The sequence below is a fragment of the Rhizobiales bacterium NRL2 genome (assembly GCA_001664005.1).
Taxonomy (GTDB): Bacteria; Pseudomonadota; Alphaproteobacteria; order Minwuiales; family Minwuiaceae; genus Minwuia.
Map to the genome: position 1 here is coordinate 456,323 of CP016093.1, position 55,163 is coordinate 511,485.

The following is a 55,163-nucleotide window of genomic DNA, read 5'->3' on the forward strand; positions in this document are numbered from 1 at the left end:
GCTGGAGCTGACCTTCCGGGGCGACGAGATGCGGGTTGACCCGGCGGCCAGTCCCCTGGGCGAGGCGGTCGACCTGGCGCGGATCGCCGTCACCCTTGCGCCCATGCCGGAATCGACCGCGCCCTCGGCGCTGGACGCCTGGCGGGACCGGGGCGGGGTGCTGGAGGTCAACGCGCTGGACGTCCGCACCGGGGAGCTGGCGGTCACCGGCGACGGCACCTTCGCCCTCGACGCGGCGCGCCGGCCGGAGGGCGCAGGCGTGCTGCAGGTCTTCGGCGCCGAGGCCTTCGTCGACGCGCTGGCGGCGGCGGGCGACCTCTCCGGCGGCGCGCAGCTCGGCCTGAAGCTGGCCATCAAGGCGCTGGAACAACGCGACGGGGAAGGGCGCGCCGTCGTGCGGGTGCCTTTCTCGATCCAGGACGGCCGTGTCCGCCTGCTCGAATTCGGCCTGTTCGACGCGCCGCCGCTTTATTGATGGCCGTCGCTTGCCGCAGGCGGGCCGAAGCCTGATATCAACCGGCAGTGATCATCCAGGAGGCCAACAACAATGAAATCGCTGATCGCCGCGCTCGTCATCCTTGCCGCGCCTGCTCTGGCCCTGGCGGAGTCCTCGCCCTGGCCGGCGGATGCGGAACTCTACATCGTCTCGCCGAAGGACGGCGACACCGTCTCCAGCCCGTTCCGCGTGGAGTTCGGCGTCAAGGGCGTCACCGTCCGGCCCGCCGGCGACGAGACGCCGGGCTCCGGCCATCATCACCTGCTGATCGACCGCACCGTGCCGGCCGGCGAGGATCTGCAGTATTCGCTGCCGGCCGAAGACAGCCTGGTGCATTTCGGCAAGGGCCAGACCGCCGTCGAACTCAGGCTGCCGTCCGGACCGCACACGCTCCAGCTCATCATGGGCGACGCCAATCACATCCCCCACGATCCACCGCTGGTCTCCGAGCCGATCAGGGTCATCGTGCGGAACCAGTAGGGACGGATGCCGCCGCGGATGGCGGCGGCACGCTGTGTCAGTCGTCGCCGGCGCCGTCGACATCGCGGCCGAAGTTCGGCGCCGCCGAATCCTGGCCCGCATCGATGATGGCGCGGCGGATGGCGCGGGTGCGGGTGAAGAGCTGGAACAGCGTCTCGCCGTCGCCCCAGCGGATGGCGCGCTGCAGCGCCGTCAGATCCTCGGAAAAGCGCGCCAGCATCTCCAGCACGGCTTCCCGGTTGTTGAGGAAGACGTCGCGCCACATGGTCGGATCGGAGGCGGCGATACGCGTGAAGTCGCGGAAGCCGGCGGCGGAGAACTTGATCACCTCCGACTTGGTCACCGTCTCCAGGTCGTCGGCCGTGCCGACGATGTTGTAGGCGATCAGATGCGGGATGTGGCTGGTGATCGCCAGCACCTGGTCGTGATGGCCGGCGTCCATGACTTCCACTTCCGCGCCCATGGCGGTCCAGAAGGCCGTCAGCCGCGCCACCGATTGGTCATCGGAGAGGCCATTGGGCGTGATGACCAGCCAGCGCCCTCGGAACAGCGACGCGAAACCCGCCGCGGGGCCGGAATTCTCGGTACCGGCGATGGGATGGGCGGGCACGAAACGCACATGGTCGGGCAGGTGGGGCGAGACGGCGTCGATCACGCCCTGCTTCACCGAGCCCACGTCGGAGAGTATCGCGCCTTCGTCCAGATCACCGCCGATTTCGTGCGCCACGGCGCCCATCACGCCCACCGGCGTGCACAGGATGACCAGATCGGCGCCGCGCACGGCTTCGGCGTTCGATGCGAAGGCTTCGTCGGCGATGCCCAGCGCCAGCGCCTCGGCGCGGTGGGCGGCGTCCGGCGAGGCGCAGACGATGGTCTCGGCCAGGCCGTGCTCGCGCGCCGCCCGGGCAATCGAAGAGGCGATCAGGCCGATGCCGACCAGGCACAGCCTGCGGAAGGGTTGCGCGTCGGCCATCAGCTTTCCAGGAAGGCCTTCAGCGCGTCGATGACGGCCAGGTTGTCGTCCTCGGTGCCGATGGTGATGCGCAGGCAGTCGGGCAGGCCATAGGCGCCGACCGGGCGGACGATGATGCCGCGCGCCTTCAGGAAGGCGTCGGCCGCCAGCGCCTGCTCGGCGCCGCCGGGAAAACGCGCCAGCGCGAAATTGCCGATCGAGGCGGTCGTCTCCAGGCCGAGTCCGTTCAGCGCCGCGGTCAGCTTCGGCAGCCAGACGTCGTTGTGGGTGCGCGCGGCGTCGATGTGGGCGGTGTCGTCCAGCGCCGCCAGGGCGGCCTCCTGCGCGGCCAGGTTGACGTTGAACGGGCCGCGGGCGCGGTGCAGCACGTCGATCACCGCGGCGGGCGCGTAGGCCCAGCCGACACGCAGCCCCGCCAGCCCGTAGATCTTCGAGAAGGTGCGGGTCATGACGACGTTGTCGTTTGCGTTCACCAGCTCCACGCCGGGCTCGTAGTCGTTGCGGGAAACGTATTCCGCATAGGCGGCGTCGATCACCAGCAGGACGTTGTCGCGCAGACCCGCGCGCAACCGCGCGACCTCGTCGGCGGTGACGAAGGTGCCGGTGGGGTTGTTGGGGTTGGCCAGGAAGACCAGCCGCGTGCGTTCGGTCACCGCGGCGAGCAGGGCGTCGACGCTGGCGGTGTAGTCCGTCTCCGGCGCCATCACCGGCGTGGCCCCATTGGCCTTGGCGGCGATGGCGTACATCAGGAAGCCGTGGCGGCTGAACAGCACCTCGTCGCCCGCCCCCGCATAGGACGAGACCAGCAGTCCGATCAGTTCGTCGGAGCCGTTGCCGCAGACGATCCGGTCGGGGTCCAGGCCGTGGCGGCGGCCCAGCGCGCGGCGCAGCCGGGTGGCGCCGCCGTCCGGATACTGGCCGATGCGGCCGGCCATGGCGCGGAACGCCTCGATCGCCTTCGGGCTGGGGCCGAGCGGCGTCTCGTTGGCGGAGAGCTTGCGCACGTGGCTCTGGCCCTCGATCTCGGATTCGCCACCCTTGTAGGGCGTGATGTCCATCAGGCCTGGCTGCGGCGTCGGGTTGGTCATGGGAGGTCCTCTACTCGGTGTCCAGCACGCCGAGCGGCCGCGCCGAGGCGCCGATGACGGCGGCCCGGGTGATCGCGCCGTCGCTGCCGCCGACCAGGCGGCCCAGCCGCTCGTCCTGGCGGCCGATGAAGCCCTCCAGCTCCAGCAGCTGCTTCATCAGGCCCTCCCGGCCGTAGGTGGCCATCACGCCGCCCTTCAGCTCCGCCTGGTTGAGCAGCGCGCCGAGGCGCGTGCGGCTGAGCTCCGGGTCGGTGTCGACGATCATGTAGCTGACGTCGTCGCTGGAGGGTTCGGGCGGGTAGGTCGCCACCGCCATCAGGCGACGGCTCTCGAAGCGGCCTGTGGCGCTTTCGTAGAAGGGCAGGGCGCTGACGATGTTGACGGCCCGCGCGTCCTCGCTGGCCAGGTTCGGCCACCAGGGCTGCGCCTCCTCGTGGTCGGGCCAGGGCAGCACGCCGATGGTGTTCTGCTGGCCGACCTCCTGCAGTACGCGCTGGGCACTGGCGCAGAGCCGGATCGGCGTCAGGCTGCCGAAATGGTTGCGCACCAGGTCCCAGTGGGAGATCGAGCGTTCCGGCGAATAGAGCGCGACGCCGAAGGGGGCCTGCATCTGGCAGGCGCCGGAGAGAATCTCGCGCCAGATGCGCGCCACCGCGGCGGCGGGCAGCGCGCCGTCATGGTCGCCGATCCGGCCGCGCATCAGCTCCGCCTCGCGTCCCGGGCGGATGAATGCGGCCCGCTCGCCGCTGGCGGTCCGCTTGGCCAGGCCGATGCGGCGCACCACCGCCGCCCGCTCGCGCAGGAGCTGGTGCAGCTCCCGGTCGATGCGGTCGATGTCCTCGCGCAGCTTGTCCAGACCTGCCGGCGCTTCCTCCGACATTGCGACCGTTCTCCTCCTGATTGCCCTGGCGGCGGCGGAGCATAGTCACAAGCGCCATGCCCCGCAAAGGCCGAATCGCCGCCCCGCAGCACCCGGCCGCGGCGCATGCTGGACAAGGCCTGGGCCCGCTGCTACTGACCCTCACACGTCCATGAGGCCCTTCGAGGGGAAGCCGCCTATGAGCTCGCAGAAGAAACCGCTGGTCATCGTCACCCGGAAGCTGCCAGACGCGATCGAGACGCGGATGATGGAGCTGTTCGACACGCGGCTGAACCTGGACGACAAGCCGATGTCCAAGACCGAGCTGATGGAGGCGGTGAAGGTCGCGGACGTGCTGGTGCCCACGGTGACGGACCGCATCGACGCGGGCATTCTCAGCCAGGCCAATCCGGATCTCAGGCTGATCGCCAGCTTCGGCACCGGTGTCGATCACATCGATCTCGCCGCCGCCCGCCAGCGCGGCATCACCGTCTGCAACACGCCGGGCGTCCTGACCGAGGACACCGCCGACATGACCATGGCGCTGATGCTGGCCGTGCCGCGGAGGCTGACCGAGGGCGAGCGGCAACTGCGCGAGGGCGACTGGAGCGGCTGGTCGCCGACCCACATGCTGGGCCACCGCATCTGGGGCAAGCGCCTGGGCATCATCGGCATGGGCCGCATCGGCACCGCGGTCGCCCGCCGGGCCAAGGCCTTCGGCCTCTCGATCCACTATCACAACCGCCGCCGCGTGCACGAATCCGTCGAGCAGGAGCTGGAGGCGACCTACTGGGAGAGCCTGGACCAGATGCTGGCGAGGATGGACATCATTTCCGTCAACTGCCCGCACACCCCGGCAACCTATCACCTGCTGTCGGCCCGGCGGCTGAAGCTGATGCAGCCGACCTCCTACATCGTCAACACCTCCCGCGGCGAGGTGATCGACGAGAACGCGCTGACGCGGATGCTGCGCGCCGGCGACATCGCGGGCGCCGGGCTCGACGTCTTCGAGCACGAGCCGGCGGTGAATCCGAAGCTGATCGAGATGGACAACGTCGTCCTGCTGCCGCACATGGGCTCGGCCACCATCGAGGGCCGCGTCGACATGGGCGAGAAGGTGCTGATCAACATCAAGACCTTCGTCGACGGCCACACCCCGCCCGACCGGGTGCTGCCGGACCTCTGACGCCGGCACGCAGGCGGCGGGACATCGCAGAAGGCGTGCGGGCCAGCCATGCCATCCCCCGCGCGCCGACCCGGTCACGTGAACAGCGAGAGCACGCCCGTATAGGTGTAGAGCCGGGCGTTGGAGATTTCCCCGTTGCAGAAGAAGCCGGTCAGCGGGAAGTCGCCGAAACGCTCGGCGATCATGTCCAGTTCGGTGCGGTCGGCGTCGAACATGTTCGGCCCCCGGCCCAGGCAGGAATAGTACAGCCCGCCGCGCGGCCGTTTGCCGTCCAGCGAGCGCTCCAGCTTGTCCAGCATCCGCGTCATGTCCTCGGCCGCGCTGGCCCCGTCGCGGCGGCAGAACATCAGCCGCCCGCCGACCTCGACCTCCTCGGCGACGGCGACCAGGCCGTGCTGCGGGTCCAGGCCGGTGATGTCGCGCACCAGATAGTCGCCGCTGTCGGCGCCGCTGACCGGCAGGCCGGCGAAGATGAAGCCCGGCACCCGTTCCAGATTGCGCGCCAGAACTTCGCCGGCCTCCTCGCGGAAGACCTCGAAGGCGGGTTGTCCATCCAGTTCGACGACCACGTTCTTTTCCGCGCGCGTGATTTCGCGGGGCGGACCGATGGGCGAGCAGCCCTGGCTCAGCGCCGTGCTGACGCCGATGTCCGCGGAAAGCGCGACGCCGCTCAGCGGCGTGTCGGCCAGGCCGCGCGCGATCATCGGCCAGGCGGCGCGGGAGGCGGCGATGCCGCCCACCCAGTAGCCGCCGAGCCGCGCTGCCAGTTCCGCCACGCCCTCGGGCAGGTCGGGCGCGCGGGCGTCGGCGTGCAGGACGCCGAACCAGGGTTCGATCCCCTCGATGTCATCCTCGGCGCGGCGCAGCAGGCGGTAGTGCGCGCGTGGCGCGGCCATCGCCATCGCCGCCACGCCCGGTTCGTCGAACAGTTGCCGGCGGCCGGCGACCACGCCGATGCCGGTGGTGCCGACCCAGTCGTCGATGCCGGTGCGCCCGCGCAGCACGGTCAGGATGTCGCTGGCGTGGGCCGAGAAGTGGTCGGTGAGATAGACGAAGCCGAGGCGGCAGCCGGCGGCGCCGCTGGCTTCCAGCTGGTCGAGGCAGGCGCTCACCGCCGTGCGCCAGTCGCGGTCCGCGCCGGCGCCGAACGCGAATGTGTCGGCGGGTTCCGTCATGGGGCCATCAAAGGACGGCAGCCGCCGCGGCACAAGGGGGTGCGCCTAGATTTCCCTGTCCTTGAGTTCCTTGGCGATGGCGCCGGCGCGGCTGCGCACCTGATCCATATGCGGGTTGATCAGCAGCGCCCGCTCGAACGCCTTCAGGGCGGCTTCGGGCTGATCGAGCCGGTCGTAGATCATGCCGAGCCCCGAATAGGCGCCGAAATGGCGGGGCTCCAGATCCAGGACGCGCTGGATGTCCTCGATCGAGCCGCGGTAGTCGCCACGGATGAAGCGCAGGGTGGCGCGCCGGTTCCAGCCCTCGGCGAATTCCGGGGCCAGATCGATCACCGCGTCGTACTGCGCCTCGGCCTGCTCGTGCAGGCCGCGCTGCATCGCTTCGGCGGCGTCGACCATCAGCAGATCCACGGTGTCGGAGCCCGATTCGTGCCAGACGCCCCAGATCCGGTTCTGCACCTTCAGGGCTTCCGGCCCCTCGATGCTCTGCAACTCGCCGAACAGGCCGTCCAGGCGTGGATCGTTCTGATCGGCCGCCGCCGGCGTCCAGACCGTCAGCAGGCCGGCCAGGGCCGCCGCGGCAAGCGGCATTGTCATGGAACGTCGGTACATGCGCATATTCTGCATATGGGCGGCGGCGGCGTCGAGACGAGGCCGCGGCCGCTCACTCGACCGTGACGGACTTCGCCAGATTGCGCGGCTGGTCGACATCGGTGCCCTTCAGCACCGCCACGTGATAGGCCAGAAGCTGCACCGGAATGGCGTAGAGCAGGGGCGCGACGAAGGGATCGACGCTCGGCAGTTCGATCGCCGCGAAGGCGTCCTCGCCCACCGCATCGACGCCGGCCGCGTCGGAGAGGAAGATCACCTTGCCGCCCCGGGCCATGACCTCGCGCATGTTGGACACGGTCTTGTCGAACCAGCGGTCGGTCGGCGCGATGACGATCACCGGCACCTCCTCGTCGATCAGCGCGATGGGGCCGTGCTTCATCTCCCCGGAGGCATAGCCCTCGGCGTGGATGTAGCTGATCTCCTTCAGCTTCAGCGCACCTTCCAGCGCCAGCGGGTAGCCCGTGCCGCGCCCCAGATAGAGCACGTCGCGCTTCTCGAAGATGGCGTGGGCCAGGTCGCGGATCGCCTCGTCGTGGTTCAGCACCTGGGCGGCCATGGCCGGCACATGCGCCAGGGCGAAGGCCAGGCGGTCTTCCTCGGCCTCGTCGATGGCGCCGCGGGCGCGGGCGAAGGAGATCACCATGCAGGCCAGCGTCGCCAGCTGGCAGGTGAACGCCTTGGTCGAGGCGACGCCGATTTCCGGCCCGGCGAGCGTCTGCAGCACCACGTCCGACTCCCGGGCGATGGAGCTCTCGGGCACGTTGACGATGGCGACGATATGCTGCTTCTGCTCGCGGCAGTATTGCAGCGCCGCCAGGGTGTCGGCGGTCTCGCCGGACTGGGAGATGAAGATGCCGAGACCGCCCTCGGGCATCGGCGCCTCGCGGTAGCGGAACTCGCTGGCGACGTCGACCTCCACCGAGACTCGCGCCACCTGCTCGAACCAGTACTTGGCGACCATGGCCGCGTAGAAGGACGTGCCGCAGGCGATGATCGTGATCCTGGGCAGGGCGGCGACGTCGAAGGGCATGGGCGGCAGCACGATCTCGCCGGTCGCCGGCGTCAGGTAGCTGTGCAGGGTGTCGCCGATGACCGCCGGCTGCTCGAAGATCTCCTTCAGCATGAAGTGGCGGTGGTTGCCCTTGCCGATCATGGCGCCGGAGATCGCGGACTGCTTGATCTCCCGCTCCACCGCGTTGTCCTCGTGGTCGTAGAAGCTGGCGCCCTTGCGCGTGACGACGACGTAATCGCCTTCCTTCAGATAGGCGATGCGGTTGGTCATCGGGGCCAGCGCCATGGCGTCGGAGCCGAGGAACATCTCGTCGTCGCCAAAGCCGACGGCCAGCGGGCTGCCGCGGCGGGCGCCGATCATCAGCTCGTGCTCGCCGGCGAAGATGATGCCCAGCGCGAAGGCGCCTTCCAGGCGTTTCAGCGCCGCGGCCACGGCCTCTCGCGGGCCCAGGCCGTCTTCCAGATTGCGGGTGATCAGATGGGCGACGATCTCGGTGTCGGTCTCGGAGGCGAACACGCAGCCGGCCGCCTTCAGCTCGGCGGCCAGTTCCCGGTAGTTCTCGATGATGCCGTTGTGGACCAGGGCCACGCGGTGGGTGGCGTGTGGGTGGGCGTTGGCTTCGTTGGGCACGCCATGCGTCGCCCAGCGGGTGTGGCCGATGCCGATGTCGCCGTCCAGGCTCCATTCGGCAAGCGCCTTTTCCAGATTGACCAGCTTGCCCTCGGCGCGGCGGCGCTCGATGCCGCCGTTTACCAGGGTTGCGATGCCGGCCGAATCATAGCCGCGGTATTCGAGGCGCTTCAGCCCCTCCAGCAGGCGGGGCGCAGCCTCGCCCCTGCCGATCACGCCGACAATGCCGCACATGCCCTGTTTTCCTTCTACTTCGCGTTCTTGTTCTTGCGGTCCTGCCGTCCGGCGCGGAAGCCGGCGGCCCAGCCGCTCTTCGCCGTCTGCGGCGCGCGGGTGAACGCCAGGTCGTCGGCGGCGACGTCCTCGGCGATGGTGCTGCCCGCGCCGACGATGGCGCCGTCGCCGATGCGGACCGGCGCCACCAGCGCCGAGTTGGAGCCGATGAAGGCGCCGGCGCCGATGTCGGTGCGGTGCTTGTCGAAACCGTCATAGTTGCAGGTGATGGTGCCGGCGCCGATATTGGCCTGCCGCCCGACCCGGGCGTCGCCGATATAGCTCAGGTGGTTGACCTTGGCGCCCGCCTCGATCACCGCCTTCTTCACCTCGACGAAATTGCCGATGCGGGCCGCCGCCTGGATTTCCGCGCCGGGGCGGAGGCGGGCATAGGGGCCGATCTCGGCGGTGGCGTGCACATTGGCCCCCTCCAGATGGCTGAAGGCCTTGATACGGACATCGTCGCCCACGGTGACGCCGGGGCCGAAGACGACATGGGGCTCCACGGTGACGTCGCGGCCCAGCTTCGTGTCCCAGCAGAAATGCACGGTCCCGGGATCGATCAGCGTCGCGCCGTTCGCCATGGCGTCGTTGCGCAGCCGGCGCTGCGCCACCCGCTCCGCCGCCGCCAGCCGCAGCCGGTCGTCGACGCCCATGACCTCCTCCGCATCGCCCTCCACGGTGACGCAGGCCCGGCCCTCGGCGCGGGCGAGGGCCACGATGTCGGTCAGGTAGTATTCGCCCTTGGCGTTGTCGTTGCCGATGCGGTCCAGCAGGGCCAGGGCCACGCGGCCGTCCAGGCCCATGATTCCGGCATTGCAGAAGCCGATCCGCTTCTGCGCCTCGTCGCAGTCGCGGAACTCGACGATCGCCTCCAGCGCGCCGTCACCGCCCGTCACCAGCCGGCCATAGGCGGCCGGATCCTCAGGCCGGAAGCCGAGCACGGCGACGGCCGGGTCCGCCGGTCCCTCCATCGCCCCGGCCATGGCGCGCATGGTCTCCGCCGTCAGCAGCGGCGTGTCGCCGAACATGACCAGGACGATTCCGTCGAAGCCCTCCAGATGCTCGCGGGCGGCCAGCACGGCGTGGGCGGTGCCGAGCGCGGGCTGCTGCACGGCGGTCTTCGCCGGCGCGACCGCCGCCCGGACCGCGTCGTGATCCGGCGCGGTGACGACGACCGTGCGCTCGGGGCGCAACGGCGCCAGGGTGTCGATGATGCGGTTGATCATCGGCCGGCCGGCCACCGGATGCAGCACCTTGGGCAGGGCCGACTTCATCCGCGTTCCCATGCCGGCCGCCAGGATGACGGCCGCGACCGCGCGTTGGGTCATTTCGTGATTCTCCGCTCCCGAATTCGCGAATTGCTATGCCATGCCGGCGTCGGCAGGGCCAATTCAAACACTGTTTCAAAGCCTTGCAGAAGGCGCGCCACTGGGGCAAAGGATCGGTCATGACCCGACCCACCATCGTCTTCGATCTCGACGGCACGCTGGCCGACACCGCGCCGGACCTCTACCAGACCGTCTGCTGGCTGCTGGCCATGGAGAATCGTCCGCGCGTCAGCTTCGAGCGGATGAAGGGCCTGATCGGCGACGGCGCAGGCCCGATGATCCGCGGCAGTTTCGGCGACACCGGCGGCGTGCCCGAGGGCGACGGGTTCGAGCGGCTGCTGCGCATGTTCCTGGCCTATTACGCGCAGCACCTGGCCGATCACAGCGAGCCTTTCCCCGAGGCGCTGGCGGCGATCCACCGCTTCCGGGCGCGGGGCACCATGATCGCCATCTGCACCAACAAGCGCTACGAGTTCGCCGCCGAGCAGCTCAGGATCTGGCGCATCGGCCACCTGTTCGATGCGGTCAAGGGCGCCGACAGTTTCCCCTTCCGCAAGCCCGACGGGCGGCATCTGAGCGAGACGATCAAGGCGGCCGGCGGCGATCCCGCCCGGGCGCTGATGATCGGCGATTCGTCCGCCGACGTGGGCGCCGCACGCGATGCCGGCGTGCCCTGCATCGCCGTCACCTTCGGCTATGGCTCGACGCCGGCGCACGAGCTTGGCGCGGATCTGGTGATCGAGGGGTTCGGTCAGCTCGACGCTGCGGCCCGGCGGCTCGGCGTGATCTGAGTTCAGCCGTCCCACCGCGCCAGTACCTGTTCCAGCCGCGCGAATCCTTCGGCCATCTCCGCCGGTTCACAGGCGCAGAAGCCCAGCAGCAGGCCGCGCGGGCCGCCCGGCCGGGCGCGGTAGCGCGACAGCGGCGGGCAACGCACGCCGGCTTCGGCGGCGAGCCGCGACAGGGCCGCGTCGTCGGCCCCCTCCTCGAGGCGGAGCGCGATCTGCATGCCCGCCTGGCTTTCCTCCCAGGCGAACCGCCCGCCCACCGACGCCGTGAGCAGGCCCAGGAAGGCGCGGTAGCGCTCGGCGTAGATTCGGCGCATGCGCCGGATGTGGCGGTGGAACTCCCCCTCCGCCATGAAGGCGGCCAGCGGCCGCTGCAGCGCCGCCGACGCCTTGGGCCGGGAGCGGCGCTCCAGCGTGTCGCGGAAGGCCGGCAGCAAGGCTTCCGGCGCCACCATGTAGCCGAGCCGGAGGCCCATGGAGAAGACCTTGGAGAAGCTGCCGACATAGATCACCCGTCCGCCCCGGTCGAGGCTGGCGAGGGCCGGGATCGGCCGGCCGGCATAGCGGAACTCGCTGTCGAAATCGTCCTCCACCAGCCAGGCGCCGGTGGCCTCGGCGAAGTTGAGGAAGGCGAAGCGCCGGCTCGTTGGCATCGCCCCGCCGAGCGGGAACTGATGCGAGGGGGTCAGGATGCTGAGCCCCGGCGGGTCGCCGGCCGGGGGCGGCGCGGCGCCCTCCGCGTCGACGTCGAGCCAGAGCGGCCGCAGGCCGAGACCGAGGACGAATTCGCGCAGCGGCAGATAGCCGGGATCCTCCAGGCCCACCGCATCGCCCGGCCCGGCCAGGGTGCGGATGGCGATTTCCAGCGCGTCGCCCGCGCCGGCGGTGACGATGATCTGTTCGGGCCGCGCCTCGACGCCGCGCCATTCGGCGAGGTGGCGGGCGATCTCCGCCCTGAGGTCCGGGTCGCCGAAGGCCTCGGTTTCCTGGACCAGCGCTTCCGGCGTCGCCCGCGCGGTCCGCGCCACCGTGCGGCCCCAGGCGCGGTAGGGAAAGGCGCGCATGTCCGGCACGCCCGGATCGAAGGCCACCGGCGGGGAGGGCGCGGCTAGCGGCCGCCGGCGTTCGGACGGTGCGGCGGCCGCGGCCGGGGCGGGCACGGCGCCGATATCGCCGACATAGACGCCCGAACCCCGCCGTCCCTCGGCATAGCCCTCGGCGACGAGCTGATCGTAGGCCGCGACGACCGTGGCTCGGCTGACCCCCAGCTCGGCGGCGAAGGGACGGCTTGCCGGCAGGGCGGAGCCCGCCTTCAGCCGCCCGTCGGCGATCAGCGCTCTCAGTGCGTCATAGACCTGCGCCGCCAGGGGGGCGGGCAGGGTGCGGTCCAGCGTCAGGGCGGCGAGCAGGGCGTCGGACATATTGGTCTGTTTGAATTCTTCCAGATTGGCCATTTCGATCAGGCCAGTCTCAGCCTAGCTTCGCCGCCGCCGAGGAGGAAGAGCCATGACCGAGCACGACCTGACCACGACCGACCGCACCCGGCTGAGGCGCTCGCACCTGCGCGGCCATGCGGACCGGGAGACCGCCTACGCCATCCTGGACGCCACCATGCACTGTCATGTGGGCTACACCATCGACGGCAGTCCCTATGTCACGCCGACCTTCCAGTGGCGCGAGGGCGACGACGTGTTCTGGCACGGCTCCAGCGCCAGCCGGGCGCTGCGCGCCGCGGAAGGCGCCGAGGTCTGTCTCACCGTTTCCCTGCTCGACGGGCTGGTGCTGGCGCGGTCCGGGTTCCATCACTCGGTCAACTACCGCTCGGTGATGCTGTTCGGGCGCGCCAGGAAGATCGAGGATCCGGCGGAAAAGACCGAGCGGCTGAGGACCTTCGTCGAGATGATCACGCCGGGCCGCTGGGAAACCCTCAGGCCGATGACCGATCAGGAGCTGAAGGGCACCACGATCCTGACCATGCCGATCGACGAAGGTGCGGCCAAGGTGCGCGATGGCGGCCCCATCGACGACGAGGAGGACTACGCGCTGCCCATCTGGGCGGGCGTGGTGCCGATACGCCAGCAGGTCGGCGAACCGGAGCCCGATCCGCGCAACCTGCCGGGGCTGGACGTTCCCGGGCACGTCCGGGCCTTCCGCATCGGCTGACCGGCCGGGCATAGGCCGGCAGGGCCCGGTTTACCGCGAAAGAGGGGTTGCGCGGGGGCGCTAATTGCGCCATATCCCGCGCCTTGGCGTCCCGTCCGGGCCCGCATGAAGCGGTTCCGGGCGTCCGAGCCCCGGGCTTTCCGGAACCTTGGGGCGGGCGTCGAGAACCCGGAAGGAAAGCAATGTCCTACTACGAAACCGTGTACATCGCACGGCCCGACATCTCGGCCCAGCAGGTCGAGCAGATGAACGAAGAGTTCAACACCCTCGTTCAGGCGCAGGGCGGCGAGATCAAGAAGACCGAGTACTGGGGTCTCAAGTCGCTTGCCTACAAGATCAAGAAGAACCGCAAGGGCCACTACGTGCTGTTCAATCTGGACGCACCGGCCGCAGCGCTGCAGGAGTTCGAGCGGGTGATGCGCCTGCACGACGACGTGCTGCGCTACATGTCCATCCGCATGGAAGAGCTGGAGGAAGGACCCTCGGCGCAGATGCAGTCCCGCGGCGGCGGACGCGACGCCGGCCGTGGCGGACGCGGCGGCCCGCGCGGCGACCGCGACCGGGGCCCGCGCGGCGACCGTGACCGCGGCGACCGTGGTGACCGTGGTGATCGTGGCGACCGCAGCGAGCGTCCGGCCCGTTCCAAGGAAGGAGAGCGCGCATGAGCATCGGCACCGAGCACAAGGGCGTTGTCCGCGCCGCCGTCAAGGGCGGCCGCCGTCCGTTCTTCCGCCGCCGCAAGACCTGCCCGTTCTCGGGCGCGAACGCGCCGAAGATCGACTACAAGGACACCAAGCTCATGCAGCGCTACCTGTCGGAGCGCGGCAAGATCGTCCCCAGCCGGATCACGGCCGTTTCCGCCAAGAAGCAGCGCGAACTGGCGCGGGCGATCAAGCGGGCGCGGTTCCTGGCGCTCCTGCCCTACGTGCAGGACTGAGGCAGCCGGGCCGGACGCACGATGAATGCGCGCGTCCCGATCGCTATCGCCTGCGGCCTCGCCGCGGCGCTGTGCAATCTGGCCCCGCAGTCCGGTTTTCCGGGAGGATTGATGCTGTCCCTGGTCACCTCATTGCCGCTGTTCTACGCCGGCCTGACCCAGAGCTGGCTCTGGGCCCTGGTCGCGGGACTGGTGGCCACGGGGGTCATGCTGGCCTTCGGCGGGGGCTGGATGGCGCTGATCTTCCTGGCGGCGACGGCGATGCCGGTGATCGTTCTGGTGCGCCAGGCGCTGCTGGCCCAGCCGCTGCAGGACGGGGGGCTGATCTGGTATCCGGTCGACCGCCTCGCCTGGTGGCTTGGGGGCATCGGGCTGCTGTTCGGTCTCGGCGTCTTCATGGTGATGGAGACCGGGCCCTTCCGCGAGACGGTGGACCAGGTCTTCCAGGCCGTGTTCGCCACGGCGGAGATGAGCGAGACGGACCTGGCCCGGTTCCAGGAAATGTTCCGGCGGATCATTCCGCCGGTCTTCGCCGGCTCGACCATGCTGCTGCTGGTGTTCAACGGGGCGCTGGCGCAGTGGATCGCACGGCGCAGCGGACGCGCGGTGCGCGCCGAACTGCCGCTCGCCGGGCTCCGGCTGCCGATGGCCGCGGCGGTGGCGCTGGCGGCGGCGTCGCTGGGATCGGCCGTGATCCCCGGCGATGCCGGCCTGTTGCTGGCGATCGCGGCGGCGGTGCTGTCGACGCTGTTCGTGCTGCAGGGTCTGGCCGTGGCGCACCGGCTGATCGGCTCGCGGACCGGCGGCGGCGGCGGGCTGGCGATCTTTTACGTGGTGGCGCTGATCATGCTGTTCGTGCTGACGCCGCTGGTGATTCTTATGCTGATGCTTCTGGGCGTCGCCGACTGTTTCCTCGACCTGCGTCGGCGCAATACCAGCGGCACGGGAACCTGAAGGAGAAGACGGAATGAAGGTCATTCTGCTGGAGCGGATCGACAAGCTCGGTCAGATGGGCGACGTCGTCGCCGTGAAGAACGGCTACGCGCGCAACTTCCTGCTGCCGCACGGCAAGGCGCAGCGGGCCACCGACGCGACGCTGCGGGAGTTCCAGTCCCGCCGCAAGCAACTCGAAGCCAAGAACCTGGAGCTCCGCAAGGAGGCCGAGGACATTGCCGGCCGCATGAAGGGCCTGAAGGTCACGGTCATCCGTCAGTCGTCGGATTCCGGGCAGCTCTACGGCTCGGTCAACACCCGCGACATCACCGACGGGATCTCCGAGGCGGGCTTCACCATCGAGCGCCGTCAGGTGCAGCTGACCCGTCCGATCAAGACCATCGGCGTCCATGACGTCACCATCCGCCTGCATCCCGAGGTGATGGTGGAGGTGGGCATCAACGTCGCCCGGTCCGAGGACGAGGCGGCGGCGCAGCTCCGCGGCGAGAACGTCTTCACCCGCGGCGACGAGGACGAGGAAGAATACTTCGACGTCGAAGAGGCGGCCGAGGAGATCTTCGAGAAGGGTCCCGCATCGCACGAAGAGCTGATGGACGCGATCTCCCGCGCCACCGAAGACGGCGACGATGAAGACGGCGAAGGCGCCGCGGCGGAGGAAGAAGAAAAGGCCTGATCCGGGCCGCCCTGCGGCCGGGCGGCTCGCCCGGCTTGCAGGTCTAGCCACGCCTCCGCTATTTTGCCTCTTTGCAACAGTGTGTTTGCTAAAGCGGTGATGTGCGGAGGGTGGACGCCATGATTCTGCTATCGATGTTCATACGCCGGCTGATCAGGGTCGGCCGGCTGACCATCATCGACCACAACGGCAAGCGCCACGAATTTCCCGGCGAGCACGAGGGGCCATCGGCGGCCATCCAGCTGCACGACGCGAAGGTGGCCGGCGAGATCGCGCGGAACCCGCGCCTGAAGGTCGGCGAGGCCTATATGGACGGCCGCCTGACCATCCCCGAGGGCACGCTGTACGACTTCCTCGAGGTCGCGGTCCGCAATCTGGCCTGGCACAACCGCACCCGCAGCCGGCTGGCCCTGAAGCTTCAGAAGATCGTCACCGCGGCCCAGCACTACAATCCCGTCGGCAAGGCGCAGAAGAACGTCGCTCACCATTACGACCTGTCCGGCGAGCTCTTCGGCCTGTTTCTGGACGAGGATCGCCAGTACTCCTGCGCCTACTACCGCGATCCGTCCGACGATCTGGAATCCGCGCAGGAGCAGAAGAAGCGCCACATCGCCGCCAAGCTGCTGCTGGGGCCGGGCCAGAAGGTGCTCGACATCGGCTGCGGCTGGGGCGGGATGGCGCTGTTCATCGCCCGCGAGACCGGGGCCGACGTCACCGGCCTGACGCTGTCGCGGGAGCAGCACGCCGTCGCCACCCGGCGCGCCGCGGAGGCCGGGCTCGCCGACCGGGTCCGTTTCAAGCTGCTCGACTACCGTCAGGAAACGGGCGTCTATGACCGCATCGTCTCGGTGGGGATGTTCGAGCATGTGGGTAATCTTCATTACGGCGAGTTCTTCGCCAAGCTGGACACCTTGCTGAAGCCCGACGGCGTGGCACTGCTGCACACGATCGGCTCGGCCGACGTGCCGGGGCCGGTGGCGTCCTGGATCCGCAAGTACATCTTCCCCGGCGGGTACCTGCCGTCACTGTCGGAGATCGCGCCGCACCTGGAGCGGCTCGGCCTGTGGATGACCGACTTCGAGAGCCTGCGCTTCCACTACGCCGAGACCCTGAAGGCCTGGAACGAACGCTTCCAGCGGCACCGCGACCACATCCGGGACGATCTCTACGACGAGAGATTCTGCCGCATGTGGGAGTTCTACCTGCAGTCCTGCGAAGCCAATTTCAGGGAGTCGTTCCTGACGGTCTTCCAGATCCAGATCGCCAAGTCCATCGCCGCCGTGCCGATGACCCGGGACTACATGCTGGACTGGGAGCGGGCGCATGCGCCCGACAACCGCGCCCCGAAACAGGGACCGATGATGGCGGCGGGGGAGTAGGCCGGGTTCAGGCCGCCTTGCCGGCGACCTTGCGCTCCCGGTAGAGGACATAGGCGCCCGAGCCCATGATGACCGCCGCGCCGATCAGCATTTCCGGCGTCGGCATGTCGCCGAAGATCAGCATGCCCGCAGCGATCGCCCAGATCAGTTCGGTGTAGACGAAGGGTGCGATGGCCGAGGCTTCGGCCTGCTCGAAGGCGCGGATCATGAGGAAATGGCCGGTGCCGCCGATCAGGCCCATGGCCGCGAAGGCCAGCCAGTGCCAGGGCTCCGGCGTCTGCCAGATGAAGGGCAGCGGGATCGTCGCGACCACGGCGCCGACGATCGCGGTGTAGAACAGCGAGTTCATCTGCGGCGCGGCGCCCCGGATCATGCGGGTCATGATCATGAACGTCGCGTAACAGGCCGCCATGGCCAGCGGCAGCAGCGACCACCAGGAGAAATCGGCCTGGTCGGGCCGCAGGATGACGAAGACGCCGAGGAAGCCGACCAGAACCGCGGCCAGGCGGCGCGGCCCGACCTTCTCCTTCAGGATCAGGATCGACAGGCCCGTGACGATGAGCGGCGCGACATAGCCGATCGCCGAGACCTGGGCCATGGGCATCATGCTGAGCGAAGTGAAGCCGAAGGCGGTGGCCATGAAAACGACCACGGAACGGGTGATCTGCAGGCCCAGCCGCTTCGTCCGGAACAGCGAGAGGATGCGCGTCGGAAACAGCATCATGATCAGCAGCACGTGGAAGAAGTAGCGGCCCCAGATCACCTGTTCGACCGGATAGATGGTCGACAGCCATTTCGCGGTGGTGCCCATGCCGACGAACAGGATCAGCGCCAGGCAGTAGAACCCGATCCCCTTCAGGGTCGGGTCCATGCCGGCGCGGGGCTCGATCGGAAGGGCGCTGACGGGGCGGACGGACAACTCGCTCATGACATGGGAAGGTAGCGTCATTTCGCAGGTGCACAATGAACACCTTTCCTGCGGCGTCATGCATCTGGCGCATGGCTCCGAAAGGAAGCGTTCACGGTTCTTCCCGTCTCTCCTCCAGCCTTGCCCGCATGCGCTGCAGCAGGGCTCGCGCTGTGTCGATCTCCCCCGGGGGCAGGCCGCGCGCAAGGTCGTTGGCCCAGGGCGCCTGTCGCGCCGAAGCGGCGGCGTAGGCGGCTTCCCCGGCTGCCGTCAGCGTCACCAGCCGTGCGCGCCGGTGATGCGGGTTGGGGCGGAACTCGGCCAGCCCCTCCGCCGCCAGTTCGTTGACGATCCGCTGCACGCCCTGGCGGGCGAGTCCCATCTTGCGGGCCAGCCGCGCCACCGGCTCCGGCGAGTCGGCCTGGGCGATGGCGCCCAGCACCTGCCAGCGCGCGCTGGTCAGGCCGAGATCGCCCACCAGACGGTCACCGGCCTGCAGCAGCGCACCATTGAAGCGGAAGGTTTCCAGGATCAGCGCGGTCAGGGTGCCGCCGCCGGGATCATGGCCGTTGTCATTCATGTGACAATCAATTACCGATATGGCAATATGTTGTCAAATAGAATGAGTAGATCGACATGCCGACCGGACAGTTCGCCCTCCTCGCTGCCGCCCTTTTTGCCGGGGCGGCCGTCTACATCCTCGTCGCCGAGCAGCCGGCGCGGCTCCGGCTCGACGGACCGGCGCTGCTGGCCCAGTGGAAGCCGAGCTACGAGCGCGGCTTCGCCATGCAGGCGAGCCTCGCCGTCCTTTCCGGCCTGCTCGGTCTGTGGGCGTGGCGGAACTCCGGCGACTGGCGCTGGCTGGCCGGCGCGGCGCTGATCCTGGCCAACTGGCCCTACACGCTGCTGGCCATCATGCCGCTGAACAAACGCCTGATGGCGACGCCGAACCCGTCGGACGAAGATGAACTACGGGCGATGGTTGGCCGCTGGGGGCGGCTGCATGCGGGTCGCGCCGTCCTCGGCGCGTTGGCGTGCGGGGTCTATCTCGGCGCGCTGATCTGAGCGTTCAGGCGTCGGGGCGCATGGGACGGGGTTCGCCGAACAGGTACCCCTGTGCGAGGCCGATTTCGGCGTCGACGAGTTCGACGACCTGGTCCTCGCTTTCCACCATCGAGGCGATCAGCGTGGTGCGGGCCGCCTGCAGCCGCTCGCGGACCGCGCCGGCGCTCATGGAGGCGTCGCCGATCAGCGGCCCGGCGTCGATCTTCATGAAGGCGACGCCGCGCGCCGCGATCTCGTTCAGGTCCATGTCGAGACTGGTGACGTGATCGGCCGACAGGCGGAAGCCGAGCCGCCTCAGCGCGTCGAGATTGGCCTGCATGCGCCCGCCGGCGTCCAGCAGCCGCGCCGCCTCGATCTCGAAGACGATGCGGTCGGCGAGGTCGCGGTTGCCGGCCAGGAACTCGGTGAACTGGTCGAAGAATTCGTCGTCGTCCAGCGTCGCCGGCGACAGGTTGCAGAAGAAGCCGATGCCGGCCATGTCCGGGCCCCGCCGGGTCTTGAGGGTCTGGACGCAGCGGAACAGCGACAGGTTGTCGATGGCGTTGACCAGACCGCGGTCCTCGGCGATCGGCATGTACTGGTCGGGCGTGATGATGCGGTCCGCGCCGTCGCGCAGACGGGTGAGGCATTCGTGGAACACGGTGCGGCGCTGCGGCAGGCGCACCACCGGCTGCAGGTAGAGATCGATGCGGTTCTCCCGCAGCGCCTCGGTCGTCGCCTCCAGCAGCAGCTGCCCCGTCAGCGGCGGCGCCGGCGCCGGCAACGGGATGGCGGCGGGCCGGCCGGTCTCCTCGGCGCGCTCCTTCAGCCGCGACAGCTGGGAGCGGACCAGCCGCATCTCGGCGACCAGTTCGCCCTTGTCGCGGCTTTGCTGCAGGGTCTCGATTTCGGAGGTCAGCATGGCCACGGTGCGGTACTGGGCCTCGCGTTCGCGGCGTTCCAGGTCGATTCGCTCCATCAGCGTGCGGCGCTCCATGCGCCGCGCCGCTCCTTCGGCCAGGGTGACCCCCAGCAGCAGCACGCACAGGCCGACGAACGCGGCCTCGTTCACCCCGGCGTCCGGCACCAGGTTGAAGGCGGCCACGGCGGCGGCGGCGGCGAACAGGACGCTCGCGGCGTGGAACATCGAAAGCGCGGCGAAGGGCATGGGATCCGCTTCTTCCCGAATGGCGTATACTGCACCGATCGTTAACCAGAATCCTTTTGGTTCGGTTAACGGCGGCAATGAGCGGGGGGAGGCCGGCCATGCGCATCATGAAGACACGTCATATCGTCGTCGTCCTGGCGGCGACCCTGGCCCTCGCCTGTCTCGTCCTCGGCGGCCGCGAAGCGCGGGCCGAGACTGCGCATGATTTCACCTTCCGCGCCATCGACGGCGCCGACCTGCCCCTGGCGCAGTATCGCGGCCAGCCGGTCCTGGTGGTCAATACAGCCTCCTTCTGCGGCTACACCCCGCAATATGACGGGCTTCAGGCGCTCTACGACGCTTACCGGGATCAGGGCCTGGTGGTGCTGGGCGTACCGTCGAACGATTTCGGCAATCAGGAGCCCGGCTCGGCGGCCGAGATCAAGGAGTTCTGCGAGGTCAACTTCGCCATCGACTTCCCGCTGACCGAGAAGCAGACGGTCCGCGGCCCGGACGCGCACCCGCTCTACCGCTGGATCGGCGCGGAGCTGGGCCGGCAGGGTCTGCCGCGCTGGAACTTCCACAAGTACCTGATCAACGGCGCAGGCCGCATCGCCGGCCACTGGCCCAGCCGGGTGGAGCCGATGTCGGCCGAGATACGCCAGGCGGTGGAGGCGATGCTGCCGGGAGGCTGACCCCCGCCATTGGCTGTTGGCCGTTCGCGCCGTTGGCTGTATTGCGTCGGCAGGGATTCAGGGCTTCGGGGAGCGTTATCATGGCGGTGCTGGAAATCGGGTCCGGAGACGGACTCCACTACGAATACGAGCCGCCCCGGCAGGGCCGGCCGACGATCGTCTTCGTCAACGCGCTGACCGGCAGCACAGCCGCCTGGCAGGGCCACGTTGCGCCCGCCTGCCGCGCGGTGGGGCTGGGCACGCTCTGCTACAACTTCCGCGGCCAGGCCGACAGTCCCTTCTCCGGGGATATCGCGTTCAGCGATGACCTGATCGTCGCGGATCTCCGGCGGCTGATCGAGGCGGTGGCGCCGCCGCGTCCGGTGTACTGCGGCCTGTCCATCGGCGGGCTCTACGCCGCCCGGGCCATCCTCGAGGGCGCGCCGGCTGCGGGGCTGATCCTGCTCAACACGCTGCGCGAGATCGGGCCGCGGCTGCGCTGGATCAACGATGCCACGTTCCATGCGGTGAAGGTCGGCGGGTTCCCCCTGCTGCTGGACATGATGCTGCCGCTGCTGACCAATCCGGAGTTCGTCGAGGCGCAGCGTCCGAACCACCTGCAGACCACGGACTACACGCCGGAGGACCCGTCCTCGGGCCACTTCCGGCTGATGGCCACCCAGGCGGACACCGACTGGAACGTCGACTGGGCCGCGCTGACGCTGCCGGTGCTGACGGTTACGGGACTCTGCGACCGGCTGTTCTACGACGAGGCGGTGGTGGAGCGCCTGCGCGAGCTGTTTGCCGACGCGCGCCATATCGACTGGCCCGACTGCGGCCACCTGGTGCCGGCGGAGCGGCCCGAGCGGCTGGCGCAGGCCATTGTGGATTTTGCAGGGGCGCTGCCCGGCTGAACGGTTCGCCGCCCGGCGGCCTGCGATGTTACACTTCCCCGACGACAAGCCGAGCAACGCCTGGGGAGGACAGCATGCACGTCGGAATGACCACGTTTTTCCAGAACAAGATCGAGGGCATGTCGGACCGGGAGGTCTGGGCTCACGAGGTCGGCATGGCCGAGCAGGCGGAGCCCATGGGCTTCCAGTCCGTCTGGTCGGCCGAGCACCACTTCGACGACTACACCATGTGCCCGAACGTGGCGCAGTTCCTCACCTACATGGCCGGCCGGACGAAGCATGTCCGTCTCGGCTCCATGGTCATGGTGCTGCCCTGGCATGATCCCGTGCGGATCGCCGAGGAGGTGAGCGTGCTCGATCACGTCTCGAACGGGCGCGCCATTCTGGGCGTCGGCCGCGGCCTGGGGCGGATCGAGTTCGAGGGCTTTCGCCGCGAGATGGGGCACAGCCGCGAGCATTTCGTGGAGTATGCCGAGGCCATCCTGGAATCGCTCGAGACCGGCGTGATCCGGTATGACGGCAAGCACTACAAGCAGCCGGCGAAGGAAATCCGCCCCGCCCCGTTCCAGACCTTCAAGGGCCGCACCTACGCTTCCGCCGTCAGCCCGGAATCGGCGCGGATCATGGCGCGTCTCGGCATCGGGGTGATGATCATCGCCCAGAAGCCTTGGGACAAGACGGTCGAAGAATTGAACATGTACCGCGAGATCTACCGCGAGGAGAACAACGGCGCCGAGGCGCCCCGCCCGCTGGTGGCCTGCTTCACGGCGACCCATCCGGACGCGTCCGTCGCCGACGAGATGCACAGGAACTACATCCGCGGCTATTCGCGCTCGGCCCTGGAACACTACGAGTTCCACAACGAGGGGCTGGCCGACATCAAGGGCTACGAGTACTACGGCGGCCTGGCGAAGAACATCAAGAAGCACGGCGTCGACGCGTTCTGCAATTTCCTGGCGGATCTGCAGGTCTGGGGCACGCCCGACGCCGTCTACGAGAAGATGCGCGAATATCAGGACCTGACGGACTGCGCCGGCTTCATGTGCTCGTTCTCCTATGGCGGCATGCCGCACGAGATGGCGCGCGAGAACATGAAGTGTTTCGCCGAAACCGTGCTGCCGCGGCTGAAGGACCTGGAGATCGGCGGCGAGGTCGATGCCCTGAGAATGGCGGCGTAGGTCGCCAGGCCAGCTCTGACCCTAATCCGCCGCTTCGGCGGCGGCGATGGTGCGAGCGGCGGGGAAGCGGACGATGACCGTCGTGCCGTGGTCCTTCATGGAATCGATGGTCAGCGTGCCGCCGTGCAGCTTGACCATGGACTTGACCAGCGGCAGGCCCAGGCCCGTGCCGCCATGGGTCTTGTTGTAGTCCTCGTTGAGCTGCACGAAAGGTTCCATCGCCCGCGCGATCTCGCTGCGGTCCATGCCGATGCCGGTGTCGGTGACGACGATGGCTAGGCGGTTGTCCGGCTCCAGGCGGGTGACCACCTCGACGCGGCCGCCCTGGGGCGTGAACTTGATGGCGTTGTTGATCAGGTTGAGCAGGATCTGGCGCACGATCCGCTCGTCACCCGACAACAGCGGCTGGTCGGGATCGTTGTCGGCGCGCAGGTTGACGCCGGAGCGGTCGGCGATCGGGCGGACGCTCCGGGTCACCGTCTCGGTGATCTGTCCCAGGTCGATCTCCCGTTCGTTCAGGTCCACCTTGCCGGCCTCGATCGAGGTGTGATCCAGCATGTCGTTGACGATGCCCAGCAGGTGCGTGCCCGCGCCATGGATATCGCCGGCGTAGTCGCTGTAGCGGTCGTTGCCGAGCGCGCCGAAGGTCTGCTTCACCATGATCTCGGAGAAGCCGATGATGGCGTTGAGCGGGGTGCGCAGCTCGTGGCTCATGTTGGCCAGGAAGGCCGACTTGGCGCGGTTGGCGGCCTCGGCCTCGTCGCGGGCGACGGCCAGTTCCTCGACCGATTTCTCCAGCCGGGCCGTGTCGCTCTTCACCCGCATGGCCACGCGGTTGTACTGGCGGGCGACGATCTCGACGTCGCTGCCGATCTCGACGGGCACGGATTCGCCGACATCTCCCCTGCGGAAACGCTCCTCCATCGCCAGCGCTAGGTCGTGGGCGGCCGAGGAGGCGTCGTGCTCGGAGGCGTTGAGGCCGATCTGCTGTTCGGTGGCGGTCGCCCGCAGACGCATGACCCGCGACAGCGCCCAGATCGCCGTGAGCGAGACGGCAAAGGTGAATCCGCCATAGGCGGCGACGCCGATCGCCTGGATGCGGAGCTGTTCCGTCCAGCTCCGGCCCAGCATCTCGGGATCGCCGAACAGCGCGACGGCCAGCGTGCCCCAGATGCCGGCGAACAGATGCACCGGCACCGCGGCGACCGCGTCGTCGATCCTGAGGCGGGCCAGCAGCAGTGTGGACGGCGTGATGATCATGCCGCCCAGCGCGCCGATGGCGAGCGCCCCCGTGGGGCCGACCACGTCCGCGCCCGCCGTGATCGCCACCAGGCCGCCCAGGACGCCGTTGATCAGCCCGTCGATGCGCGGGCGGCCAAAGATCGCCCGGGAGCAGGCGACAGCGGCGAGACCGCCGGCGCAGGCCGCCAGCATGGTGTTGACGATGATGGGCGCCACGGCGCCGTTCATGGCGAGCACGGAGCCGCCGTTGAAGCCGATCCAGCCGAACCAGAGGAACAGCAGGCCGAGGGAGGCGAGCGGCAGGCTGTCGGGCTGCGGCGGCGCGGCGCCCCGGTCGAAGCGGCCGTGCCGGGGTCCGATGACCAGCACGGCGGCCAGCGCCACCCAGCCGCCGACGGAATGCACCACCGTCGAGCCGGCGAAATCGACGAAACCCATATCCGCCAGCCAACCGGCTTCGCCGCCGTCGAGACCGGCCCAGGCCCAGGACCCGGCAAAAGGATAGATGAAGCCGGAAACGAGGATCGCCAGCACGGCATAGCCGCCGAAGCGGATGCGCTCGGCCACGGCGCCCGAAACCAGGGTCACGGCGGTGCCGCAGAACATCAGCTGGAACAGGAAGAAGGCCGCCGGCCAGCCGTTTTCGACGCCGGCTGCGCTGATTTCGCTCTCGCCGAACATCAGGCCGAAGCCCACGGCCCAGAACAGGCAGCCCGCAATACAGAAATCGATCAGGTTCTTGGCGGCGACGTTGATCGTGTTGCGGGCTCTCACGAAGCCCGATTCCAGGCCGCAGAAGCCGGCCTGCATCAGGAAAACCAGGGCCGCGGCCAGCACCAGCCACGCGGTATCAATTACGGACGGATCGATCAACTCGCCGGAATCCCCTCTGGACCTGATCATGCCGGGAAAGGGAACGTTATCATGCAGTTCGTTAAGCTTAGGCTAATGCTGCAACTGCGAAAAGGTCGATTAAATCGGTATTGTTACTGGAAATGCCGGGGCAATAGTGGCATATTGACAGCATGAATCAGGAACTTCTCGACAGGATCGACGACCGGCTGCGGGCCCGGGGGCTGACCGATTACCGCGCCTCCATGCTGGCAGCGGGACGGCCGGAGATCATCCGCAACATTCGCCGCGGCCGGTCGCGCAATCCCCGGCGCGACACGCTGGAGAAGCTGGCGCACGTGCTCGATTGCTCGTTCGAGTGGTTGGCGACGGGGCGCGGCCCGGTGGCGCCGCCGCCCGAGAATCCCGGCGACGCAGAATCCGCCCACGCCGGCGATCCCGCCCTGCCGCCGCGCCGCGGAATGCCGGCGGACGTGCCCGTGCTCGGCACCGCGGCCGGCAGCCTGCAGGGCGCCTTCCAGCTTCATGCCGGCGCGCCGATCGATCATGTGCGCCGTCCGCCCGGCGTGGCGACCGCGGTCGACATCTACGCCATCTACGTCGTGGGCGATTCCATGGCGCCGCGTTTCGAGGACGGGGAACTCGTCTATGTCTCGGGCCGCCGCCCGGCCCGCGCCGGGGACTATGTCGTGGTCCAGGTCGGCGGCGAGGACGAGGACGTCGAGGCCTATTGCAAGCGCCTCGTGCGCCGCGACGCCGACCGCGTGGTGCTGGAACAGTACAATCCCGCCGGCACCTTCGAGCTTCCCGCCGCGACCGTCACCGCCGTCCACAAGGTGCTGACGCTGAACGACCTGTTCGGAGTTTGACGAAGGGCAGGCGGGCTGGGGCTGGTTGGGTCGGCCAGCCCGCCGTCTCCCGAATTCGGAAGGCGCGCGAGCCGGCCATGCCAACCCTCGCGCGCCAACCGGAAACGCCTGCCTGTTCCGACTACGCCTCGTAGGCCTTCTGCAGCGCCGGGCGCGCCTTCAGCCGCTCGACATAGGCGGTGACGTTGGGCAGGTGGCTGACATCGCCGGCCAGCCGCGAACCGACGATGGTGGCGTGGCCGGTCATGATGTCCGCGCCCGAGAACTCCCGGGCCAGGTATTCCCGGTCCGCCAGGGCGCCGTCGATCGCCGTCAGCATGTTGCCGAGCAGCTTCTTCGCGCGGTCGACATTGGTCTGGTTCCGCTTTTCCTCGGGCAGGAACATGGTTTCCACCACGATGGTGTTGACCGGCGGCATCAGCATGCCTTCGGCATAGTTGAACCACTGCAGATAGGCCGGGAAATCCGGGGAATCCACGGCCGGCTTCAGCTTGCCCGGAGCGTGCCGCGCCAGCACGTATTCGACGATGGCGCCGGATTCGAACAGCGTCACGTCGCCGTCCTCCAGCGCGGGCACGCGGCCCATCGGGTGGACGCGGCGGTACTCGGCCGAGCGCATCGCCGGGTCTCCCAGCTTGAATTTCTCCAGCTCGTAGGGCAGGCCGAGTTCCTCGAACAGCCAGACGATGCGCAGCGAGCGGCTGTTGGGTGCGTGGAAGATCTTCATCGATTTCGTCCCCTTCGGATTTGTTCGTATGCGTGGCGTTCAGAACGTCATGGTATTGCGCCGGTCGGCATTGGCCACCTTGCCGCGCCGGCCGATGAAATCCTCCTCGGTCATGGCGCGGAGCAGGTCCGGATCGGGCGGCGTGTTGGCGATGAAGCGCGGGGCCATGGGATCGGTGCCGTTGCCGAGACGGCCGAACAGGATGCCGGCCTCGGGCTCGCCGCCGCGGCCGAAGGCGACCGTGTAGGTCTCGATCACCGCGTCGCCCTCGGCCGCCTTGACCACCGGCGGCGTCGCCAGCGCGTCGAGTTCGGCCTGGTAGACCGCCGGGTCCTCGCGGCGCCAGCCGCGGCCGTCATGGGCCGGCGAGGGCTCGGTCGAGTAGATGCCGGCGGCGTGCTTGGTCAGGAAGCCGCCATTGGCGGTGACCATGCCCTTCGAGCCCGGCCGGGCGCGGACCCTGTCGGCCATCGCTGCGATGGAGTTCATGACGTAGTTGTTGCCCGCGCCGCCGTGATAGGGCAGGCCGCCGGTCACGGTGAGCGGGCGCGGATCGTCCGCCGGGACGCCAAGCTCGTCGCGGGCGATCTCGACCGCCACGGGGAAGCAGGAATAGAGATCGAAATGATCGATCGCCCCGATGTCGGTTCCGGCCATCTCCAGCGCCTTGCGGCCCATCATCCGGATCGCGGGGCAGTCGTGATAGGTCTGCCGCTCCGAGACAAGCAGCGGCTCGTTGGTGTCGGCGCAGCCGTGCAGATGGACGAGCCGGTTCTCGGGCACGCCCATCTCCCGGGCGAAACCGCGGCTGGTCATCAGGATCGCCGCCGACTGGTCGACATGGTTCATGGCGTTCATGAACTTGGTGTAGGGCCAGCCGACGAAGCGGTTGTCCGGTCCCGGCGTCGCGATCTCCGCCGCCGAGCGCTTCACCGGGAACCAGGCGCCCGGCGTCGCCGCCGCAACCTCGGTGAAGCGTTCGAACAGCCGCCCCATGGCCATCTGATGCTCGGCAATGCCCCGGCCCAGGTGGTGGCGGTAGGCGTTCTCGAACATCGGATAGACGTGCGCGGCCAGCCAGACCCCGTGCGCGGTCTCGTAGCCGCTCGCCATCTTCGGCTCGGGCACCAGGAACTCGGCCTCGGTTTCCGGCGGCTCCGCCCAGTCGATGGGCCGGCCGGCCTTCTTCAGCCGCCGCACGCTGTCCTTGGCCTCCGCGCCGGCGAAGAGGACGAAGCGGTTCTCGCCCTTCGCGATCGTCTCGGCATAGCGGTTGACCAGATATTGCGGGCCGTTGCCGCCATTGGGCATCAGCCGGCAGAGCGCGTTCTCCGCACCCAGCCGCCGGGCCACGGAGGCGGGCGTGTTGGGCGTCGATTCCCGGAAGGACCGGACCACGGCGATCAGATCGAGATCGCCCGCCCGCTCCGCGCCGATGCCGGCGTCCGCGAAGGCGCGCCGCACCGCCTGTTCGATCAGGCCCACCGGCCCCGGCAGGTCATCCAGGTCGCGGCCCTTGTCGGTCACCTGGCCGACGCCGATCAGGACCGGTGTCAGGTCTTCGCTCATGCCGCGCCCTCCGCCTGTTCCTTCGCCCAGCGATAGTCCGGCTTGCCATTGGCCGAGCGCCCCACCTGATCCACGAAGCGGAAGGCCTTGGGCAGCTTGTAGCGGGCGATGTGTTTCGCCGCCTCGGCGTTGAGCGCCGCCGGGTCCGGGGCCGCGCCATTGGCGAGCTGCACCAGCGCCACCACCTCCTGGCCCCAGCGTTCGCTGGGCCGTCCGGCGACCAGCACGTCGGCGACGGCCGGATGGTGCTTCAGCGCCTCCTCGACCTCCTCGGCGAAGATCTTCTCTCCGCCCGAGTTGATGGTCACGGAGTCGCGGCCGAAATACGCGATCTCGCCGTTCTCCAGCAGTCGAACCTTGTCGCCGCCGATGACGTAGCGGACACCGTCGATCTCGGGGAAGGTCTCCCTCGTCTTGGCCTCGTCGCCGTAATAGCCGTAGGGCACGCGCCCGCCGATGGCGAGCCAGCCGGTTTCCGGTTCGCCGGGCTCGAGGAAGCGGCTGCGATCCTCCGCCATCACCCGCGTGTCGGCCATGGTGCGGAAGTCGCCCTTCTGGACGCCCGCCTTCGCGCCGGTGACGTTCTGCGCCTGGATACCCGTCTCCGACGATCCCAGCGAATCGATGATGGTGAGGCCGGGGATCATCTCCATCAGGCCGGCCTTCACGCCCTTCGACATGATCGCCCCGGTGTTGGTGACGAATTTCAGGCTGGTGGTGTCGTAGGGCTTGCGGCGGAGCTCGTCGAGCAGCGGGCGGCCGAAGGCGTCGCCGATGGCCAGCATCAGATTGGCCCGCTCCTTCTCGGCCAGCGAAAGCACGTCCGCCGGATCGAAGCGGTCCGTGACGCTCTGGATCAGCAGCGTGTTGCCCTCGAACAGGGTCCTCAGCGCCAGGTACTTGCCCGCCCCGTGCATGAAGGGCGGCGACGGGAAGATGGTGTAGCGCTTCTTGTTCACGGCGCGCTCGACCGCTTCATCCAGGCTGCCGGTCTCGTGCACGCCGTCATGACGTCCACCCATCTGGCTGAGATAGGCGTCGGCCTGGCGCCAGAGCACGCCCCGGGGCATGCCGGTGGTGCCGCCGGTATAGAGGATGAACAGGTCGTCCGGTTCGCAGGTCTGGCCGGTCGGTCCCGGCGAGCTCTGCGCCAGCACCGCCTCGTAGTCGTAGGCGCCGTCCAGCAGCGGCTGGCCCGAGCCGTCGTCGACCTGGATCAGCAGCCGGCAGGTCGGCACGTCGGCCAGCACCTCCCGGACCACCGGCGCGAAGCAGCCATGATAGACGATCGCCTTCGCGTCGGCGTCGTTCAGCAGGTATTCCAGCTCTTCGCGGACATAGCGGTAGTTGACGTTGAAGGGGACGGCGCGCGCCTTGTAGCCGCCGAGCAGGGCTTCAACGTATTCGTTGCAGTTGAACATGTAGAGCGCGACGTGATCCTGCCCCGACTCCCAGTTCTCCAGCTCCCGGCGCGGGCGGTGGATCGTGATGCCCTGGTCCAGCAGGAAGTTGGCCAGCCGCCGGGAGCGCTCGGCGACCTCGGCATAGGTCAGCCGCCGGTCGCGGAAGACGATCGCCTCCCGGTCGGGCAGGGCGGCCGCGACGGCCTCGTGCAGGGGCGCGAGGGGGAGAGTCATGAGGGAACAGGCGGGCTGGGGATGGCCGGGCCGGCCAGCCCGCCGTCGACCCGCGCCCGATCATGATTCAGCAGGTGCGCGGGCCAGCCCGGCCGGCCCCCGCGCGCCGTCCGGGAATCCGTCATTCGTCGAACAGCCCCGTCATCCGCTCCCAGGCGCCGAGGAAGTCCTCCTTGAAGGCCTGGACGACCTGACCGGCGCCGAGCGTCTCGTTCATCATCCCGACGCCCTGGCCGACGAAGTAGGAGGCGAGCTGCTTTGCGCCCTCGTGGCCGCCTTCGGCGAGCCGCGTCACCCGGCCCATGACAGGCTCCGTGATGATCGACTGGTAGGGCATGGGCAAGGGCGCCGGCGCGCCTTCGGCCTCCCAGGCGTCGGTCCAGGCGGAACGGAGCTGGCGCGAGTATTTCCCCGTCCTGGCCTTGGAGCGGATGGTGTCGCGGCTGCCGGCGGCGAGATACTTCTCCTTCACCACGGGCGAGGTCTCGGCCTCCGTGGTCGTCAGCCAGACCGAGCCGGTCCAGGCCCCGTCGGCGCCCATGGCCATGCAGGCCGCCATCTGCCGGCCCGTGACGATGCCGCCGGCGGCCAGGATCGGCACGTCGCGGATCGGCTTTACCGCCTGCACGATTTCCGGCACCAGCACCAGGGTCGAGACATCGCCGCAATGTCCCCCGGCCTCGCCGCCGGCGACCACCAGGATGTCGACATCGGCCTCGACCTGCTTGATGGCGTGTTCCTTCGCGCCGACCAGCGCGGCGACCGGCACGCCTTCCCTCTTGGCCCGCTCGGTCATGTAGGGCGGCGGCGTGCCCAGCGCGTTGGCGATCAGCCGGATCGGGTGGGCGAAGCAGACGTCCAGCAACGCGCCCGCGCCCTGGTCGCCCATGTTGTCGCCCAGCCGGGTGCCCCGGCTCAGCCGTTCCTCGGTGACGATGGTGGACGGATCGATGCCGTGCTTCTGCAGCAAGTCGCGCACGAAGGCGCGGTGCTCCTCCGGCACCTTGGAGACGCTCTCGCCCGGTTTCGTGGTCTGGCCCTTGGAGGCGAATTTCGTCGGCACGATCAGGTCGACGCCATAGGGCCGGCCGCCGATATGGGCATCGATCCAGGCGAGTTCCTGCTCCAGCTTCTCCGCCGACATGCCGGCGGCGCCCAGCACGCCCATGCCGCCGGCCTTCGAAACCTCCACGACGACGTCGCGGCAATGGCTGAAGGCGAGCAGCGGGAACTCGATGCCCAGCATCTCGCAGATGGGCGACTTCATGGCCTTCCTCCCCGACTGACCTTTGCGTCAAGCATCGTCCAGGGGGTGGCCTGCGTTCAAGCCCTTCCTGCGCGGACCCGCCGCCCGGCCCGCATGGATGGACCTGGCGCGCGCGCGGCGTCATCATGGCCGGCGGACATACCGGGGAGGGAACATCCATGGCCGTCGTCGAGACCGAACGCCGCGAACACATCCTGATCATCACGCTGAACCGTCCCGAGGCGCGCAACGCCGTCAACGGCGAGGTCGCCCGCGGCATCGAGGCGGCGATCGACGAGCTGGAAGACGACCGCGAGCTCTGGGTCGGCATCATCGCCTCCTCGGGCAAGGTCTTCTCCGCCGGCGCGGACCTGAAGGCGGTCTCGGCGGGCAAGGGCAACGAGCTCTGGACCGACCGCGGCGGCTTCGCCGGCCTGGTCAAGCGCGATCGCACCAAGCCGCTGATCGCCGCCGCCAATGGCGCGGCGCTGGCCGGCGGCTGCGAGATCGTGCTGGCCTGCGACATGTGCGTCGCCGCCGAGGAGGCGGTCTTCGGCGTGCCGGAGGTCAAGCGCAGCCTGATCCCCGGCGCCGGCGGGCTCTTCCGCCTGCCGCGCGCGGTGGGCCCCGCCGTCGGCATGGAGCTGATGCTGACCGGCGATCCGATCCCGGCCGCCCGGGCCTACGAGCTCGGCCTGGTCAACAAGGTCGTGCCGCAGGCGAAGCTGATGGACGAGGCGCTGGCGCTCGCCGGCCGCATCACCGCCAACGCGCCGCTGGCCGTGCAGGCGGCGAAGAAGATCACCGAACGCGCGCTCACCGACACCGACGATCAGCTCTGGGCCGCCAGCGCCGCGTCGATGAAGGAGCTGTCGAAGACGGAAGACTACAAGGAAGGCCCCCGCGCCTTCATCGAGAAGCGCGAGCCGGTCTGGCAGGCGAAGTGAATCCGATCTGTCGTCCCGGGGCTTGACCCCGGGACCCAGTCTTTCTGTTCGCTGGGCCCCTGGATCAAGTCCAGGGGCTTCATTCAGGGAGAGCGGAATGGAACTGAACCTCAGCCCCGAATACGAGGCCTTCCGCGAGGCGGTGCGCGCCTTCCTCAGCGAACGCGGCGGCGAGGCGCCGCGGGGTACGCGGGATCCGCGCGACCCGAAGCGGCTGGCCTGGCAGAAGACGCTGATCGAACACGGCTACGCCGCGCGCACCATCCCCGCCGAGTATGGCGGCTATGGCGCCGAGCCGGACATCCTGAAATCGCGCATCATCGCGGAGGAGTTCGCCGCCGCCGGCGTGCCGGGCGGCATCGCCAGTCAGGGCATCTCCATGCTGGTGCCGACGCTGCTGGAGTTGGGGACGGAAGAGCAGAAGCGGCAATGGATCGGCCCGACTCTGCGCGGCGAGGTGGTCTGGTGCCAGGGCTATTCGGAACCGGGGGCGGGCAGCGATCTCGCCAGCCTGCGCACCTCGGCGACGATCGAGGACGGCCATTTCGTCATCAACGGCCAGAAGATCTGGACCTCGACGGCGCAGGAGGCGGACATGATGTTCGCCCTCGTCCGCACCGAGCCGGAGGCGCAGAAGCACCGCGGCATCTCCTTCCTGCTGCTGTCGATGGCGACGCCGGGCATCGAGGTCCGGCCGCTAACGACGATGACCGGCTCGGCCACCTTCAACGAGGTCTTCTTCACCGATGTCCGCGTGCCGGTGGATCAGATCGTCGGCGAACGCGGCCAGGGCTGGCAGGTGGCCAACGCGGTGCTGACCCACGAACGCGGCATGCTGGGCGATCCGAACGCCGGGCTGAACCGGCTCGGCGCCATCATCCGTCTGATGGAGACCGAAACCGTCGACGGTTACCGGGTGATGGACAACCCGGTCTTCCGCGACCGGCTGATTCGCCTGCAGGCGGAGGTTCACGCCATGAAGTTCCACGGGCTCAGGCTGATGACCATGACCCAGCGCGGGGAATCGAAGGGGATCGCGGGACTGATCGTGAAGCTGCAGGGCTGCGAACTGAACCACCAGCTCGCCGCCCTGGCCATCGACGTGATGGGGGAACTGGGCGTGCTCTACGAGGATGGCGACTATCTCCGTGACGGCGGCAACTGGCAGTACCGCTACATGTTCGATCTCGGGCTGATCATCGGCGGCGGCACGGCGCAGATCCAGAAGAACATCATCGCCGAGCGCGGCCTCGGCCTGCCCCGGGAGCCGAAACCGGCGAAGGCGTGAAGGACGGCGGAAAGATCAGTGTCATGCCTGCCGCCCTTGGGCGCGCGGGCATCGCGAGCTCCAAGGACTGCTGCATTCCTGCTTCACCCGATCCCCGAGCGGCCCTGCGGGCCGTCGGGGATGACATCGACAGTCGCTGACTTTCCGGTCCGCCCTACACCCCTCGGAAACGCGGCCTGCGCTTCTCCATGAAGGCGGTGCGGCCCTCGGCATAATCGGCGCTGGCGAAGCACTGCGATATCGCCGCCTCGCAGGCGTCGAGGTCGCGGCGCTCGGCGTCCTTCAGCAGTTCGTCGATGGTCATCTTGGCGGCGCGGATGGTCAGCGGCGCGTTCTCGGCGATGCGGCGGGCGTAGTCGAGCACGTAGCTCTCCAGCTCGGCGGCCGGGACGACGCGGTTCACCAGGCCCATGGCCAGCGCCTCGGCGGCGTCGAACTGGCGCGCGGTGAAGAAGATCTCCTTGGCGAAGGCGGGGCCCACCACGTCGATAAGCCGCTTCAGCCCGCCTGCGCCATAGCCGAGGCCCAGCCGCGCCGCGGGCACCGCGAAACGGCCATTGTCGGCGGCGATGCGGATGTCGGCCGACAGCGCCACGGCGACGCCGCCGCCGATGCAGAAGCCGTTGATCATGGCGATGGTCGGCTTGGGCGAGAGCGCCAGCGCCCGGTGCGCCTCGGCCGAGACGGCGTCGTAGTGCTTGGTCGCTTCGGGCGAGTTGCGCTTCTCGCCGAATTCCGAAATGTCGGCGCCGGCGATGAAGGCCTGCTCGCCCGCGCCCTTGAGCACGACGCAGCGCACCTCCGGGTCGGCGTCGTAGGCGGCCATGATCTCCGGCACCGCGGCCCACATCTCGACCGAGACGGCGTTCCGCTTTTCCGGCTGATTGAAGATGATCCAGCCGACGCCGTCGCGGGCCTCGGCCTTCATTTTCGTCGTGCTGAGCTGCATCCCTCTCCCCGTCAGATGACGCCGTCGCGGCGGAAACCCTCGATGGTCTCGGCGTCGTAGCCGGTTTCCTTCAGGATCGCCACCGTGTCGGCGCCCTTGGCCCCGGCGCGGCGACTGATGCGGGGCTGGCGGTCATCCATCTCGATCGCCTGGCCGACCAGGCTCAGCGGTTCGCCGTCGTCCTCGACCTGGCGCGCCATGCCGAGATGGCGCACCTGCGGATCCTCGAAGACCTCGTCGATGGCGTTGATCGGGCCGCAGGGCACCCCGGCGGCGTTCAGCAGCTCGACCCATTCCGCGGTGGTCCGGCCGGCGAGGATTTCCGCGATGCGTTCGTTCAGCGCCGCGCGGTTGCGGTAGCGCAGCGCCCCGGTGGCGAAATCGGGATGCTCGATCAGTTCCGGCGCGCCTACGGCATTGCAGAAGCGGGTGTAGAGGCGGTCGCCGGCGGGGGCGACGTTGATATGGCCGTCGGCGGTCGCCCAGGCGTTGGTCGGCACGCCGGTCGGATGCTCGTTGCCGACCTGGCCGGCGACATCCCCGTCCACCAGCCAGCGCGCGGCCTGGAAGTCCAGCATGAAGACCTGCGCCTGCAACAGGCTGGTACGCACCCACTGGCCGCGGCCGGTGCGCTGGCGCTGGATCAGAGCCATCAGGATGCCCTGGGCAGCCAGCAGGCCGGCGGTCAGATCGGCGACGGGAATACCGACGCGCATCGGCCCCTGGCCGGGCTGTCCGGTGATCGACATCAGCCCGCCCATGCCCTGGGCGATCTGGTCGACCCCGGGGCGCTTCTCATAGGGGCCGTCCTGGCCGAAACCGGAGATGGAACAGTAGATCAGCCCTTCGTTCACCGACTTCAGCGCCTTGTGGTCGATCTTCAGCCGCTTCTTCACGTCGGGGCGGAAGTTCTCCACGACCACGTCGGCCTGGCGGGCCATGTCGAGCAGGATCTGGCGGCCGCGCCGATCCTTCAGGTTCAGCGTCATGGAGCGCTTGTTGCGGTGCAGGTTCTGGAAGTCCGGCCCCTCGCGCGGGCCGCCCAGACCGCCGTCGCCGCCGGCGCTGTCGGGCACCTCGATCTTGATGACCTCGGCGCCCCAGTCGGCGAGCTGACGCACCGCCGTCGGTCCGGCGCGCACGCGTGTGAGATCCAGTACGCGGATCCCGACCAGCGGCAGATCGTCCATTGGCTCCCCCTGCGATCCCGACCGTCCCGAGCTTAGCCGCCGCGACAGAAAGGGCAATGGCCGGCGGGGAAGGTGCGGCCCCCGGCGCTACTGCCGTTCGATCCAGCGCGCCTTGCGTTTCTCCAGGAAGGCGCCGACGCCCTCCCGGCCTTCGTCGGAAAGCATGCAGGCCGCGAAGTGGTCGGCGGCCATGTCCAGCGTCGCCGCCAGCGGTTCCCGGCGGCTGGTCAGCACGATGTCCTTGGTCGCCGCGTTGGCGGCCGGGGCGCAGCGGTCGATCTCGCCCAGCACCTCGTCCAGCCGCGCCTCCAGCGCCGCCGTGTCGGCCTCGCAGAAGTGCACCAGGCCGAGTTCGGCCGCGGTTTCGCCCTTGAAGCGCGCCCCGGTCAGCATCAGCCGCCGGGCTTGGGTGACGCCCAGCCGTTCGGCGACGAAGGGCGCGATCTGCGCCGGCGGAATGCCGAGGCTGGTCTCGGTCATGGAGAAGCGGGTTTCGGCGGTTGCGATGGCCACGTCGGAGACGCAGACCAGCCCCAGGCCGCCGCCCATGGCCGCGCCCTCCACCAGCATGACGACGACCTGCGGCAGGTTGTTCAGCTTGATCAGGAAGTCGCCGAAGGTGCGGTTGGAGGCGGCGATGGCCTTCGGGTCGGCGTCGGCCTGGAAGCCGGCCTTGAAGCCCTTGATGTCGCCGCCGGCGCAGAACATCCCGCCGGCCCCGCGCATGACCACGGTGCGGATGGAGCGGTCGGGCGCGATGGCGTCGAGGACCTGATGGAGTTCGTCCACCATCTCCCCCGAAAGCGCGTTGCGCCGTTCCGGGTTGTTCAGCGTCAGGTCCAGCCGCGAACCGTCCCGGTTCAGCAGCAGCATCGTGGTCTCGGGCAGTCCGCTCATGCCACCAGCCTGAAATCGCCGAGATCCGGCACCTGCATCTCGCGCTCGAAGCGCTCGAAATCCCAGGGCCACATCGCCGGGTTGCCGTTCTTGTCCAGGTACCAGCTCGCACAGCCGGAGACCCAGACGGTGTTCACCATGGCGTCCTGGATCGCCTTGTTGAAGCGGTTTGTCGCTTCGCGGGTCGGCTCGACCTCGCGCGCCTCGCCGCTGGCGATGCGGTCGACGAGCTGCATGATGAAGTCGAACTGCATCTCCGAGATCATGATCAGCGAGAAATTGCCGATCGGGCTGTTGGGCCCGACCATCATGAAGAAGTTCGGGAAGTCCGGCACGGCGACCGAGCGATAGGCGCGGTTGGCCTCCGACCATTCTTCCTCCAGCGTGTGGCCGCCGCGGCCGACGACCTCCATCGGGCGCATGAACTTGTGAGCCTCGAAGCCGGTGGCGCAGACCAGCATGTCCAGTTCGTGCAGGCGGCCGTCGGCGGTGCGCACGCCGTTCGGCTCGATGCGCTCGATCTTCTCGGTCACCAGATCGACCGTGTCGCGCTGGACCTCGCGATAGAAGGTGTCGGACATGATCAGCCGCTTGCAGGCGACCTGGTAGTCGGGGGTGAGCTTCCGCCGCAGCTCCGGATCCTTCACCGTCGACAGGTGCTCCTCGCAGGCCTGCGCCACCTTGTCGAGCTCCTCCTTATCGCCGACCACGGCACGCGCGAAGGTGTTCTGGAAGCGGTCGGCCAGAAACTCGTAGAGGTCGTCCATGCGCTTGGGATCCTTGCGCAGGGCCTCCCGCTCGCGCTCGGTGATTTCCGGGTTCTCCACCGGCACGACCCATTGCGGCGTGCGCTGGAACAGCGACAGCTTGCCCACCTCCTTCGCGACCGCAGACGTGATCTGGATCGCCGTGGAGCCGGTGCCGATCAGGCCGACGCGCTTGCCGCGCCAGTCATGGCTGTGGTCCCAGCGGGCCGAGTGGAACATCGGTCCCTCGAAGTCCTCCAGGCCCGGAATGTCGGGATAGACGGGATCGCGCAGCACGCCGGTCGCGGTGATGACGATGTCGAAGATCTCCGTCTCGCCGCCCTTCGGCGTGACCTTCCAGACGCCGTCGTCCCACTCGGCGCGCGCGATCTCGGTGTTGTAGCGGATGCGCTGGGCGATGCCGTAGTCATGGGCGACGCGGTTCAGATACTCCCAGATCTCCGGACCGGGCGAGAAGCGGTACGACCAGTCCGGATTCGGCGCGAAGCGGTAGCGGTAGACGTGGCTCGGCACGTCGCAGCTCAGCCCCGGATAGGTATTGTCGCGCCAGGTGCCGCCCAGCTTCGATTCCCGCTCGAAGATCTCGACATTCCGGAAGCCGGCTTCCTCCAGCCGGATCGCCGCCAGAATGCCGGACATGCCGGCGCCGATGACGGCGAAGCGCAGATCGGCGCGGGCGGGCGCGGCGCGGTCTTCGGCAACGCTCATTTCTCGGTCCTCCCCTGAACCTCGTGCAAATGGCTACTCGCCGGTAGCATTTAGCACAGATCACGGCCGATGGAAGGGGCTCGCGCGCTGGCCGGCGATACCTACTCGCAGCCGGCCTTTGCGGCGCGGTCGCGCCAGTGGCCGACCAGTTCGCGGAAGTGCGCCTCGTCCCCGCCCGGCGGCGGCGCTGCCGCGGCGATCCGCTCCACCATGCCACAGCCGGCCTCGACCTTGCCCTGTTCGAAATAGCCGTGGGCGAGGTGCATCATCGCCCAGGCGTGGCCGGGTTCCTTCTCCAGCGCCTTCTCGAGCTGCGGCCGCGCGGCGTCGTAGTCGCCCTGCATGGTCAGGAACTGGCCGTAATCGGCGAAGCGGCCCGAGCGGCCCTCGGGCGCCTCGACCGCCTGGCGGAACCAGTAGCCGGCCACCCGCGGCGGCATCCCGGCGTTGGCCATGACGATGGCGATACCCTGATAGACCTCGCCATTGTCCGGGGCGTATTCGAAGGCGAGGTTGAAGCGGTTCAGCGCCGCCGGAAGCTGTCCGGCGCCGAGCCATTTCCAGCCCATGCCGATCAGTTCCTCGCCCAGCCGGGCGTCCGAGAATCCCTTCGCCTTCAATTCCTCGACGAACTGCTGGTCGGCGTCCCGGCGCGGGCCGGAGCGCTCGCTGCAGCCGAACAGCGGCCTGTACTGCAGCGGCGTGTCTTCCCCGCCGAAGGCCCAGTCCGGATGGCTCGCGGCCTCGCACCTTTCGGCGTAGGTCGGCGCCGCGGTCTCGGCGGACGCGGCGGAGACGGCAGCCATCAGCATGGCGGCCGCGGCAAGAAGCAAACGGCAGGTCAAAGCCCGAGCACGGCCTTGGCGATGACGTTCTTCTGCACTTCCGTGGTGCCGCCATAGATGGTGGCGGCGCGCTTCAGCAGGTGCTCCGGCATCACCCCGTCGGCGTGCTTCGGGCCGACCGGTTCCTCGTTGCCCTGCCAGTTCAGCCCGGTATGGACGTAGGGGGCGCTGAAGTACGCGATCGCCTCGACCATGGTCTCGTTGATCGCCTGCTCGATCTCGGTGCCGCGGATCTTCAGCATCGACGCCTCGGCGCCGGGCGGCTTGCCCGCCGCGGTGTCGGCCAGGCAGCGCAGGTTGTACATTTCCAGCGCATTCAGGTCGGCCTCGATCTGCGCCAGCTTCGCGGCGAAGCCCGGATCGTCGATCAGGCGCTGGGCCCCGTTGTCTGGTTCGGCGCGGGCCATGTCCTTCAGCTCCGCCAGGCGGGACTTGGAGCGGCCGATGCCGGCGATGCCGGTGCGCTCGTTGCCCAGCAGGAACTTGGCGTAGGTCCAGCCCTTGTTCTCCTCGCCGATGCGGTTCTCCACCGGTACGCGGACGTCGTCGAAGAAGACTTCGTTGAGGTTGTTGTAGCCGTCCATGGAGATGATCGGCTTCACTTCGATGCCGGGCGTCGTCATGTCGATCAGCAGGAAGGTGATGCCCTCCTGCTTCTTGCCTTCCGCCGAGGTGCGGACGAGGCAGAACATCCAGTCGGCGCGGTGGGCGCCGGAGGTCCAGATCTTGTGGCCGTTGACGACATAGTGGTCGCCGTCCAGCACCGCCTTCGTCGCCAGGCCCGCCAGGTCGGAGCCGGCGCCGCGCTCGGAATAGCCCTGGCACCACCAGTCGTCGGAGGAGAGGATGCGCGGCAGGAAGCGGTCCTTCTGGGCCTGGTTGCCGAAGGTGTAGATCACCGGCCCGACCATGGTGACGCCGAAGGGCTGCACGCGCGGGCAGTTGGCGCGGGCGCATTCCTCCTCGAAGATGAAGCGCTGGGCGGCGTTCCAGCCGGTGCCTCCATGCTCCTTCGGCCAGCCCGGCGCGATCCAGCCCTTGTCGTGGAGCGCCTTCTGCCAGCGGATGTAGTCCTCCTTCGGCAGATAGTTCCAGCCGATCTTTGCCCGCTCCTTGATGTCGGCGGGGATGTTCTCCTTCAGGAAGGCGCGCACCTCGTCGCGGAACGCGATCTCCTCGTCGGTGAATTGCAGATCCATGCTCGTCTCTCCCCCCGGGGCCGGCTGTTCGTTGATTGCCCGGGCGTTCAGTGCTCGCCCGCGCAGAGTTCATGATCGGATAATGCCCTGATGACCCGGCACTCGCCAACCGTGCCGTTGCGGCAGTGCGCAACCATCCGTTCCAGTTCGCCCTCGAGGCGCTGCAGCCGGGCGATCCGCGCCCGCACGCCGGCCAGGTGTTCGGTGGCGATGCGGTCCGCATCCTCGCACGGCGCATCCGGGTGCCGGCTGAGCCGGAGCAGTTCCCGGATCGCCTCGATGGAGAGGCCGAGATCGCGCGAATGGCGGATGAAGGCCAGCCGTTCCAGCTCGGCCTCCGTGTAGCGGCGCTGCCCGCCGGCGGAGCGTTCGGGCGCGTCGAGCAGGCCCATCTGCTCGTAATAGCGGATGGTCGGCACCTTCACGCCGGTGCGTTCGGCGAGATTTCCGATGGAGAGCATCGAATTTTCCCTTGAAGCTATAGTTGCTAGAGACATTAGGTATGGCGCATGGACCGATCAAGGAGGTTCCGATGAGCGCCGGATGCTGTGGCGGGGAACAGGACTTCGAAGGCCTTTCGCCGGGCTATCGCCGCCGACTCTGGATGGTGATCGCCATCAACGCGGCGATGTTCGCGGTCGAGATCGTCGCCGGCCGCATGTCGGGTTCGCTGGCGCTGCAGGCCGATGCGCTGGATTTCCTGGGCGATTCCCTGACCTACGCCATTTCGCTGTTCGTCATCGGCATGTCGCTGCGTGTGCGCGCCACCGCGGCCATGGCCAAGGGGATCAGCCTGCTGGCAATGGGACTGTGGGTGCTGGGATCGACCGTCTGGGGCGTCTTCGCCGGCGGCACGCCGGAGGCCGCGACCATGGGCGTCGTCGGTTTCATGGCCCTGTCGGCCAACCTGGCCAGCGTGGCGCTGCTGCTGGCGTACCGGGACGGCGACGCCAATGTCCGCTCGGTCTGGCTCTGCAGCCGCAACGACGCCATCGGCAATGTCGCCGTGATGATCGCGGCGCTGGGCGTCTGGGGCTCGTCGACCGGCTGGCCGGACCTGATCGTCGCCGGGCTCATGGCCGCTCTGTTCGTGACCTCGGCGGTGCAGATCATCCGCCGCGCGGGTGGCGAACTGCGCCGTGCGCGCGGCGAGCGGGCGGCGCAGGAGGGGCCGGCGGGGCGCCGGGCGACCTGAGCGCGGCGCAACGCCCCCCTGCATTTGACTTTGTTCACGCCTCCCCATTTCATGCTAGGTTGAGACAAGCTTCTGTTTCCACGGTGGGAGGACACGACAATGCCGTCAGGAATTCGCGACAAGGTAGCCATTCTCGGCATGGGCTGCTCCAAGTTCGGCGAGCGCTGGGATTGCGACGCCGAAGACCTGATGATGGAGGCCTATGAAGAGTGCCTCCAGGACGCCGGCATCGAGACGTCCCAGATCGACGCCGCGTGGTTCTCGACGGCCATCGAGGAAGTGCATGTCGGCAAGTCGGCGCTGCCGCTGGCGACCGCCCTTCGTCTGCCGTACATCCCCGTGACCCGTGTCGAGAACATGTGCGCTTCCGGCACCGAGGCCTTCCGCGGCGCGGTCTATGCCGTGGCCTCCGGCGCCGCCGACATCGCGCTCGCGGTCGGCGTCGAGAAGCTGAAGGACACCGGCTATGGCGGCCTGCCGCAGCGCGGCCGCGGTCCGCTGAACGACATGGTCAACCCGAACAGCTCGGCGCCCGGCAACTTCGCGCAGCTGGCCTCGGCCTACCGCAAGAAGCACGGCGTTTCCCCTGAGGATCTCAAGCGGGCGATCGGCCAGGTCTCGGTCAAGAGCCACCAGAACGGCGCCAAGAACCCCAAGGCCCATCTCCAGAAGGAAGTGACGATGGACACGGTGCTGAACGCACCGATGATCGCCGAGCCGCTGGGCCTGTTCGACTGCTGCGGCGTCTCCGACGGTTCCGCCGCGGCCATCGTGACCACGCCGGAGATCGCCGAGAAGTTGGGCCGCAAGCGCGCCGAGATGGTAACCGTCAAGGCGCTGCAGCTCGCCGTCTCCAACGGCACCGAGGCGCAGCACAGCTCCTGGGACGGCAGCTATTTCATGACCACGCGTCAGGCGGCGAAGCGGGCCTATGACGAGGCCGGCATCAAGAACCCGCGCGACGAAGTCTCGATGTTCGAGTGCCATGACTGCTTCTCGATCACCGAGCTGGTCACCACCGAGGACCTGTTCATCTCCCGCGAGGGCGAGGCCTGGAAGGACTTCCTGGACGGCTTCTACGACGCCGACGGCAAGGTGCCCTGCCAGATCGACGGCGGGCTGAAGTGCTTCGGCCATCCGATCGGGGCGTCGGGCCTGCGCATGCTCTACGAGATGTACGCGCAGCTGCTGGGCCGCGCCGACAAGCGCCAGCTCAAGGATCCGAAGATCGGCATGACCCACAATCTGGGCGGCGCGCCGCACCAGAACGTCTCCTCCATCGCGATCGTGGGCCTGCACGGCGCCTGATCCGAAGGACACGGACCGGAACGGGAAGGGCCCGGCGGAGCGATCCGCCGGGCCCTTCGTCTTTCATGGGGGCCGGCGAGGCATGCATCGGCGTCATGCCCGCCCACGTGCGGGCATCTGGGCAATCGAACGACCTGCGGCGAAGCCGCTCCGGACCCCCGCACGGGGCGGGGGTGACATGCAAAGCGGGTCGCACTTCAATTCAAGTACTGGTTCGCAGAAGCCTGTCCCCGCCCAGTTCGGAGCCGGGCGTGACGCGCTGCCAAACGACACCTTCTGGCCCGGGGCTCGATCCCGGGGCCCAGAACGATATCGGCTTCTCAATGGGTCCCGCGATCAAGTCACGGGACCGGTAGACGGCGGCGATCCGGTGTTCCGCGCCTAAAGCCCCAGAACCAGCTTGGCCATGATGTTGCGCTGGATCTCGCTGGCGCCGGCGTAGATCGTCGCCGCGCGGCTGTTGAGATGCTTGGCCATGACGCCGACCGAGTGGTCGGGGCCGATCGGAATGGCGTTGGAGAAGGGCGTCCGCGCCTCCGGCTCGCAGGGGTTGGCGTAGTAGCCGATGGCCTGGACGGCGAGTTCCGCCGTCGCCTGCAAGCATTCCGAGCCGCGCAGCTTCATCACCGATGACGACGCGCCCGGGTTCTGGCCGGCGGTCAGGGCGCTCATGGTCTTCTTCTCGAAAAACTCCAGCGCCGTCACCTGGGTCTCGATGTCGGCCAGGCGGTTGCGGAAGGCGTCGTCGGCCAGCAGCGGCCCGCCGTCGCCCGCGCGCTCCTCGCCGGCGATCTTCTTCAGCTTCGCCAGCATGCCGTGCAGGCCGGGGCTGTAGGCCGTGCCCCCGCGTTCGAACTCCAGCAGGTACTTGGCGACGGTCCAGCCGTCGTTTTCCTCGCCCATGCGGTTGGCGACAGGCACGCGGACATCGTCGAAGAAGACCTGGTTGACCTCGTGGTCGCCGGACATGGTCAGGATCGGCTCGACCGTGATGCCGGGCAGGTCCATGGGGAAGACGATGAAGCTGATGCCCTGCTGCGGCTTGCCTTCCCGGCTGGTGCGCACCAGGCAGAACATCATGTTCGCGTGGTGGGCGCCGGTGGTCCAGATCTTGGTGCCGTTGATGACGTAGTCGTCGCCGTCGCGCTCGGCCTTGCACTGCAGGCTGGCGAGGTCGGAGCCGGAACCCGGCTCGGAATAGCCCTGGCACCAGATGTGCTCGCCCGAGCGGATCTTCGGCAGGTAGTGGTCCTGCTGTTCCTTCGTGCCGTACTTGATGATGACGGGCCCGACCATCCGCACGCCCATGGCGAACAGCCGCGGCACGGCGGCGCGCTGGCACTCGGCCTCGAAGATGTAGCGCTGCATCGGCGTCCAGCCGGTGCCGCCATGCTCTTCGGGCCAGGCCGGGGTCGACCAGCCCTTCTCGGCCAGCGCCCGGTACCAGTCCATGGAGCCCTCGAAATCCGAGACCACACCGGCCGTCAGCCGCCCGGCCTCCTTCGCCTTCTCGGTCATGGCGGTGGCGAGGAACTCGCGCACCTCGTCCTGGAAGCGGATTTCGTCCTCGGTCAGTGCGAGATCCATCGCGCGGCTCCTCCCGTCAGAATTGCGGCCCCGAAAATACCCCCTCGGTTCAGGCCGGCAAGGGGTACTTCTCCAGATACTGTTTCGCGTCCTCCTCCAGCGGCACCTGCAGGGTCTTCAGCACGCGAACGATAGCGCAGTAGAAGGCCGTGCCGAGGGTGAGCTCCACCATGAGTTCGTTGTCGAATTCCTTCGAGAGCGCCGCCCAGTTGGCGTCGCCCATGGCGCCGTCGCGGGCGATCTCCTTCGCGCCGTGGATGACATGGCGGGCGACCGGCTCCAGATCCGTCGCCTCGCCGTCCAGCTCCCGGATCAGGCGCTCGATATCCGCGTCGGTGACTCCGAAGTCGTAGCCGATCTCGATATGGTGGGCCCATTCGTACTCGGCGCGGGCCAGCCAGCCGACGGTCAGGATCGCCAGCTCTCTCAGGCGCGGATCGAACTTCGATTCATGGCGCAGCCACAGCCCCATGGTGGAATAGGCGCGGGCGCCGCCCAGGGAATGGCCCACGGTCCAGTAGAGGTTGATGCGGCGGCCGAGGACGTCGCGGTTCTCGTCGTTGATGTCGGCTTCGCCGAGCAGCGGCACACGGGCCATGGTCTGTTTCCTTCCCCTCTGCGATGTCTCCCCGGGACGCCGGGGAGTTGTGCTCACCACCTTTCCCCGAAGGGGCGGATTTCCACGTCGAAGGACCAGGCCGAGCGGTCCTGATGGGCGACGTGCCAGATCTCCTCGGCGATGGCGGCGGGCTTGATGAAGAACGCGTCGGGCTTGTCCCGGCCGGGCCCGGCGCGGGTCCATTCCAGATCGATCATGGCGTCGATGGTGACATAGGCGACATGCACGCCCTTCGGCCCCAGATCGCGGGCCATGGCCTGGGCCAGTACTCGCTGCGCCGCCTTGGTCGGTGCGAAGCCGGCGAAGCGCGGCGTGCCGCGATGGGCGGCGGTGTTGCCGGTGACCACGAAGGCGCCGCCGCCGGCCTCGATCATCGAAGGCGCCAGCAACTGCGCCAGATGCAGCAGGCTCAGCGTGTTGGTGCGGAAGTTCCGCTCCAGGTCCTCCGCCCGGGTGTCCAGCACGCCTTCCGCGAAGGTGCCGCGCACGGCGTTGTGGACGACCACCGAGGGGTCGCCCATCGCCTGGCGCACTTCCTCGATCGCGGCGGCCAGTTCGTCCGCCTTCGAGACGTTGCAGGCGAAGGCGCGGGCGCCCGGCAGTTCGTCGGCCAGCGCTTCGAGCCGCTCGGCCGTCCGCGCCAGCATGGCGACGCGGTAGCCGCCTTCGGCGAAGCGGCGCGCCACCGCCGCGCCCGTGCCGGGGCCGACGCCGGTGATCAGCGCGACCGGCGCGCTCACAGCCGCGCCACCTTGTCGAGGACCGGCAGGATGTAGTCGCGGAACTTCGCCGGGTTCTCCGACATGGGGAAGTGGCCCAGCTCTTCCATGATCTCCGCCTCCGCGCCGGGGATGTCCTTCGCCGTGCGCAGCGTGTCCTTCGGCGTGCACGAGAAGTCGTACTCGCCGGTCAGCAGGAACACCGGGCAGGCGGTGGTGTCGATCAGATGCGTCCGGTCGCGGAAGTCGCTGTCGGCGCGGTAGAAGTGGAGATCGCCCTTGAACACGCCCGGCCCGCTGGCGAGGTAGCCCCAGAGCGTCTCCCAGCGGTATTCCTCCGGGCTCTGCGGCGCGACGAGGCCCGAGATCATGGCCGCGCAGACCTCGCCGCCATGAACGTCCGGGCGGTGCAGCCAGTCGGTGTCGTACCAGGGCTGCTGGTGGTCGGCGGCCTCCAGCCCGATCGCCGCACGGAACCGCTCCGGGTGGGCCCCGGCCAGATGGAGCACGATCCGCCCGCCCATGGAGCAGCCCATGACGACCGGCCGGTCCAGCTTCAGCGCGTCGCAAAAGGCCATCACCGCGGCGTCATAGAGCTCCGTCGTCAGGCGGTATTCCTCGTCCTGGTAGCCGGCATAGGGGTTGGACTTGCCGTGATGCGGCAGGTCGAAGGCGATGACCCGGAAGCGGCCGGTCACAGCCTCGTCGGTCATCAGGTGGCGGAACTGCCGCCCGTCGGAGCCGGCGGTGTGCAGGCAGAGCAGGGGAATGCCGCTGCCGGCTTCCTCGAAATAGACGCGCGCCGCGCGGCCGGCGATGTCCAGGTGGACGTAGCGGCCGGCGATCGGCTCGATCTCGCCGGGCTGGAAATCGGCCATGGTCAGTGGTCCTCCATGGTCCGGGGCGCGGCCAGCACGTCCTTGAAATAGCGCAGGTTCGCCATCAGCGGCTGCAGCTCGCCCTCGACCGTGGCGCGGCCGGTCCTGGTCATGGCGAACAGGTCGTGCCAGCCGGGCTTCGGCACGGGCGCCCAGAACCGCTCCCAGCTCTCGACCGGGCCGCGGATGGCGAAGACCCAGGACCGCATGAGCACCGGGCCGCGGACCAGCTCGGCGATGAAGCCGTTCTGGATGCGCACGTGATAGGGCGTCTCCCCGATCTCCCACAGCCATTCCAGGTCGATGAAACGGCCGCGGTGCAGCAGCGCCGGATCGGCGTGCACCGTGTCGGCCAGATGTTCGATCGCGTGCGCCGCGGGCGGTCCGCCGTGGATGGTGCGCTTCACCATCGCTATCGCTCCCAGCGGTCGATCTTGAGATAGCTGTCGCGGTCGGCGGAGCGGATCACGCTCTCGAAGACCCGGCCCTGGCGCATCAGCGTCAGGCCGATCTCCACACCCGCCTCGCCGCTCGACCAGAGCTGGCGGTAGAAGTCCGCCAGCCCGCCGACCGCCTCGCCGTTGACGCGCAGGATGACGTCGCCCTGGTCGAGCCCGGTCGAGGCCGCCGGCCCCCTGGGCGAGACGCCGAGGACGATGACATGGCCCATGCGTTCGTCGACGAAGACGCCGAGCCAGGGCCGCGCCGGGCCGCTGCGCCGGCCATGGGCGATCAGGTCGTCCAGCACGGGCGGCAGCAGGTCGATGGGCACCACCATGTTGCCGGCGGCGTTCTCGGCGCCCTCGGTCGCGTCCTCGATGTAGAGGGAGCCGACGCCGTAGAGCAGGCCGTCCATGCCGATCATCGCCGCACCGCCCCAGTTCGGATGCGGCGGCGTGGTGATCACCGCCTCGTCCAGGGCGTATTCCCAGTAGCCCTGGAAGGGCCGCCGCTCGACCACCGTCTGGACGATGGTCTCGGCGCCGCCGCAGCTGGTCACCACCTGCGCGCCGGGCGCCAGATCCTTCACCGTGCCGAAGTTCAGCACCGGCCGGTTCAGCGGCGCGATGGCGCGGCAGAGACCGAGGCCGCTCTCGAAGTCGTAGGCCAGCACCTCCGCTTCGGTGGGCCGGCCCTCGCCGTCCAGCACAGCGACGCTGTCGGCCTCCACGATCAGGTAGCCGATGGTCAGGATCAGGCCGCCCGAGCCGATGACGATGCCGCCGCCCTGGCGCTCGGTGCCCAGGATCGGCGCCGTGAAGGCGTCTTCCGGAATCTCCGCCTGCAGGGGCGTCAGCGCCCGGTGCGCCGCCTCCACGTCGAAGGGCATGTCGCCGGGCAGTTGCGCCTGCACGTCCTCGCCGGTGGGCCGGCCCAGCAGGCCGCTCAGATGCGGCAGCTTGTGGCCGTTGACCTTGTGGCCATTGGCGCGGCCGGTCCGGTCTTCCTCGTCGCGATCGCCGCGTCTGCTCATTCAGCTCTCGCCTTCAGTCCAGCCTGTTTCATGCGCCAGACGCACATGTCGATGCGATCCTGCCCGAAGAAGGGCTCGCCGCGAAAGGCCAGCGTCGGCACGCCCCAGTGGCCGGCGGCCTCCAGCGCGTCCTCGTTGGCCTTGATCCCGGCTTCGTATTCGGCTTCCCGGCCGGCAATGGACCGCTCCATGTCGGCCAGGTCCAGCCCGGCGCGTTCGGCGGCCTTAGGCATGTGGCTGCGCTCGTGCCAGTTCTCCACGCCCTCGCCCCAGATCTTCCGCGAGACGGAATCGATGAATTCCAGGCCCCGGCCCCGATGCGCCGCCTCGATGCCCAGCCGCGTCAGCCAGTGGATGTAAGGCTGTTCCTTCGGGATGGTGCGGGTCTTCATGTCCATCACCACCGGATCGGGTTTCGGCCAGTCGAAGGGCAGGCCCTCGTACTCGGCCACGCGGTAGACGTCGCGCATCAGGTAGCGCGGCCAGAGCGGGTTGATCTGCTGGAAGAATCCGGGGTCGCGGATGGCGATGGGATAGACCGGCCGGACGTTGATGACCAGGTCGTGGTCGCGGACCATCGCCTTGTAGCGCTCCATGCCCAGATAGGAATAGGGGCTGCGGAACGACCAGAACAGATCGACGTCCAGTGTCATGATGCTCTCCTCCCACAGGGCGCTGCGGCCCGGCGCCACTGTAGCGGCGAACGCGGCGGCTTGGCAAAGGACAGGCAGGCGAAAAAGGGCCTTGCACAGGGGTGCGGCGCACGCTAGATACGCGCCCTCGACGATCGCGTCCGCCCAGGTGGCGGAATTGGTAGACGCGCTAGCTTCAGGTGCTAGTTCGGGTAACCGAGTGGAGGTTCGAGTCCTCTCCTGGGCACCACGCGGCGCGGTCGGCGGCAAGGCCCGGCACCGGACGGAACAGGTCCGGCCGGCCCCCTGCCCAGGTGGCGGAATTGGTAGACGCGCCAGCTTGAGGGGCTGGTTCCGAAATTCGGAGTGGAGGTTCGAGTCCTCTCCTGGGCACCATCTACCCTCGATCCATGATCCCGAAAACTCTGACGGCTCGCGGCGGCTATGGCCCGCATGCGGCGGCGCCCTCGAACATTGCCGGAACGGACGGCGGCTGGCATCCTGCGTGGATGGCTGAGGAGAAGGAAAAGCCGGTCTGGGAGCGGATCGCCGAGCTCGGTTTCGCCGACGCGGTGGAGGCCTCCATCTCCGTCATCCGGATCTGTCGAGCGATGTAATGATTCAGCTGCTGTGATCGCTGTCGCAATAACAAGTTTTATTGAAATTCGATTTTTTCGTTTGGCGGCAGCTTCCACAACCTCTCGGAAGCGCACCTTCACCGCTACAACGCGCGGGCCATGGACGATGGCGAGCGCGCCGAAACCCTGCTCAGGCAGGCCAAGGGCAAGCGCCTCATCTACCAACAGCCTCGTGAAGCCGCGAACGCCTGAGCAGCACGCTAGGGCGTTCCTGCGCTGGCGGAGTCGCACCCGCTAGACTCTGCGGGCCGAATCACCAGACAATTTCCAGTTGCGGTTCTGGAAAACCGAACGCGCCCTCCACGGCCGGGGGCGCAATCGGCGCTTCCGGAGCGGGCGGCTTGTTCCGCCCTCCCAAGCCATAGGAGCACCCAATGGCAAAGGGACGTAAGTGCGGAGGCGGCTGCAAAACGCCTCCGCGCGGGCACAAGACGGTCAAGGTGAAGTCTCATCCCCGTCGTAAGCCTCGTAAGTGCTGATCCGTTAGGATCGGCGGGTCGGACGGTCAGCCTTGCGCTGGCCGTCCTTCTCGTCAACGCGCTTGTCCGAGTCAGATTGTCGCCCCTTACGCGGCTGGGGCGGCGTTTTCAGGAGGCGCAACAGCATCTCGTCGCGCTTCCGTTCGGTTCGGTCATTGTCGCCAGTCATGCCGAGGACCTCAACATGCCGACAGATCGTGAGATTGAAATCTTCGACGGGTTCATGCACGCCCTCGGTACGGCGGTGTTCGCCTGGAACGACATGATCGAATGCCTGGGCATCCTGTTTGGCGGTGTAATGTATCCGGGCAGTGGGGTGCCGCCCACGGCATTTGCCGTCTGGCATTCAACCAACAGCGACCGAATCCAGATTGAAACGCTCCGAGCCGCGGCCAGGGTTGCCAAGCGACCGGACGGCAACCCCCTGGACCCGGACGGCAAAATCGACTGGCTTTGCGAGCGGGCACACAATTTGGCGAATGCGCGGAACAACGTGGTTCACACTCCCATGACCTACGAAACTCAAGACGGCGAAATCTCCGAAATACGAGCAAACCAGTTCTTCAAGCACCCACGGGCAAAACAGCTTGCAGACAAGAACATGATGGATGAGCTGGACTGGCTCGAAGATCGGGCAACCAGACTGCGGGACTACGCCCTCGCACTCAGCCTTTCGGTTCAAATCGACAAGCATCCATTGCCCGATAAGCCGCAGTTGCCAAATCGCGGGCGGAGAAAAAGCCGCTGACATCACTTGCGCCGCCGACCTGGCCCAATATCACGTCCTCACCCGCCTCGATCATCTCGGGCGTCACGACGATCTCGGATTCTTGCTTACCTGTCAAATACTTACACATGTGTGCCTCAGTTATGGTACGTCAGCCAGATAGTTCTCGAGTTCGCCGCTGTCGAGCTCTTCGCGGAGCGGAGTCGCGAAATCCGGGCGGTTCTCCCGCACCCAGTCCGCGAGTTCGGCGAGCGCCTCGTCGTCGCCGGCGCCGATGCCGTGCTCGTCGGCGAGGTTGAGCAGTTCGACGACCTGCTGGCCGCTGAGATCCGGGGCCACCTGCTCCAGGGCGCGATGGAGTTCCCCGTCCGCCGTATCGTCAGTCTCGCCACCCCGTGCCGGGCTCGCCGTGCCGCCGCGCGCCGCCGCCTCGGGCCGCCTGGGTCTGCGGGCGGGTGTCCTGGCCGAAACCCAGTGGGCGGGGCGGAAGGCTTCGGGCGTGCGGAAGGACCGCTTCGGCGGGGTCGGAATGGCCGGCATCTGTCATGGCCCCTCGATGGTTGCGCATGACAGAGGTATTTATACCGGTACAGCCTTAAGCGTGCCGGGGTTCTTCAGCGGTAAGGACCGGCCCCCTTGACCTCTGTCTTTCCGCCCGGCTTGATCGGGCCGCATTGTCCTGGGGAGGAAATCCGACAGATGAACGCCGTCACGCTGGCCAGCCCGCTCACCCTGCCCTGCGGGGCCGTGATCAAGAACCGCTTCGGCAAGGCGCCGCTGACCGAGGGTCTGGCCGACCCCGAGCACCGCGCCACCGAGCGCCATGTCCGCCTCTACCGCCGCTGGGCCGAGGGCGGCGCCGGGCTGGTGGTCACCGGCAATGTCCAGGTCGACCGGCGCTATCTGGAGCGGCCGGGCAACGTGGTCATCGACGGCCCGCAGGACGCGCAGGCGCTGGCCGGGCTCCGCGCCTATGCCGAGGCGGGGACGGCCAACGGCACGCAGCTCTGGATGCAGCTCAACCATCCGGGCCGGCAGACGCCGCGCCGGGTCTGCGAGCAGCCCGTGGCGCCGTCCGCCGTGAAGCTGAACCTGCCCGAGAGCGCCTTCGCGCCGCCGCGCGCGCTGACGGCCGACGAGGTCGACGACGTCATCGCCCGCTTCGCCCATGCGGCGAAGGTGGCGCAGGACACCGGGTTCTCCGGCGTCCAGGTGCACGCGGCGCACGGTTATCTGCTGAGCCAGTTCCTCACCCCGCTGGTGAACCGGCGCACCGACAGATGGGGCGGCAGTCTGGAGAACCGGGCGCGGCTGCTGCTGGAGATCGTGCGCGCCATCCGCGCGGCCTGCGGTCCGGCCTTTCCGATCGGGGCGAAGCTCAACTCGTCCGACTTCCAGCAGGGCGGCTTCGACAATGACGAGTGCCTGCAGGTGGTGCAGTGGCTGGAGCAGGCCGGCCTCGACCACCTGGAGATCTCCGGCGGCAATTACGAGGAGCCGTCGATGATGGGCTCGAAGACCAGCGAGGGGAAATCGGTGGCCGAGAGCACGGTGAAGCGCGAGGCCTATTTCATGGAATACGCCGAGCAGATCCGCGCGGTGACGAAACTGCCGCTGATGGTCACCGGCGGCTTCCGCAGCCGCGCCTCGATGGAGCAGGCGCTGGCGTCGGGCGCGCTGGACATGATCGGCCTCGGCCGGCCCATGTGCGTCGAGACGGACGCGCCCGACCGGCTGCTGGCGGGGGCGGAGAGCGTCGGCGCCTGGGAGCGGGAGATCCGCCCGCCCAAGGCCGGGATGGGCTGGTTCGCGCTCAACCTGATCCGTCATGGCGACGGGCTCGACCCGGACACGGCCATGACCGGCGAGGAGGCGATCAAGGCCTATGTCGCCAACGAGGAGGCGACGGCGCAGCGCATGGCCCGCCCGGCGGCCTGACCGCGCCGGCTCAACGTGTCACCCCCGCCTCCGTGCGGGGGGCCGGAGCGGCTTCGCCGCGAGTCATCTGGATAACCGGATGCCCGCACTATGGCGGGCATGACATCTTCTGTCCGGACGAGGCTCCCTCAGGCGAAGGGCTTCGCGGCCCGCGAAAGCTGCAGCGCGTCGTCCAGCGTGTGGCGGAATTCGACCAGTTCGGTCTGGGGCAGGAAGGCGCCGATGCGGACCCGTCGGCCATGGCTGCCGACATAGAGCTTCCGCCCGCCGGCGGTGTCGGTCTCCATGTCCGTCCGCGACCAGTAGGACGGGAAGCTCCAGCTCTGAACCCGTCCGTCGGGGCGGCGGCGCATCACCGTCAGCGTGCCGTCGTCGATCACCACGCGCTCGCGCTGGCGCGCCGCGCGGTAGCTCATGCGGAAGGCGAACCAGACCAGCAGGACGTCGAGGCCGAAGAAGCCCATCACGGGCCAGGCGCCCTGGACCATGAAGATCGTGCCCGCGGTGAAGCTCACGCCGCCGATCAGCGCCATGACCACCAGGAAGCCCCGGGGGCCGAGGGAGCGATGCGGCAGCAGGACGAAATCGTGCTCGGGCGCGGACTCGTTCATTGGACTCAATTTAGTCGGCCTCGCGGCGCGCGCAATTGCGAAGCGGCCGCCGCGCACCTATTGTCGGGCGAAGCACCAGTCAATCGGAGGATCGTCCCATGGGCCTGCCGGCGGAGAAGATCGCGGGCGTCGTCGAGGAGCTGAAGGCGCTGCTGGGCGATCGCATCAGCACCGCGGCGGCGGTGCGCGAGCATCACGGCCACGACGAGAGCTATCACCACGCCGCCCTGCCGGACGCCGTCTGCTTCGCGCATGCCACCGAGGAAGTCGCGGAGATCGTGAAGATCTGCGCCCGCCACGGCGCGCCGATCATTCCCTATGGCGTCGGCACCTCGCTGGAGGGCCACGTCATCCCCGCCGACGGCGGGGTGACCATCGACATGTCGCAGATGAACGAGGTCCTCGAGGTCAATGCCGAGGATCTGGACTGCACCGTGCAGGCGGGCGTCACCCGCAAGGCGCTGAACGAATATCTCCGCGACACCGGACTGTTCTTCCCCATCGATCCGGGCGCCGACGCCTCCATCGGCGGCATGACCGCGACCCGGGCCTCGGGCACCAACGCCGTGCGCTACGGCACCATGCGCGAGAACGTGCTGGCGCTGACCGTGGTCATGGCCGACGGGCGGGTCATCAAGACCAACCGCCGCGCGCGGAAGTCGGCCGCGGGCTACGACTTGACCCGGCTGATGGTCGGCTCCGAGGGGACGCTGGGCATCATCACGGAGATCACGCTCCGCCTCTTCGGCATCCCGGAGGCGATGAGCTCGGCGGTGGTTTCCTTCCCCGATCTCGAGGCTGCGGTGAACACGGTCATCACCACCATCCAGGCCGGCGTGCCGATCGCGCGCATCGAGCTGCTGGACGAGGTGCAGATGGACGCGGTCAACCGCTATTCGGGTTATGACTACCCGGTCCAGCCGACGCTGTTCCTGGAATTCCACGGCTCGGAGACGGGCGTGAAGGAACAGGCCGAGACGGTCGGCGGAATCTGCGAGGATTTCGGCGGCGCCGACTTCCAGTGGACCACCCGGCCCGAGGACCGCAACCGCCTCTGGCAGGCGCGCCACGACGCCGCCTACGCCGCGAAGTCGCTCAAGAAGAACGCTTCCATCTGGGCGACGGACGTCTGCGTGCCGATCTCGCGCCTGGCCGAGTGCATCCTTGAGACCAAGAAGGACATCGTCGAGAACGAGCTCACTGCGCCCATCGTCGGCCATGTCGGCGACGGCAACTTCCACCTCGCCTTCGTTTTCGAGGAGGGCGACGAGGAAGGCTTCCGCCGCGCCGAGCAGGTCAACGACCGCATGGTCATGCGCGCGCTGGCCATGGGCGGCACCTGCACCGGCGAACATGGCGTCGGCACCGGCAAGATGAAGTTTCTGGTCGCCGAGCACGGTGACGCGGTGGCGGTGATGCGGGAGATCAAGAAGGCGCTCGACCCGCAGAACATCATGAACCCGGGCAAGATCTTCTCGGTCTGAACCCTTGAACGCGCCCGTTCGCCTCATCGTCGGCATGTCGGGCGCCTCGGGCGCGGTCTACGGCATCCGTCTGCTGGAGGCCCTGCGCGAGACGCCGGTCGAGTCGCATCTGGTGATGAGCCGGGCGGCGGCCATGACCATCGCCTACGAGACCGACCGCACCGCCGAGCAGGTCCGCAAGCTGGCCGACGTCGCCTATCCGGTGGGCGATATCGGCGCGGCCATCGCCTCGGGCAGCTACCGCACCGCCGGCATGGTCGTCGCCCCCTGCTCGATCCGCACGCTGTCGGAAGTCGCCACCTGCGCCACCTCCAACCTGCTGACCCGGGCCGCCGACGTGGTGCTCAAGGAGCGCCGGCGGCTGGTGCTGCTGGTCCGGGAGACGCCGCTGCACACCGGGCATCTGAGGATGATGGCCCAGGCCTCCGAATCCGGCGCGATCATCATGCCGCCCGTGCCCGCCTTCTATTCGAAGCCGCAGAGCCTGGACGACATGATCGATCACACCATCGGCCGGGTGCTCGACCTCTTCGATATCGACAACGCGCTGGTGAAGCGCTGGAAGGACGGTTGAGGACGGCCGTCCCGTTCAGCCCGTCGTCAGGCCGCCGCCGACCACCAGGATCTGCCCGGAGATGTAGTCGCTCTCCGGCGCGCAGAGCAGGTAGACGCCGCCGGCGGCGTCCTCGGGCGTGCCCATGCGGCCCAGCGGGATCTGGCGGACCAGATCGTCGGTCATGGCCTCGGGAAAACCGACCTTGTGATCCTTGTCGCCGACCTTGATCGACGCCTGCTGGCCGGCCTCAAACCGCTGGGTCAGCCGCGTGTCGATCAGCCCGAAGGCGATGGCGTTGACCGTGACGTTGTAGCGGCCCCATTCGCGGGCCATCGCCGTGGTGATGCCGATCGCCGCGCCCTTGCCCGCAGCGTAGGAGACGCCGCCGGGCATGCCGTAATATGCTGCGATCGAGGAGATATTGACGACCTTGCGGGTCACCGGCCGTCCCTCGGCCTGCTCGGCGCGGTGGCGCTCCCGGAAGTGCGGCGCGGCGGCGCGCAGCACTTTCAT

The 55,163-nt window shown here is 68.5% G+C and carries 57 protein-coding genes and 2 tRNA genes (2 of these 59 running past the window's edge); 26 read left to right on the top strand and 33 right to left on the bottom strand.

Annotated features, from left to right (window positions below; genetic code table 11):
• Together TEF_02040 and TEF_02045 are read left to right on the top strand one after the other, a co-directional pair.
• Positions 1–475, top strand: the end of a protein-coding gene (locus tag TEF_02040; GenBank protein ANK79708.1) for a hypothetical protein. It extends 548 nt beyond the left edge of the window; only the last 475 of its 1,023 coding nucleotides appear in the window; its start codon lies beyond the left edge, outside the window; it ends in the stop codon at positions 473–475.
• A 72-nt stretch (positions 476–547) separates the two neighbouring features.
• Positions 548–976, top strand: coding sequence for a hypothetical protein (locus TEF_02045; protein ID ANK79709.1), 429 nt, complete (start codon positions 548–550; stop codon positions 974–976).
• 37 nt (positions 977–1,013) lie between these two features.
• Here TEF_02045 and TEF_02050 read toward each other — a convergent pair whose 3' ends face one another.
• The 3 genes from TEF_02050 to TEF_02060 are packed head-to-tail and all read right to left on the bottom strand — an operon-like array spanning position 1,014 to position 3,917.
• Complete coding sequence (locus tag TEF_02050) at positions 1,014–1,949, bottom strand: hypothetical protein (GenBank protein ID ANK79710.1); 936 nt, start codon at positions 1,947–1,949, stop codon at positions 1,014–1,016.
• The gene (locus tag TEF_02055) at positions 1,949–3,037 is read right to left on the bottom strand and encodes a histidinol-phosphate transaminase (protein ANK79711.1); all 1,089 of its coding nucleotides are present in this window, start codon (positions 3,035–3,037) and stop codon (positions 1,949–1,951) included. The genes TEF_02050 and TEF_02055 overlap by 1 nt, the downstream gene beginning before the upstream one ends.
• A gap of 10 nt (positions 3,038–3,047) precedes the next feature.
• Positions 3,048–3,917: a hypothetical protein gene (locus tag TEF_02060; GenBank protein ID ANK79712.1), complete on the bottom strand. Its 870-nt coding sequence runs from the start codon at positions 3,915–3,917 to the stop codon at positions 3,048–3,050.
• 178 nt (positions 3,918–4,095) lie between these two features.
• On the opposite strand from TEF_02060, the gene TEF_02065 reads away from it, so the two are divergent.
• The gene (locus TEF_02065) at positions 4,096–5,082 is read left to right on the top strand and encodes a D-glycerate dehydrogenase (GenBank protein ID ANK79713.1); all 987 of its coding nucleotides are present in this window, start codon (positions 4,096–4,098) and stop codon (positions 5,080–5,082) included.
• 74 nt (positions 5,083–5,156) lie between these two features.
• Here the strand turns inward: TEF_02065 and TEF_02070 are convergent, their stop codons facing one another.
• From TEF_02070 to TEF_02085, 4 genes are all read right to left on the bottom strand, one after another.
• Positions 5,157–6,257 carry a hypothetical protein gene (locus tag TEF_02070; protein ANK79714.1) on the bottom strand — a complete coding sequence of 367 codons (1,101 nt, stop codon included), beginning with the start codon at positions 6,255–6,257 and terminating at the stop codon, positions 5,157–5,159.
• A gap of 45 nt (positions 6,258–6,302) precedes the next feature.
• Complete coding sequence (locus tag TEF_02075; GenBank protein ID ANK79715.1) at positions 6,303–6,848, bottom strand: hypothetical protein; 546 nt, start codon at positions 6,846–6,848, stop codon at positions 6,303–6,305.
• Between the two features lie 73 nt (positions 6,849–6,921).
• Positions 6,922–8,745, bottom strand: coding sequence for a glutamine--fructose-6-phosphate aminotransferase (locus tag TEF_02080; protein ID ANK79716.1), 1,824 nt, complete (start codon positions 8,743–8,745; stop codon positions 6,922–6,924).
• Between the two features lie 14 nt (positions 8,746–8,759).
• Positions 8,760–10,115 (bottom strand): UDP-N-acetylglucosamine diphosphorylase/glucosamine-1-phosphate N-acetyltransferase, encoded by a 1,356-nt coding sequence (locus TEF_02085; protein ID ANK79717.1) that lies wholly within the window; start codon positions 10,113–10,115, stop codon positions 8,760–8,762.
• A 119-nt stretch (positions 10,116–10,234) separates the two neighbouring features.
• Between TEF_02085 and TEF_02090 the strand changes: the two genes are divergently transcribed.
• On the top strand, positions 10,235–10,906 hold the full coding sequence (locus TEF_02090; protein ID ANK83220.1) for a hypothetical protein: 672 nt from the start codon (positions 10,235–10,237) through the stop codon (positions 10,904–10,906).
• Positions 10,907–10,908: 2 nt separating this feature from the next.
• On the opposite strand, the gene TEF_02095 is transcribed toward TEF_02090, so the two are convergent.
• A complete protein-coding gene (locus TEF_02095) occupies positions 10,909–12,324 on the bottom strand; it encodes a hypothetical protein (GenBank protein ANK83221.1) in 1,416 nt (471 codons plus the stop codon).
• An 85-nt stretch (positions 12,325–12,409) separates the two neighbouring features.
• On the opposite strand from TEF_02095, the gene TEF_02100 reads away from it, so the two are divergent.
• The 6 genes from TEF_02100 (at position 12,410) to TEF_02125 (ending at position 17,009) form a co-directional block, all read left to right on the top strand.
• Positions 12,410–13,066, top strand: coding sequence for a flavin-nucleotide-binding protein (locus tag TEF_02100; GenBank protein ID ANK79718.1), 657 nt, complete (start codon positions 12,410–12,412; stop codon positions 13,064–13,066).
• A gap of 182 nt (positions 13,067–13,248) precedes the next feature.
• Entirely contained in the window at positions 13,249–13,731 is a 483-nt protein-coding gene (locus tag TEF_02105) for a 30S ribosomal protein S6 (GenBank protein ANK79719.1), read from the top strand.
• Positions 13,728–14,003, top strand: a complete 276-nt coding sequence (locus tag TEF_02110) for a 30S ribosomal protein S18 (GenBank protein ANK79720.1) — start codon at positions 13,728–13,730, stop codon at positions 14,001–14,003. Before TEF_02105 ends, TEF_02110 begins: the two co-directional genes overlap by 4 nt.
• Before the next feature lie 111 nt (positions 14,004–14,114).
• The gene (locus TEF_02115) at positions 14,115–14,957 is read left to right on the top strand and encodes a hypothetical protein (GenBank protein ANK79721.1); all 843 of its coding nucleotides are present in this window, start codon (positions 14,115–14,117) and stop codon (positions 14,955–14,957) included.
• Positions 14,958–14,970: 13 nt separating this feature from the next.
• The gene (locus tag TEF_02120; GenBank protein ID ANK79722.1) at positions 14,971–15,630 is read left to right on the top strand and encodes a 50S ribosomal protein L9; all 660 of its coding nucleotides are present in this window, start codon (positions 14,971–14,973) and stop codon (positions 15,628–15,630) included.
• A 119-nt stretch (positions 15,631–15,749) separates the two neighbouring features.
• Positions 15,750–17,009: a cyclopropane-fatty-acyl-phospholipid synthase gene (locus tag TEF_02125; GenBank protein ANK79723.1), complete on the top strand. Its 1,260-nt coding sequence runs from the start codon at positions 15,750–15,752 to the stop codon at positions 17,007–17,009.
• 7 nt (positions 17,010–17,016) lie between these two features.
• Here the strand turns inward: TEF_02125 and TEF_02130 are convergent, their stop codons facing one another.
• Together TEF_02130 and TEF_02135 are read right to left on the bottom strand one after the other, a co-directional pair.
• Positions 17,017–17,937 carry a hypothetical protein gene (locus TEF_02130; GenBank protein ANK79724.1) on the bottom strand — a complete coding sequence of 307 codons (921 nt, stop codon included), beginning with the start codon at positions 17,935–17,937 and terminating at the stop codon, positions 17,017–17,019.
• A gap of 91 nt (positions 17,938–18,028) precedes the next feature.
• Complete coding sequence (locus TEF_02135; GenBank protein ID ANK79725.1) at positions 18,029–18,496, bottom strand: MarR family transcriptional regulator; 468 nt, start codon at positions 18,494–18,496, stop codon at positions 18,029–18,031.
• A 56-nt stretch (positions 18,497–18,552) separates the two neighbouring features.
• On the opposite strand from TEF_02135, the gene TEF_02140 reads away from it, so the two are divergent.
• Positions 18,553–18,981, top strand: coding sequence for a hypothetical protein (locus tag TEF_02140; protein ANK79726.1), 429 nt, complete (start codon positions 18,553–18,555; stop codon positions 18,979–18,981).
• 4 nt (positions 18,982–18,985) lie between these two features.
• Here the strand turns inward: TEF_02140 and TEF_02145 are convergent, their stop codons facing one another.
• Positions 18,986–20,128, bottom strand: a complete 1,143-nt coding sequence (locus TEF_02145) for a hypothetical protein (protein ANK79727.1) — start codon at positions 20,126–20,128, stop codon at positions 18,986–18,988.
• Positions 20,129–20,226: 98 nt separating this feature from the next.
• Here TEF_02145 and TEF_02150 point away from each other — a divergent pair, with 98 nt between their 5' ends.
• From TEF_02150 to TEF_02160, 3 genes are all read left to right on the top strand, one after another.
• Positions 20,227–20,802, top strand: a complete 576-nt coding sequence (locus TEF_02150) for a glutathione peroxidase (GenBank protein ID ANK79728.1) — start codon at positions 20,227–20,229, stop codon at positions 20,800–20,802.
• A gap of 80 nt (positions 20,803–20,882) precedes the next feature.
• Entirely contained in the window at positions 20,883–21,695 is an 813-nt protein-coding gene (locus tag TEF_02155) for a hypothetical protein (GenBank protein ID ANK79729.1), read from the top strand.
• A gap of 74 nt (positions 21,696–21,769) precedes the next feature.
• On the top strand, positions 21,770–22,873 hold the full coding sequence (locus TEF_02160; GenBank protein ID ANK79730.1) for an alkane 1-monooxygenase: 1,104 nt from the start codon (positions 21,770–21,772) through the stop codon (positions 22,871–22,873).
• A 21-nt stretch (positions 22,874–22,894) separates the two neighbouring features.
• Here TEF_02160 and TEF_02165 read toward each other — a convergent pair whose 3' ends face one another.
• Positions 22,895–24,988, bottom strand: a complete 2,094-nt coding sequence (locus tag TEF_02165) for a hypothetical protein (protein ANK79731.1) — start codon at positions 24,986–24,988, stop codon at positions 22,895–22,897.
• Between the two features lie 152 nt (positions 24,989–25,140).
• On the opposite strand from TEF_02165, the gene TEF_02170 reads away from it, so the two are divergent.
• Positions 25,141–25,836, top strand: a complete 696-nt coding sequence (locus tag TEF_02170) for a hypothetical protein (GenBank protein ANK79732.1) — start codon at positions 25,141–25,143, stop codon at positions 25,834–25,836.
• Positions 25,837–25,957: 121 nt separating this feature from the next.
• Here the strand turns inward: TEF_02170 and TEF_02175 are convergent, their stop codons facing one another.
• The 4 genes from TEF_02175 to TEF_02190 all read right to left on the bottom strand — a co-directional run bounded on the left by TEF_02175 (position 25,958) and on the right by TEF_02190 (position 31,036).
• On the bottom strand, positions 25,958–26,563 hold the full coding sequence (locus TEF_02175) for a glutathione S-transferase (protein ANK79733.1): 606 nt from the start codon (positions 26,561–26,563) through the stop codon (positions 25,958–25,960).
• Positions 26,564–26,602: 39 nt separating this feature from the next.
• Positions 26,603–28,132, bottom strand: coding sequence for a hypothetical protein (locus TEF_02180; GenBank protein ANK79734.1), 1,530 nt, complete (start codon positions 28,130–28,132; stop codon positions 26,603–26,605).
• Entirely contained in the window at positions 28,129–29,769 is a 1,641-nt protein-coding gene (locus tag TEF_02185; protein ID ANK79735.1) for an acyl-CoA synthetase, read from the bottom strand. The genes TEF_02180 and TEF_02185 overlap by 4 nt, the downstream gene beginning before the upstream one ends.
• 121 nt (positions 29,770–29,890) lie before the next feature.
• A complete protein-coding gene (locus TEF_02190) occupies positions 29,891–31,036 on the bottom strand; it encodes a monooxygenase (protein ID ANK79736.1) in 1,146 nt (381 codons plus the stop codon).
• Positions 31,037–31,194: 158 nt separating this feature from the next.
• On the opposite strand from TEF_02190, the gene TEF_02195 reads away from it, so the two are divergent.
• Positions 31,195–31,962, top strand: a complete 768-nt coding sequence (locus TEF_02195; protein ANK79737.1) for an enoyl-CoA hydratase — start codon at positions 31,195–31,197, stop codon at positions 31,960–31,962.
• Positions 31,963–32,059: 97 nt separating this feature from the next.
• Positions 32,060–33,250: an acyl-CoA dehydrogenase gene (locus tag TEF_02200; protein ID ANK79738.1), complete on the top strand. Its 1,191-nt coding sequence runs from the start codon at positions 32,060–32,062 to the stop codon at positions 33,248–33,250.
• Positions 33,251–33,404: 154 nt separating this feature from the next.
• Here TEF_02200 and TEF_02205 read toward each other — a convergent pair whose 3' ends face one another.
• The 7 genes from TEF_02205 to TEF_02235 all read right to left on the bottom strand — a co-directional run bounded on the left by TEF_02205 (position 33,405) and on the right by TEF_02235 (position 40,266).
• Entirely contained in the window at positions 33,405–34,199 is a 795-nt protein-coding gene (locus TEF_02205; GenBank protein ID ANK79739.1) for an enoyl-CoA hydratase, read from the bottom strand.
• Positions 34,200–34,210: 11 nt separating this feature from the next.
• On the bottom strand, positions 34,211–35,389 hold the full coding sequence (locus tag TEF_02210) for a formyl-CoA transferase (GenBank protein ANK79740.1): 1,179 nt from the start codon (positions 35,387–35,389) through the stop codon (positions 34,211–34,213).
• 87 nt (positions 35,390–35,476) lie between these two features.
• Complete coding sequence (locus tag TEF_02215) at positions 35,477–36,286, bottom strand: enoyl-CoA hydratase (protein ID ANK79741.1); 810 nt, start codon at positions 36,284–36,286, stop codon at positions 35,477–35,479.
• Complete coding sequence (locus tag TEF_02220; protein ID ANK79742.1) at positions 36,283–37,761, bottom strand: monooxygenase; 1,479 nt, start codon at positions 37,759–37,761, stop codon at positions 36,283–36,285. Before TEF_02220 ends, TEF_02215 begins: the two co-directional genes overlap by 4 nt.
• 101 nt (positions 37,762–37,862) lie before the next feature.
• Positions 37,863–38,594, bottom strand: coding sequence for a hypothetical protein (locus TEF_02225; protein ID ANK79743.1), 732 nt, complete (start codon positions 38,592–38,594; stop codon positions 37,863–37,865).
• An 8-nt stretch (positions 38,595–38,602) separates the two neighbouring features.
• Positions 38,603–39,805: a pimeloyl-CoA dehydrogenase large subunit gene (locus tag TEF_02230; protein ANK79744.1), complete on the bottom strand. Its 1,203-nt coding sequence runs from the start codon at positions 39,803–39,805 to the stop codon at positions 38,603–38,605.
• A gap of 47 nt (positions 39,806–39,852) precedes the next feature.
• Positions 39,853–40,266, bottom strand: coding sequence for a MerR family transcriptional regulator (locus tag TEF_02235; GenBank protein ANK79745.1), 414 nt, complete (start codon positions 40,264–40,266; stop codon positions 39,853–39,855).
• A 71-nt stretch (positions 40,267–40,337) separates the two neighbouring features.
• On the opposite strand from TEF_02235, the gene TEF_02240 reads away from it, so the two are divergent.
• Positions 40,338–41,000 carry a cation transporter gene (locus TEF_02240; protein ANK83222.1) on the top strand — a complete coding sequence of 221 codons (663 nt, stop codon included), beginning with the start codon at positions 40,338–40,340 and terminating at the stop codon, positions 40,998–41,000.
• 99 nt (positions 41,001–41,099) lie between these two features.
• On the top strand, positions 41,100–42,308 hold the full coding sequence (locus TEF_02245) for an acetyl-CoA acetyltransferase (GenBank protein ANK79746.1): 1,209 nt from the start codon (positions 41,100–41,102) through the stop codon (positions 42,306–42,308).
• Between the two features lie 381 nt (positions 42,309–42,689).
• Here TEF_02245 and TEF_02250 read toward each other — a convergent pair whose 3' ends face one another.
• The 7 genes from TEF_02250 to TEF_02280 form a co-directional block, all read right to left on the bottom strand.
• Positions 42,690–43,895, bottom strand: a complete 1,206-nt coding sequence (locus TEF_02250; protein ANK79747.1) for an acyl-CoA dehydrogenase — start codon at positions 43,893–43,895, stop codon at positions 42,690–42,692.
• Between the two features lie 49 nt (positions 43,896–43,944).
• A complete protein-coding gene (locus TEF_02255; GenBank protein ANK79748.1) occupies positions 43,945–44,493 on the bottom strand; it encodes a hypothetical protein in 549 nt (182 codons plus the stop codon).
• A 53-nt stretch (positions 44,494–44,546) separates the two neighbouring features.
• The gene (locus tag TEF_02260) at positions 44,547–45,254 is read right to left on the bottom strand and encodes a short-chain dehydrogenase (GenBank protein ID ANK79749.1); all 708 of its coding nucleotides are present in this window, start codon (positions 45,252–45,254) and stop codon (positions 44,547–44,549) included.
• Positions 45,251–46,111 carry an alpha/beta hydrolase gene (locus TEF_02265; GenBank protein ANK79750.1) on the bottom strand — a complete coding sequence of 287 codons (861 nt, stop codon included), beginning with the start codon at positions 46,109–46,111 and terminating at the stop codon, positions 45,251–45,253. The genes TEF_02260 and TEF_02265 overlap by 4 nt, the downstream gene beginning before the upstream one ends.
• 2 nt (positions 46,112–46,113) lie before the next feature.
• Positions 46,114–46,521, bottom strand: coding sequence for a hypothetical protein (locus TEF_02270; GenBank protein ANK79751.1), 408 nt, complete (start codon positions 46,519–46,521; stop codon positions 46,114–46,116).
• A 2-nt stretch (positions 46,522–46,523) separates the two neighbouring features.
• Positions 46,524–47,441: a hypothetical protein gene (locus TEF_02275; protein ANK83223.1), complete on the bottom strand. Its 918-nt coding sequence runs from the start codon at positions 47,439–47,441 to the stop codon at positions 46,524–46,526.
• A 140-nt stretch (positions 47,442–47,581) separates the two neighbouring features.
• Complete coding sequence (locus tag TEF_02280) at positions 47,582–48,238, bottom strand: disulfide bond formation protein DsbA (GenBank protein ID ANK83224.1); 657 nt, start codon at positions 48,236–48,238, stop codon at positions 47,582–47,584.
• A gap of 142 nt (positions 48,239–48,380) precedes the next feature.
• Between TEF_02280 and TEF_02285 the strand changes: the two genes are divergently transcribed.
• The 4 genes from TEF_02285 to TEF_02300 all read left to right on the top strand — a co-directional run bounded on the left by TEF_02285 (position 48,381) and on the right by TEF_02300 (position 50,082).
• Positions 48,381–48,467, top strand: a tRNA-Leu gene (locus tag TEF_02285).
• A 58-nt stretch (positions 48,468–48,525) separates the two neighbouring features.
• Positions 48,526–48,613 (top strand) — tRNA-Leu (locus tag TEF_02290).
• A gap of 14 nt (positions 48,614–48,627) precedes the next feature.
• The gene (locus TEF_02295) at positions 48,628–48,834 is read left to right on the top strand and encodes a hypothetical protein (GenBank protein ANK79752.1); all 207 of its coding nucleotides are present in this window, start codon (positions 48,628–48,630) and stop codon (positions 48,832–48,834) included.
• Between the two features lie 576 nt (positions 48,835–49,410).
• Positions 49,411–50,082 carry a hypothetical protein gene (locus TEF_02300; protein ANK79753.1) on the top strand — a complete coding sequence of 224 codons (672 nt, stop codon included), beginning with the start codon at positions 49,411–49,413 and terminating at the stop codon, positions 50,080–50,082.
• Positions 50,083–50,202: 120 nt separating this feature from the next.
• On the opposite strand, the gene TEF_02305 is transcribed toward TEF_02300, so the two are convergent.
• Positions 50,203–50,601, bottom strand: coding sequence for a hypothetical protein (locus tag TEF_02305; GenBank protein ID ANK79754.1), 399 nt, complete (start codon positions 50,599–50,601; stop codon positions 50,203–50,205).
• Positions 50,602–50,838: 237 nt separating this feature from the next.
• Here TEF_02305 and TEF_02310 point away from each other — a divergent pair, with 237 nt between their 5' ends.
• A complete protein-coding gene (locus TEF_02310; GenBank protein ID ANK83225.1) occupies positions 50,839–51,999 on the top strand; it encodes an NADH:flavin oxidoreductase in 1,161 nt (386 codons plus the stop codon).
• A 128-nt stretch (positions 52,000–52,127) separates the two neighbouring features.
• On the opposite strand, the gene TEF_02315 is transcribed toward TEF_02310, so the two are convergent.
• Positions 52,128–52,610 (bottom strand): hypothetical protein, encoded by a 483-nt coding sequence (locus TEF_02315; protein ANK79755.1) that lies wholly within the window; start codon positions 52,608–52,610, stop codon positions 52,128–52,130.
• 98 nt (positions 52,611–52,708) lie between these two features.
• Between TEF_02315 and TEF_02320 the strand changes: the two genes are divergently transcribed.
• Positions 52,709–54,094, top strand: a complete 1,386-nt coding sequence (locus tag TEF_02320; protein ID ANK79756.1) for a lactate dehydrogenase — start codon at positions 52,709–52,711, stop codon at positions 54,092–54,094.
• A 34-nt stretch (positions 54,095–54,128) separates the two neighbouring features.
• Positions 54,129–54,668, top strand: a complete 540-nt coding sequence (locus TEF_02325; GenBank protein ID ANK83226.1) for a hypothetical protein — start codon at positions 54,129–54,131, stop codon at positions 54,666–54,668.
• Positions 54,669–54,683: 15 nt separating this feature from the next.
• Here TEF_02325 and TEF_02330 read toward each other — a convergent pair whose 3' ends face one another.
• Positions 54,684–55,163: the 3' portion of a 3-oxoacyl-ACP reductase gene (locus TEF_02330; protein ANK79757.1), read on the bottom strand. Its footprint extends 357 nt past the window's final position; 480 of the gene's 837 nt are visible here — the last part of the coding sequence; the start codon falls outside the window, past its right edge — the gene reads right to left on this strand; it ends in the stop codon at positions 54,684–54,686.

Bases quoted from the DNA above. Each gene is read 5' to 3' on its own strand.
- TEF_02190 (ANK79736.1), bottom strand. From the start codon at position 31,036: ATGAAGTCGCCCATCTGCGAGATGCTGGGCATCGAGTTCCCGCTGCTC.
- TEF_02065 (ANK79713.1), top strand. From the start codon at position 4,096: ATGAGCTCGCAGAAGAAACCGCTGGTCATCGTCACCCGGAAGCTGCCA.
- TEF_02220 (ANK79742.1), bottom strand. From the start codon at position 37,761: ATGAGCGTTGCCGAAGACCGCGCCGCGCCCGCCCGCGCCGATCTGCGC.
- TEF_02145 (ANK79727.1), bottom strand. From the start codon at position 20,128: ATGCCCTTCGCCGCGCTTTCGATGTTCCACGCCGCGAGCGTCCTGTTC.
- TEF_02280 (ANK83224.1), bottom strand. From the start codon at position 48,238: ATGACACTGGACGTCGATCTGTTCTGGTCGTTCCGCAGCCCCTATTCC.
- TEF_02055 (ANK79711.1), bottom strand. From the start codon at position 3,037: ATGACCAACCCGACGCCGCAGCCAGGCCTGATGGACATCACGCCCTAC.
- TEF_02215 (ANK79741.1), bottom strand. From the start codon at position 36,286: ATGAGCGGACTGCCCGAGACCACGATGCTGCTGCTGAACCGGGACGGT.
- TEF_02070 (ANK79714.1), bottom strand. From the start codon at position 6,257: ATGACGGAACCCGCCGACACATTCGCGTTCGGCGCCGGCGCGGACCGC.
- TEF_02265 (ANK79750.1), bottom strand. From the start codon at position 46,111: ATGGCCGATTTCCAGCCCGGCGAGATCGAGCCGATCGCCGGCCGCTAC.
- TEF_02090 (ANK83220.1), top strand. From the start codon at position 10,235: ATGACCCGACCCACCATCGTCTTCGATCTCGACGGCACGCTGGCCGAC.
- TEF_02110 (ANK79720.1), top strand. From the start codon at position 13,728: ATGAGCATCGGCACCGAGCACAAGGGCGTTGTCCGCGCCGCCGTCAAG.
- TEF_02185 (ANK79735.1), bottom strand. From the start codon at position 29,769: ATGACTCTCCCCCTCGCGCCCCTGCACGAGGCCGTCGCGGCCGCCCTG.
- TEF_02205 (ANK79739.1), bottom strand. From the start codon at position 34,199: ATGCAGCTCAGCACGACGAAAATGAAGGCCGAGGCCCGCGACGGCGTC.
- TEF_02255 (ANK79748.1), bottom strand. From the start codon at position 44,493: ATGGCCCGTGTGCCGCTGCTCGGCGAAGCCGACATCAACGACGAGAAC.
- TEF_02135 (ANK79725.1), bottom strand. From the start codon at position 18,496: ATGAATGACAACGGCCATGATCCCGGCGGCGGCACCCTGACCGCGCTG.
- TEF_02100 (ANK79718.1), top strand. From the start codon at position 12,410: ATGACCGAGCACGACCTGACCACGACCGACCGCACCCGGCTGAGGCGC.
- TEF_02275 (ANK83223.1), bottom strand. From the start codon at position 47,441: ATGCCCTTCGACGTGGAGGCGGCGCACCGGGCGCTGACGCCCCTGCAG.
- TEF_02250 (ANK79747.1), bottom strand. From the start codon at position 43,895: ATGGATCTCGCACTGACCGAGGACGAAATCCGCTTCCAGGACGAGGTG.
- TEF_02120 (ANK79722.1), top strand. From the start codon at position 14,971: ATGAAGGTCATTCTGCTGGAGCGGATCGACAAGCTCGGTCAGATGGGC.
- TEF_02195 (ANK79737.1), top strand. From the start codon at position 31,195: ATGGCCGTCGTCGAGACCGAACGCCGCGAACACATCCTGATCATCACG.
- TEF_02240 (ANK83222.1), top strand. From the start codon at position 40,338: ATGAGCGCCGGATGCTGTGGCGGGGAACAGGACTTCGAAGGCCTTTCG.
- TEF_02095 (ANK83221.1), bottom strand. From the start codon at position 12,324: ATGTCCGACGCCCTGCTCGCCGCCCTGACGCTGGACCGCACCCTGCCC.
- TEF_02085 (ANK79717.1), bottom strand. From the start codon at position 10,115: ATGACCCAACGCGCGGTCGCGGCCGTCATCCTGGCGGCCGGCATGGGA.
- TEF_02140 (ANK79726.1), top strand. From the start codon at position 18,553: ATGCCGACCGGACAGTTCGCCCTCCTCGCTGCCGCCCTTTTTGCCGGG.
- TEF_02270 (ANK79751.1), bottom strand. From the start codon at position 46,521: ATGGTGAAGCGCACCATCCACGGCGGACCGCCCGCGGCGCACGCGATC.
- TEF_02305 (ANK79754.1), bottom strand. From the start codon at position 50,601: ATGCCGGCCATTCCGACCCCGCCGAAGCGGTCCTTCCGCACGCCCGAA.
- TEF_02320 (ANK79756.1), top strand. From the start codon at position 52,709: ATGGGCCTGCCGGCGGAGAAGATCGCGGGCGTCGTCGAGGAGCTGAAG.
- TEF_02115 (ANK79721.1), top strand. From the start codon at position 14,115: ATGCTGTCCCTGGTCACCTCATTGCCGCTGTTCTACGCCGGCCTGACC.
- TEF_02050 (ANK79710.1), bottom strand. From the start codon at position 1,949: ATGGCCGACGCGCAACCCTTCCGCAGGCTGTGCCTGGTCGGCATCGGC.
- TEF_02325 (ANK83226.1), top strand. From the start codon at position 54,129: ATGTCGGGCGCCTCGGGCGCGGTCTACGGCATCCGTCTGCTGGAGGCC.
- TEF_02210 (ANK79740.1), bottom strand. From the start codon at position 35,389: ATGGACGATCTGCCGCTGGTCGGGATCCGCGTACTGGATCTCACACGC.
- TEF_02175 (ANK79733.1), bottom strand. From the start codon at position 26,563: ATGAAGATCTTCCACGCACCCAACAGCCGCTCGCTGCGCATCGTCTGG.
- TEF_02230 (ANK79744.1), bottom strand. From the start codon at position 39,805: ATGGATCTGCAATTCACCGACGAGGAGATCGCGTTCCGCGACGAGGTG.
- TEF_02160 (ANK79730.1), top strand. From the start codon at position 21,770: ATGCACGTCGGAATGACCACGTTTTTCCAGAACAAGATCGAGGGCATG.
- TEF_02125 (ANK79723.1), top strand. From the start codon at position 15,750: ATGATTCTGCTATCGATGTTCATACGCCGGCTGATCAGGGTCGGCCGG.
- TEF_02245 (ANK79746.1), top strand. From the start codon at position 41,100: ATGCCGTCAGGAATTCGCGACAAGGTAGCCATTCTCGGCATGGGCTGC.
- TEF_02105 (ANK79719.1), top strand. From the start codon at position 13,249: ATGTCCTACTACGAAACCGTGTACATCGCACGGCCCGACATCTCGGCC.
- TEF_02170 (ANK79732.1), top strand. From the start codon at position 25,141: ATGAATCAGGAACTTCTCGACAGGATCGACGACCGGCTGCGGGCCCGG.
- TEF_02075 (ANK79715.1), bottom strand. From the start codon at position 6,848: ATGCCGCTTGCCGCGGCGGCCCTGGCCGGCCTGCTGACGGTCTGGACG.
- TEF_02155 (ANK79729.1), top strand. From the start codon at position 20,883: ATGGCGGTGCTGGAAATCGGGTCCGGAGACGGACTCCACTACGAATAC.
- TEF_02060 (ANK79712.1), bottom strand. From the start codon at position 3,917: ATGTCGGAGGAAGCGCCGGCAGGTCTGGACAAGCTGCGCGAGGACATC.
- TEF_02295 (ANK79752.1), top strand. From the start codon at position 48,628: ATGATCCCGAAAACTCTGACGGCTCGCGGCGGCTATGGCCCGCATGCG.
- TEF_02235 (ANK79745.1), bottom strand. From the start codon at position 40,266: ATGCTCTCCATCGGAAATCTCGCCGAACGCACCGGCGTGAAGGTGCCG.
- TEF_02150 (ANK79728.1), top strand. From the start codon at position 20,227: ATGCGCATCATGAAGACACGTCATATCGTCGTCGTCCTGGCGGCGACC.
- TEF_02315 (ANK79755.1), bottom strand. From the start codon at position 52,610: ATGAACGAGTCCGCGCCCGAGCACGATTTCGTCCTGCTGCCGCATCGC.
- TEF_02045 (ANK79709.1), top strand. From the start codon at position 548: ATGAAATCGCTGATCGCCGCGCTCGTCATCCTTGCCGCGCCTGCTCTG.
- TEF_02180 (ANK79734.1), bottom strand. From the start codon at position 28,132: ATGAGCGAAGACCTGACACCGGTCCTGATCGGCGTCGGCCAGGTGACC.
- TEF_02200 (ANK79738.1), top strand. From the start codon at position 32,060: ATGGAACTGAACCTCAGCCCCGAATACGAGGCCTTCCGCGAGGCGGTG.
- TEF_02130 (ANK79724.1), bottom strand. From the start codon at position 17,937: ATGAGCGAGTTGTCCGTCCGCCCCGTCAGCGCCCTTCCGATCGAGCCC.
- TEF_02080 (ANK79716.1), bottom strand. From the start codon at position 8,745: ATGTGCGGCATTGTCGGCGTGATCGGCAGGGGCGAGGCTGCGCCCCGC.